We start from the raw sequence: 56,056 nt of genomic DNA, 5'->3' as shown, positions 1-56,056 counted from the left end.
GAGGCGGGCCTGGCCCTGGCGATGAGCAAATGGCAGGTCCTGAAGCATGTCGTGCTGCAGCCCGCCTTCGCCCGCGTCTGGCCGGCGCTGTCGAGCCAGTTCGTGCTGATGATGCTGGCGTCCAGCATCTGCTCCTTCGTCTCGGTGCAGGAATTGTCGGGTACGGCGGCGATCATCGAGCAGGACACGTTCCGCTCGTTCGAGACCTATATCGTCGTCACCGTGATCTATCTCGTGCTGGCGCTCTCGCTGAAGCTCTTCCTCAACTGGCTCGGTCGGAGGCTCTTCCCGCAGGTGTCGGGCCTTGCCCGCCTCGCCGAAGCGCATGGGGAGGCCGCCTGATGCAGACCTTCGGTTGGCCGGAAATCCTCTTCATCCTGCGCTCCGCCGGCTGGACGCTGGCACTCACCGTCATCGCTTTCTTCATCGGGAGCATCATCGGCGGCGCCTTCGCGCTCATGCGCCTGTCGCGCATCCGCTGGCTGCGACGCTTCGCGGGCGGCTACATCCTGGTGATCCAGTCGATCCCGGTGCTCATGGTGCTGTTCATGAGCTATTACGGGCTCTCGGCCCTCGGCATCGAATTGCCGCCCTTCCTTGCGGCCTCGGCCTCGCTGTCGATCTATGTCTCGGCCTATCTCGCCGAGATCTGGCGCGGCTCGATCGAATCCGTGCCGCGCCAGCAATGGGAAGCCTCGATGTCGCTGGCGCATTCGCCGGCGCAGACCTACCGCCACGTGATCCTGCCGCAGGCAGTCCGCATCTCGCTGCCGCCGACGGTCGGCTTCCTCGTGCAGCTCGTGAAAAACACCTCGATCGTGCAGGTCGTCGGCTTCGTCGACCTGATGCGCGCAGGCATGCTGGTCAACAACGCGACCTATCAGGCCTTTCAGATCTTCACCGTGGTCGCAGCGATCTATTTCGCGATCTGCTTCCCGCTCTCCCGGCTCAGCCGCCATCTCGAAAAGGTGATGAATGCCAGCCGTTCTCATTGAAGACATCCATAAGCGCTTCGGCTCGCTGGAGGTGCTGAAAGGCGTCTCGCTCAGCGTCGATACGGGCCAGGTGGTCGCGATCATCGGCCGGTCGGGCTCGGGCAAGTCGACGCTCCTGCGTTGCATCAACGGGCTCGAGACCTTCCACGCCGGCAAGATCGAGGTCGCCGGCCATGTGATGACGCAAGACCCGACGAAGCTGCGCGAATTGCGCAAGGATGTCGGCATCGTCTTCCAGAGCTACAACCTGTTCCCGCATCTGACGGTGGGGCAGAACATCATGCTCTCGCCGCGCATCACCAAGAACGTGCCGCAGGCGCAGGCCCTGGCGCTCGCCAAGGACGTGCTGGCGCAGGTCGGGCTCTCCGAGAAATTCGACAGCTATCCGGATAATCTCTCGGGCGGCCAGCAGCAGCGCGTCGCGATCGCCCGTTCGCTGGCGATGCAGCCCAAGGTGATGCTGTTCGACGAGGTCACCTCGGCGCTCGATCCCGAACTCACCGGCGAGGTGCTGATCGTCATGGAGAAGCTCGCCAAGGGCGGCATGACCATGCTGCTGGTGACGCACGAGATGAATTTTGCGCGCACGGTGGCCGACACCACCGTCTTCATGCACCAGGGGCTGATCTGGGAGAGCGGGCCGTCGAAGGAACTCTTCGCCAATCCGCAGACGCCGGAACTGGCGAATTTCGTCAAGGCGGGCGCTCACTGAGCGTCCGGGGATAGAGGCCCGCCGGCTCAGTAGACGGCCGTCGCCTCGACCTCGACCACGAATTCCGGGCGGCTGAAGCCTGAGACGATCACCAGTGTCGAGGCCGGCTTCACCGGGCAATCCGCCAGGGCCTCGTCGCGCGCCTTCATATAGGCCGGCATGTACCGGCGGTCGGTGACGAAGGCGTTGAGGCGCACGATATTCGCCATCGAGAGCCCGCCCTCGCGCAGGATCGCAGCGATGCTCTCGAAGCAGATGCGGGCCTGCTCGCCGGCATCGTCGGGGACGCTGCCGTCGCTGTTGATGCCGAGCTGGCCGGAGGTCAGGAGGACGCCGCGCGCGTCGGCCTTCATGCCATGTGAATACTGCCCGAAGGGCGGGGCAAGCGAAGCGGGCGTGAGCGGCTGTTTCATGAGCTGATGATCCGGAGGCGCAGGGTCGCATCAGGTCTAGAGCAAGCTGCGCATCGACGGAACCGGGCCCAGTGCCCGGTCGCGGCTCAAAGCGTCTGCGTGACCTTGCGCAGATGCGGCGGGCGGTCAGGATCGAGCCCGCGTGCGGCTGCGAGCGCCGCGATGCCGCCGTAGAAGGCGCGCGCCTGCAGGAGCGGCATGAGCACGGCCGGCGGCTCCGGCGGCACGGGCAGGGCGAGGCCCGGCGCCGCTTCGGAGCCGGCATAGGCGATCTCGGCGCCCAGAGCGGCCAAGCTGCGGGCAACCGAGAGCGTGCTGTCGCTGCCTTCGTCGGCGGGGTCGAGCACCAGCGCCGGAAAGCCCGGTCCCACCAGCGCCAGCGGCCCGTGCAGCACTTCTGCCGCGCTGAACGCCTCGGCATGGATGCGGCAGGTTTCCTTGAATTTCAGCGCCATTTCCTGGGCGATTCCAAGCCCGAGCCCGCGGCCGATGACATAGAGGCTGGTTGCGTGCTCAAGGCGCCGGAAGAAGGGTGACCAGTCGCAGAGCCCGGCCTGCCTGAGCAGCTCCGGCGACCTGACGAGCGCGTCGGCCAGGCTCCGCTCGCAGCTCCAGGCCGCGGCGAGATGCAGGAGGGCAATGCCGGTGGCGAGGAAGCTCTTGGTTGCGGCGACGCTGGTCTCGGGACCGGCGCCGAGGGGCAAGGCGACGTCGACCAGCCCGGCGAGCGGCGAGGCCATGTCGTTGATCAGCCCGATCGTCAGCGCGCCGCCGCGCCTGGCGGTCTCGGTCAACTGGAGCGTGTCCGGGCTGCGGCCGGATTGCGAGGCGGCGATGAACACGGCCCCGGACAAATCGAGCTCTTCGCGATAGACCGAGGCGAGACTGGGGCCCAGCGAGGCGACGGGCAGGCCCAGCGTCCGCTCCAGCAGGTACTTGCCATAGGTCATGGCATGGTCGGAGGAGCCGCGGGCACAGGTCGCGATGAAGGCGGGCTTGCGCCGGCGCAAACGTTCGCCGAGCCGCACCATGGCGCTGGCATTGGCCGAAATCTGGCGGGCGGCGACCTCGGCGGCTTCCGCCGCCTCGCGGGTGAGGAGCGCTTCAGGCATCGATCCGGTCATGGCTGTGCAGCAGGTCCCGGCTCATGGCATCGACATCGGCGGGCTCGAGCCGGGTCCCGGCTCCACCGACCGAGCGCACCGACAGGGTGCCGCAGGAGACCCCTTCCGCCAAAGCCTGTTCGGGCGAGCGTCTAGCGAGCCAGGCTGCGAGGAAGCCGGCATTGAACGCGTCGCCCGCTCCCGTCGTGTCGAGCACCGGTCCGCCCTCGGGCGCTGGCACGGCGAAGGCGCTGCCGCGCCGGAACAGCCGTGCACCATTGGCCCCGTCCTTGATGACGACGATCGGGAAATGCTGAGCGAGGCGTTGACCAGCTTGGTCGAGGTCCTCGCAGGCGGCGATCGCACGCGCCTCGGCCGCGTTGGGCAGGAAGATATCGGCGCCGGCGGCCCGTGCGATCAGGTCGGGCCGGCGGATCCAGTCATCGTCCCAGCTCGGATCGAGCGAGACGGTGAGGCCGGCGCGCTTCGCGGTGCCGATCAGGTCGGGGATTTCGGCGAGCGTCGCGAATTCGGCGATGTGGAGATGCCGGGCGGCAGGGTCGGCAAGAGCTGCATTCAGCGTCGCCGGACGGGCGCTGCCGGCGCGCCGGGACAGGAAGGCGCGCTCGCCATCCTGCACCATGACGACTGTCGGCTGCGGGCCGGCCTCGGGCGTGCGTTCGAGCCAGCGGAGGTCGACACCGCTCGCGGCCAGTGCCGGCGCCAGCGTGCCCGAAAGTGGATCCGTGCCGATGCGGGCGAGCAGGCCCGTGCGCGTTCCGAGCGCGGCGAGATGGGCAGCCGTGATGAAGCCGCCGCCGCCCGGCACGATCGCGACCGTCTCGGCGAAACGTTCCTCGCCGAGGCGCGGCATCGCGTCGAGCCCGCGGAAGACGATGTCGCAGTAGAGCCGGCCGATGCTGAGGACGAGGTTGCGCCCGGCGCTCATAGGGCGCGCTCGGTCGCCGCGTCGAACAGGCGCAAGGCGTCGATGCCGGCGCCGAGGCGAACCTCGTGACCGACGACCGGCGGCGCCTTGGCCGAAGCCGAGGCGAGGATCAGCCCGTCGCCATGCTCGACATGGACGAAGGTTTCCGAGCCGAGCGGCTCGACGACTGCGACCTTGCCGGTGAGGACGAGATCGGCGCTTTCGCCGGACGCGACCACGCGCAGTTCCTGCGGACGGACGCCGACCAGGACCTCGGAGGGGAGTGCTGTCGGGCGCAGGGGCAGGGCGATGGTGTTGCCGGCCAGCTCCAGCTTCGGCTTTCCGTCGGCGTTGCTCGTCCTGCCGGGAAGGATGTTCATCGTCGGAGAGCCGATGAAGCGGGCGGTGAAGACATCGGCCGGCTTCTCGTAGAGCTCCATCGGTGCGCCGACCTGAAGGATGCGGCCGTCGCGCATCACCACGATGCGGTCGGCCAGCGTCATCGCCTCGACCTGATCGTGGGTGACGAAGACGATGGTGCGGCCGAGCCGCTGGTGCAGGCGCTTGATCTCCAGACGCATCTGGGCGCGCAACTGCGCGTCGAGATTGGAGAGCGGCTCGTCGAAGAGGAAGGCGGAGGGGTCGCGCACCATGGCGCGGCCGATGGCGACACGCTGGCGCTGGCCGCCGGAGAGCGCCGAAGGCTTGCGTTCGAGCAGCGGTTCGAGGCCGAGGATGCGGGCGGTCTCCTCGATGCGGCGGCGCTTCTCGGCCTTGTCGAGCTTCGCCGTATAGAGGCCGAAGCCGATATTCTCGGCGACGCTCATATGCGGATAGATCGCATAATTCTGGAACACCATGGCGATGTTCCGCTCTTTCGGCTCCAGCCGGTTCACAGGGCGGTCAGCGATCGTGATGGTGCCGCCGTCGATTTCCTCGAGGCCGGCGATCATGCGGAGAGTCGTCGACTTGCCGCAGCCGGAGGGGCCGACGAAGACGACGAATTCGCCGTCCTCGATGGCGAGGTCGATGCCGTGGACGACTTGCGTCTTGCCGTAGCGTTTGACCAGCCCCTGAAGCTCGATACCCGCCATCAGGCTGCTCCCATCAGATCCGCGAAGGCGGCGTCGAGTTCATGGCGCGCGGAGGCCTCGCGCGCGGCGGTCGCGGTTGCGGCCAGACCGGCGGCCACGAGGACACCGCGATAGCCGGCGAAGGCGGCGGCCAGCGCCTGCGGCCCCGGCCCGCCGAAGCGCTCGCGCACCGCGACGAAATGTTCGGGCGAGACGGCCTCGGCGAAGGCGGCCTCGTCCAGTTGCGGTTCGCGGCCGGCATGCTCGCGGAAGGCCTTCTGGAAGGGCGCGTAGCCGTCGCGCGGCAGGTCGCCGTCGGCCGCGACCACGGCCCGGGCGACATCGGCCGCGATCTCATGAGCGGTGCGGAAGGAGAGGCCCTCCGACCGGACGAGCGTATCGGCAAGCTCGGTGATGGTGATGCATGAGCGGCGGATGTTCTCGGCGACGCGACGCCCGTCGACCTGAAGCGCCGGCAGCAACGCGGCGAGGAGGCTCAGCACGCGCTCGCCCGTCGCGAAGGCCTGATAGCCGGCTTCGTTGGTTTCGCCCTCGGCATCGTTCATGTCGGTGAAGGGCGTGTTGTGGACGATGTCCCTGACCATGCGGGCGCGAGCCACGGTCTGTGAGGCGAGATGGCGCAGATGCTCGATCGGGACGGGATTGCGCTTCTGCGGCATGATCGAGGAGATCTGCACGAAGGCATTGGGCACGTAGAGCTGGCCGACCTCGAAGGCGGTCCAGACCTGCAAATCCTGGATCAGGCGACCGAGATGCAGGAAGACGAGCTCGACCGCGCTATAGGTCGCGGTCAGGTAGTCGATCGCGGCGATGCAGCCATAGGAATTCTGCAGCGGAGCGGCGAAGCCGAGCAGATGCGCGACGCGGGCGCGGTCCAGCGGGAAGCCCGAGGTGGTGATCGCGGCCGCGCCCATCGGCGAGAGATCGAGCAGGGCGCGTGCCTGCACCAGCCGCTCATGGTCGCGCAGCATCACCTCGGTCGCGGCTGAGAGGTAATGGCCGAAGGTGGTCGGCTGGGCCGGCTGGCCATGGGTATAGGCGACGATCAATGTCGCCTTCTCGCGCTCGGCGAGGTCGAGGGTCGCGGTGATGAGCGCACGCAGCAGGCCGGCCATATGGTCGAGCCGCGGCTTGAGCGCGAGCTTGAACAGCGTGTGGTCGATATCGTTGCGCGAGCGGCCGGTATGGAGGCGCCCGGCATCGTCCGCCGGCAGGCGCTTCTTCAGCTCGGCCTCGATCAGGAAGAAGTAATCCTCGACCGTGCCGTCATAGCTTAGCCCGGCCGGGTCGATTTCGGTGTCGATTTCGACGAGCGCGCGGGCGATGCGGCCGGCGGTGGCGCGCGGCAGGATGCCGGTCTCGGCGAGCATGACGAGATGGGCGCGGTCGATGGCGCGGAAGCTCTCGACATGATGCGTCTTCGCCCCGTCGAAGAGCGGGCGCAGCACCGTTTCCTTGTAGACGGGATCGGGGAAAACGGAGGTGTCGCTCGTCCGTGGATCGGTTTTCGTCATGGCAATCAGCCCTTGAGGCCGGCGAGGACCACGCCGCGCACGATATAGCGCTGAAGCAGCAGGAAGACGGTCAGCGTCGGCAGGGTGGCGAGCGCGGCGCCCGTCATGATCAATTCCCACTGGACCTGCGATTCCACGGCGAAGCTCGTGAGGCCGACCGGCAAGGTGTAGAGTTCCTTTGATGTCGTCACGATCAGCGGCCAGATGAAGGCGGTCCAGTTGCTGAGGAAGGTGAAGATCGCCAGCGCCGAGAGGGCGGGCGTCACCAGCGGCATGGCGATGCGCCAGAAGATCGCGAATTCGTTGAGGCCGTCGATGCGGGCGGCTTCGAGGAAGTCGTTCGGCACGGTCTCGAAGAACTGCTTCATCAGGAAGGTGCCGAAGGCCGTCATCATCCCCGGGAACATGATGCCCCAGTAGCTGTCGAGCCAGCCGAAGTTCTTGGCCATGACGTACCAGGGAATGACCAGCATCTCGGTCGGGATCATCAGCGTCGAGAGGATGGCGATGAAGACGAGATAGCGGCCGCGGAACTGGAATTTCGCGAGGGTGTAGCCGACGAGGCTGTCGAAGAAGACGTTCGAGAGCGTGACCGCCGTGGCGATGCCGAAGGAATTGGCGAACCAGCGCAGGAAGCGGCCGTCCGAGAGCACGGTCACGTAGTTGCCGAGCGTCGGATGGGCAGGGAAGAAGGCGAGATCGTAGATCTCGGAGGAATCCTTCAGCGAGGTCGCGAACATGAAGACGAGCGGCGTCACCATCAAGAGGCCGCCACCGAAGAGCAGCAGCCAGGTGATGATGCGGCCGGGCTCGATGCGCAGGGCCATTGGGGGAGCGACGGCGCTCATCAGCGGTCCTTCAGCAGCCTAAGCTGCAGCAGCGAGACCACGAGCAGCACGAGGAAGAGCACGACGGTCTGGGCCGCGGCATAGCCCATGTCGAAGGACGAGAAGGCCGTCTGGTAGATCATCAGCACGAGCGGCTTGGTCGCGTTCAGCGGCCCGCCGGGGTCGCTGCTCGTCTGGCTGGTCATATTGTAGACCTGATCGAAGATCCGCAGGAACCCGATCGAGGAGAAGACGACGAGGAAGACGATCGTCGGCTTGAGCAGCGGCAGGGTGATCCGTCGCAGGATCGTCCCGTTCGAGACGCCGTCGATGCGGGCGGCCTCGTAATAGGTCGTCGGGATGGCGCGCAGGCCCGCCATGAAGATCACGACCTGGAAGCCGAGCCCGGCCCAGATCGCGGGTGCCAGCACCGCCGGCAACGATTGGGTGGTCGAGCGCAGGAAGGGCTGCTGGGCGATGCCGAGCCCGGCGAGCAGGTTGTTGAACAGGCCGATCGGGACCGGCTGGTAGAACCAGCGCCAGACCCAGGCCATCGCCGCTGCGGTCGTCAGGAAGGGCAGGAAATACAGCGCCCGGATGAAGCCGTGAAGGAAGCGCACGCGGTCGAGATGATAGGCGATGGTGAAGGCGAGGAGCAGGCTGATCGGCGTGCCCAGCAGCAGGTAGAGCGCGGTGTTGCGGAAGACCTGCCAGAACACCGGATCGGCCATCAGCCGCTTGAAATTGGCCAGCCCGATGAAGGAGGGCTTGGTCAGCAGGTTCCAGTTGGTGGTGGCGATCCAGAACGCTTCCAGCGTCGGATAGAAGCGCACCACCGCATAGAACAGCACCGGCACGGCCAGGAAGGACCAGGCCCAGAGAACCTGCTTCTGGCGCATGCCGAGGCCCGAGGAGAGACGGGCGCCGGACCGTGCATCGACACGAGACGAAGAAGCGTTCATCGCGACAATCCGATCCGGTGCCCGGTCCGCATCACTTCTTGTAGAAGCGGTCGAGGATGGCCTGCTCGGCCTTGGCGGCATCAGTGAGCGCAGCCTTGGCGTCCTGGTTCTGCAGCAGCACGCGGTTGATCATGTCGAGCGCGACCTGGCGCTGGGCCATCTCGTCGACGAAGACCGTGGCGTGCGAATAGCTGAGCGCCTTGAGGAACGGCCCGTAGACTGGGTGGTTCAGGTTCTTCTCGGTCTCGGCCGCTTCCTTGCGCGCCGGCAGTTCGCCGACGGTCTCGAGCCAGAGCTGCATCGCCTCGGGCGTGGTGACGAAGGCGAGGAACTTCTTGGCCGCTTCCAGCTTCGGGCCGGTCGGCTTGGTGGTGATGGCGTTGACCCAGTAGCTGGCGAAATTCGCCTTCTTGCCGTCGGCCGAGGCAGGGAGTTCGGCAACGCCCCATTCGAAGGCCTTGATGCCGCCGAAGGCGCCGAGGCGGAAGGAGCCGTCGATGGTCATCGCGGCGCGGCCGGCGCGGAAGGCAGCCTGGCCCTCGTCCATGAAGCCGACCAGGCCGACCTTGTGCACGCGCTGGAGATCGGCATACCAGTTCAGCGACTTGGCGCCGGCCTCGCTGTTGTAGGTCACGGTCTTGTTGTCGTCGCTATAGGGGGCGCCGCCGTTCTGGCGCAGCAGCGTCTCGCGCCACCAATGGTAATCCTGGCCGGGGAAGTCGAGCGTGATGCCGGCGGAGAGCATGTTGCCGGCGCCGTCGCGCTTGGTCGTCTTCTTGGCGAAGTCGAGCAGCTCGTCGACGGTCTTGGGCGGTGTGTTCGGGTCGAGCCCGGCCTCCTGGAAGAGCTTCTTGTTATAGAACAGCGCGAGCGAGCGCACCGCCGTCGGCAGGGCGTAATACTCGCCGTCGCGCTTCATCGCCGAGACGATCGGATAGAATTCCTTCTCGATCGCGGCGGGCGGGAAGGCGTCGCGCGGCAGCGGCTGGATGAACTTGGCGCCGACGAAATTGTCGAGCCAGCCATAGAAGAGCTGCACGACATCCGGGCCCTGACCGGCCGGCATCGCCGCCGCGATCTTGGTCTGGTAGTCGGCATAGGGGAAGGTCGTCTGCTTGACCTTGATATTCGGGTTGGCGGCCTCGAAGCGCTTGATCAGCTCGGTCATCGCCTTGACGCGCGCGTCGAAGACATACTGCCAGTACTCGATCTCGACGGTCTGCGCCTTCGCGCCGGCGACCGCGCCGACCGAGACCATCAGACCCAACAGCATCCCGCGTAAGCCGCGCATGACCCTCTCCCCTGATTTCGTTGTCCTCCATCCCTGCCGGTGGACGGCATTCGGGAGGCTTGCACGCATCGTCATCTCGCCGGCCCGCAGCTGTCAATCCATTAATTCACTTGAGTTGGATTAATTGCCGACGCAGGCTGTCCGCCCGTTCCCTTGCGACCGCCTATGCCGAACCGTCCCGTTCCACCCTCCCGCAGCGTCGCCGTCGGCACCAATCCCGAGCGGACGCGCAGTCATAACCGCCGGGTCGTGCTGGAAACCGTGCGCCAGCACGGGCAGCTCGGCCGTTCCGACATCGCGGTCTTGACCAGGCTCACGGCCCAGGCGGTCTCCAACATCGTCGCCGAGCTGGTCGAGGAGGGATTCCTGATCGAGCTCGGCCGGCGCCGGACGGCGCGAGGCCAGCCGCCTGTGGAATTCGCGGTGAACCCCGAAGGCGGAATGACGGCGGGGATGGAGATCGCGGCGGATCACGTCACCACGGTCCTCGTCGACCTCGCCGGGCGGATTAGGGCGCAGCGCATCGCGCCTCTCGCGGATACGACCGTTGCGGGCGTCCAGAAGACGGCCGCGGCGGAGCTGGCGGCCGTGCGGCGCGAGGCCGGCCTGCCCGAGCGCCTGCTCGGCTGCGGAGTGGTGATGCCAGGCCCCTTCGAGATCGAGGGCATGAGTTCGGTCGGCACCTCGCCCTTGCCGGGCTGGGCCGGGCAGGATGCGGCGCAGCTTCTGCAGGATGCACTGAACACGCCCGTGGTCATCGAGAACGATGCCAATGCAGCGGCGGTGGGCGAGCACCTCCACGGGCTCGGCCGGAATCTACGCCATTTCTGCCAGATCTATTTCGGCGCCGGCCTCGGGCTCGGCGTCATCGTCGCCGGTCAGCCCTATCGCGGGGCCTTCGGCAATGCCGGCGAGATCGGCCATATTCCTGTGGTGCGCTACGGGCGCGCCTGTGCCTGCGGCGGGTATGGCTGCCTCGAACGCTATGCCTCCTTCCATGCGCTGGCGGAGACATTGCGGGAGGCCGGCATCTCGGGCGTCGGGCCGGAGGAGATCGCGCGCCTGCACCGTGACGGAAATCCGGCGCTGTCCGGCTGGATCGTGGAGGCGGCCGGGCTGCTCGCGCCGGTCGTGACCATGCTGGAGAATCTTTTCGATCCGGAGACCGTGATCCTCGGCGGCGAGATGCCGGATACGGTGATCGATGCGCTGATCGCGGCGATGTCTCCCTTGGCCGTTTCGGTGGCGAACCGTTCGGGGCGGACGATCCCGCGCGTCCAGCGCGGCGCGACCGGACGATTGACGGCAGCGCTCGGAGCCGCAGCGCTGCCGCTGCTCGACACGATGACGCCGAAGCTCGACCGCGTCAGCCTGGTGCCCGACGTGCCAGCCTCGGCCTGAGGCCCCCAGGCCTTCGGTCAGTACGAGCGCGGCATGCCCAGTACATGCTCGGCCAGATAGGACAGGATCAGGTTCGTCGAGATCGGCGCGACCTGATAGAGCCGCGTCTCCCTGAACTTGCGCTCGACATCGTATTCCTCGGCGAAGCCGAAGCCGCCATGGGTCTGGACGCAGGCATTGGCCGCCTCGAAGGAGGCATCAGCCGCCAGCATCTTGGCCATGTTCGCCTCGGCGCCCGGATTGGCGCCGGCCTCGTAGAGCCGGATCGCCTCGCGCACCATCAGCTCGGCGGCACGCATATTGGCGTAGGCCTTGGCGATCGGGAACTGGATGCCCTGGTTCTGGCCGATCGGCCGGCCGAAGACATGGCGCTCCCTGGCATAGGCCGAGGCCTTGTCGATGAACCATTTGGCATCGCCGACGCATTCGGCGGCGATCAGGATACGCTCGGCATTCATGCCGGAGAGGATGTAGCGGAAGCCCTTGCCCTCCTCGCCGACGAGGTTTTCGGCCGGGACCTTCACATTGTCGAAGAAGACCTCGGTGGTGGCGTGGTTCATCATCGTGCGGATCGGCCGGATGGTCAGGCCGTCCTTCAGCGCCTCGCGCATGTCGAGGATGAAGACCGAGAGCCCGTCGGTGCGCTTCTGAACCTGATCGCGCGGCGTCGTGCGGGCGAGCAACAGCATCAGGTCGGATTGCGCGGCGCGGCTCGTCCAGATCTTCTGGCCGTTGACGATGTAGTGGTCGCCCTCGCGGCGGGCGGTCGTCCTGAGCGCGGTCGTGTCGGTGCCGCTGGTCGGCTCGGTGACGCCGAAGGCCTGGAGGCGCAATTCGCCGGAGGCGATCTTGGAGAGGTAACGCTGCTTCTGGTCCTCGCTGCCATGACGCAGCACGGTACCCATCACATACATCTGGGCGTGGCAGGCGGCACCGTTGCAGCCCTGGCGCTGGATTTCCTCCATGATGACAGCCGCGGCCGAGAGCGTGAGCCCGGCTCCGCCATAGTCCTCGGGGATCAAGGCCGAGAGGAAGCCGCTTTCGGTCAGCGCCGTCACGAACTCCGTCGGATAGGCCATCTCGCGATCGAGCTTGCGCCAGTATTCGCCTGGGAAATCGGCGCAGAGCCTGGCGACGGCATCGCGGATTTCGGAATGGTCGGAAGCGTGCTGCATGCTGGTCTCTAGGCTGTCGTCAGATGCGACCCTATGCCAGCGCCGGAAGGTTGGGCACCCCCGTTCATGCTTTCGGAGGAAGGACTACAGGCGCGGCATCGCGCCTGTAGCCTTGTGTTCGCTGGAACCGCTCAGCGCGAGGCGGTGACCACGATCTCGATCAACGGGCCGCCGAGATCGGCGACGCCGACGGTCGCGCGGGTCGGCATGTCCTCGCCGAAGAAGCTGGTCCAGACAGCGTCCATCTCCCTCTTTAGAGTGAGATCAGTGACGAAGATCTGGGCGGCGACGATCGCCTTGCGATCGAGCCCGACCTCGCCGAGATAGCCCTCGATCTTGCCGAGGATGTTCTGGGTCTGCGGGCCCATCCCCTGCTTGGTGTCGTCGGCGACAACGCCGCCGACGAAGGCGAGGTTTCCGGTCTCGACGACGCGGTTCTGGATGGGCGTGCGGATGGAGCGCTTGATGGCCATGGGTCTTCTCCTTTGAAGCTCAGTGGATGGTGTTGAAACGGGCGATGTCGAGGCCGTCGATCGGCACGTTCGATTGGCCGGTCGCGATGATCTCGGCCATCACGGCGCCGGCGCCGGGGCCGAGCTGGAAGCCATGGGCCGAGAAGCCGAACTGGTGATAGACGCCCTCGTGTTTGGCACTCTTGCCGAAGACTGGCAGGTCGTCCGGCATGCGCGCCTCGATGCCGGCCCAAGCCCGCACGACGGGCGCGCCGCGCATGATCGGGAAGAGGTCCCAGACCGTGCCGGCGCTGATCGCGAGCTTGCGCCAGTCGAGCAGCGTGACGTTCTCGTCGCGCAAGGGCGTCCCGAGATGGCCGCCACCGATCAGCACCGTGCCGTTGTCGAACTGCTTGAACGAGAGTTTTCGCCCGCGCAGGATCACCACGGGCTTGATGAAGGCCGGCAGCGGCGCGGTGATCATCAGCATCGGCGCGATGACCGAGAGCGGCACGGGCTCGCCGAGATCGTTGGCGATGCGGTCAGCCCAGGCACCGGCGGCGTTGACGATGCGGGGGGCGAGAAAATCGCCGGCATCGGTGACGACGCGCCAGTTCTCACCGTCCTGCTCGACCTTGGTGACACGCACGCCTTCGCGGATGGAGACGCCGAGGCTCTCGGCCTTGCGCTTGAAGGCCTGCGTCGCGCGCAAGGGGATCGCGGCACCGTCGCGGCGCGAGATCACGCCGCCCGGGCAGGTCTCGGAAACGGCGGGAACGATGGCGCGCAATTCCTTCGCGTCGATCATCTCCTCATGATGGAAGCCGCGCAGCGTCAGGTCGGCGACGCGGGCGCGACAGCCTTCCAGATCGGCCTCGTCCTCGGCGACCAGAACCTGCCCGTCGCTGGTGAAGCCGCAATCGTCGTCGACCAATTCGGCGATGTTGTGCCAAAGCGCCATCGAGGTGTTGGAGAGTGGGATCTCCGCAACATGACGCGCGAGCTGACGCACGCCGCCGGCATTGACGCCGGAAGCGTGGCGGCCAACATGGTCCTTCTCGATCAGGATGACCGAGAGCCCGCGCATGGCACAATGCATAGCGGTCGAGCAGCCATGGATGCCGCCGCCGATGACGATGACATCGGCATTGCGACGCTCCGCACTCACCGCACGACCGCCTTCACCGAGGCCTCGGTCTGCGGCAGGGCGGCCAGCTCGGCCAGCGTGACCGGCTTGATCGGCGGGCGCAGGCGGTAATAGCCGGTCTCGGCCGGGGTCGTGCCGCGCGTCTCGGCGATCAGCTCGACCACGGTCGGGCCGCAGAGACGGCCCTGGCAGGGGCCCATGCCGCAGCGCAGGAAGGCTTTCATCTGGTTGGGGCCGGTGACGCCGAGGCGCTTCGCGGCGTCGCGGATCTGGCCGGCCGTGACCTCCTCGCAGCGGCAGACGATTGTCTCGTCCTTGGGCGGCGCCAGGAATTGCGGTGCCGGCTTGTAGAGCAGGTCGAGGAAGCGCCGGCCGTGCAGCTTCTTGCCCAGTTCGGCGCGGATCGGGGCGGCCTGCCGATCGCGTTCGGCTTCGTTGAGCTTGCCTAGCCGCGATGCTGCACCGATGGCCGCGATTTCGCCGCGCAGCGCGGCACTTTCCGCCCCGCCGATGCCGGCGCCGTCCCCGGCGATGGCGATACCGGGCACGGTCGAGGCGAACCAGGCATCGACGCGCGGCACCCAGGCGTGCTGCTCGGTGTCGAAATCATGGGCGCAGCCGGCGGCATTGGAGAAGTTGACGCTCGGGATCACGCCCTGATGCAGCAGAAGGGTGTCGCAGGCGATGGTGCCCGTGCGGCCGTTCTGCTCGAACTGGACCGTCGCCAGCTTTCCGCTGCCCGTCGCCGTCAGGCTGGTCACGCCGGAGACGAAGCGCAGCTTGCGCCGTGCGGCGAGCATCAGCTTGAGGCCCTTGGCAAGATAGGGCGAGCGCAGGAAATCCGGGATGGCGCCGAGCGCCTTCGACCAATTGGCCGAGGGCGTCGTGTCGAGCACGGCGGCGATCTGGCAACCGGCGGCCGCGAGCTGCCCCGCCAGCAGGTAGAGCAAGGGGCCGCAGCCGGCGATGACCGTGCGCCCCGACGGAATGGCGCCGGCGGATTTGAGCGCAATCTGGGCGGCGCCCGCCGTCATCACGCCGGGCAAGGTCCAGCCGGGGATCGGGAAGGGACGTTCCTGTGCGCCTGTGGCGAGGATCACTTGCCGCGCACCGATGATGCGGGCCTTGCCGTCGAGCGAGAGGCCGAGCTCGAATGTGCCGGGCGCGGTCTCGTCCGGGCCGATCGACCAGACGGTGCAACGCGGGGCGTAAGCGGCTTTCGAGCGCTCGAAGCGCGCGACGATGTCGGCGCCGCGCCAGTAATCCTCGCCGAGGACGGCGCGGTTCTTCACCGGTGTCGTGGTGACGGCGCGATAGATCTGGCCACCCGGCGCCGGGTTCTCGTCGGCGAGCAGGACGGAGAGGCCGAGCTCGGCGGCACGCGCCGCAGCGGAGAGACCGGCGGGACCGGCGCCGACCACGACGAGGTCATAGCTCTCGGCGAGCTGTTCGATGTTGGCGATCGGGGTCATTCCACGGCCTCCGTGAGATGGCGGCGGCCATGCTGGGTTTCGATGCGCATGCCCTCTGCAAGAGGGACGAGGCAGCCCTGCCGGTTGCCGATGCCGTCGATGACGACGAGGCAGTCGAAGCAGACGCCCATCAGGCAATAGGGCGCGCGCGGTGTGTCGGAGACCGGGGTCTCGCGGCAGGCGGTGATGCCGTTGACGAGCAGGGCTGCGGCGACCGTGTCGCCCGCACGCGCCGTCATCGGCCGGCCGTCGAAAGTGAAGCTGAGCTCTCCGCTCGCAGCAAGGTCAGCTATGGGCCGGAACATGGAACCTCCGTGCAGTGAAGCTCGCGACGCTCTCCGGCAAGGTGCCGGCGAGGATCGCGGGAGCGAGCGTCAGGGCATGATTGGCGGCGAGCGTCACGCCGGAATGGCAGGTGACGACGAAGGCGCCGGGATGGGTTTCGGACTGGTCGTAGATCGGGAAGCCGTCGGGGCTCATCACGCGCAAGGCCGACCAGGTGCGGACGACATTGAGGCCGGCGAGGCGCGGGAACATCTTCACGGCCCGTTCCGCCATGGTCGAGAGGATCGGCTGGCCGACGACGGTGTCGAAGCCGCGATCCTCCTGGCTGTCGCCGATCATCACGCCGCCCTCGTCGGTCTGGCGGACCGTGACCATCGGATTGTGCAGAAAGGGCTCGGTCTTCTCGGTGACGATGATCTGGCCCTTGCTCGGCTTCACCGGCGCATCGAGCCCGACCATCGGGGCGAGGCGGGCATTGCCGAGGCCGGCGCAGAGCACGACCTTCCCAGTGCGCATCTCGCCCCAGGGACCGGTGATGGCGAAGCCGCCATCCCGGGGCACGATGCTCTCGACCGGGCTGTTCGGGCGATAGTCGACGCCGCGCCGGACCGTCGCCTCGCGCAGCGCACGGAAGAGCTTCAGCGAATTCACATGGCCGTCGAGCGGCGAATAGAGCGAGCCGACCACGTCCTTGCCGATCGCGGGCAGGCGCCGCTTCGTCTCGGCATGGTCGAGCACTTCATAGGGAAAGTCGGTCAGCGGCCGGCTGTTGTGGAGGCGGCGCATCGCTTCGACACGCTTGTCGAGCTCGGCCTCCGAGAGGCAGAGCATGAAGCCGCCGGGCTGGCTATGGGCGACGTCGATTCCGGTCTCGCCGGCAAGCGAGGCGGCCAATTCATGCCAGGCATCGGCGGAGCGGCGCGACCAGAGCGCGTAGTCGGGCATGCCAAAACCCTTGGACTGGACCCAGACCAGTGCGAAATTGCCGCGCGAAGCCCGGAAGGCGGTATCGCCTTCGTCGAGGATCGCGACCTTGGCGCCGTTGCGGGCGAGGCCGAGCGCGATGGCGCCGCCGACCACGCCGCCGCCGATTACAGCGACATCGGGTTCTGTGGGGAGAGTGGACACGGGTTCAGCCTTTTCCGGTTCCGACGAACAGCCGGTCGAGCCCGAAGAGCCTGTCCAGTGCCAGCAGCAGGATGGCGGTCAGGGCGATCAGGCAGGCGGAGACGGCTGCGATGAGCGGGTCGATATTGTCCTGGATGTAGAGGAACATCCGGACGGGGAGCGTGGTGGTGGCGGGCGAGGCGATGAAGACGGTCATCGTCACCTCGTCGAAGGAGTTGATCGCGGCGAGCAGCCAGCCCGAGACGACGCCCGGCAGGATCAGCGGCAGCGTCACCCGGCGGAAGACCACGGCCGGGCTTGCGCCGAGCGAGATCGCGGCATGCTCGATGCGCCGGTCGATCCCGTAGGAGGCGGCGAGAACGAGGCGCAGCGCAAAGGGAATGATCACGATGATATGGCTCAGCACCAGCCCGAGGAAGGTCCCGGAGAGGCCGATCTGCGTGAAGAAGCGCAGGAAGGCGATGCCCAGCACGACATGGGGGACCATCAATGGCGACATGAACAGGGCCGTCATCGCCTCGCGGCCGGGAAAGCGGCAACGGGCGATGGCAAGCGCTGCGGGGACGGCCAGCCCGATCGCGACGGTGGAGGAGAGCGCCGCCAGCCAGAGCGAGTCGCGGAAGGCGCGCAGGAATTCGGGATAGTCGAGGATCGCCTTGAACCAGCGCAGGCTCCAGACCCGGCCGGGCAGGGAGAGATAGCCCTCCGGCGTGAAGGCGACGAGGCAGACCACCACCAGCGGCGCCAGCATGAAGACGACGAAAAGGGTGTGGAACAGGACGGCGAAGGGACCGTTGCGGCTCATTCGAACACCTGTGAATAGCGGCGCTCGACCAGCCGGTTGGCGCCGACGGTGAGGATGACCAGGGCTGCGAGCAGGAGCACGGCGACGGCAGCGCCGAGCGGCCAGTTCAGCGTGTTCAGGAACTCGTCATAGGCCAGCGTCGCCGCGACCTTGAGCCGCCGGCCGCCGATGATCGCCGGCGAGGCGAAGGCACTCGCCGCCAGCGCGAAGACGATGATCGAGCCCGAGAGGATGCCCGGCACGATCTGCGGCAGGATCACGCGCCGCCAGATGGTCAAGCGCGAGGCGCCGAGCGAGAGCGCGGCGTTCTCGATCTGCGGGTCGAGCCGCTGCAGCGAGGCCCAGACCGCGAGGATCATGAAGGGGATCAGCACGTGGACGAGCGCGATCACCACGCCGGTCTCGGTGAACATGAATTCGAGCGGCTGGCCGATCAGGCCGAGCGCCATCAGCCCACGGTTGACGAGGCCGGTCGAGCCCAGCAGCAGCGCCCAGCCGAGCGTGCGTGCGACGACCGAGACCAGCAGCGGGCCGATGATCGCGAGCAGGCAGATGCCGCGCCAGGCCGGCGACATGCGATTGAGGATATAGGCCTCGGGCACGCCGATCAGGATGGCGAAGAGCGTGACCAGCACGGCGATGCGCAAGGTGCGCAGGAAGACTTCGAGGAAATAGCTGTCGCTGAAGATCTCGCGAAAATTCTTCAGCGTGAACTCGGCGACGATGCCCTTGTACTGGCCCCAGTCGTAGAAGGCGAGCAGCACGGTCATGCCGAGCGGGATGATGACGAGGGCGAGGAAGACGGCGAGCGCCGGGCCCGTCATCCAATAGGGCGTTGCGCGGGCGGAAACGTCCGGGCTCATGAGCTTGGGCCCTCTGCCAGCAGCGCGGCGTCGCCGGGGCCAAAACGGAGTTTCACCGTCTCGCCTTCGCGAGGAACGGGCGCGCCGTCATTGTGCCGGATCAGGGTGACCGTGCCGGCGACGCTCTCGGCGCTCAGCAGCCAATGCGCGCCCTGAAAGATGCGCGACGTGATGCGGGCCGTAAAGCCCGGGGCGCCCTCGGCCGCGAAGCCGAGACGCTCCGGGCGGACCGCGATGCGCAGGGAACCGGAGCCAGCATCGGGGAGCGGCACCGAAAGACCCTCGATCGTGACATGGCCGCGGCCGTCGCCGGTCGCCTTCAGCACGTTGGTCTTGCCGAGGAAATTCGCGACGAAGGCGCTGTCGGGTGCGCCATAGACGGCATCGGGCGCGCCGATCTGCTCGACGCGGCCGCGATTCATCACGACGATCTGGTCGGAGAGCGCCATCGCCTCGTGCTGGTCATGGGTGACGAGGATCGTGGTCGTGCCGATCGAGCGCTGGATCTGGCGCAGTTCGCCCTGCATTTCCTCGCGCAATTTGGCGTCGAGATTGGAGAGGGGTTCGTCGAGCAGGAGCAGCGAGGGCCTGATCACCAGCGCGCGAGCCAACGCGACGCGCTGCTGCTGGCCGCCCGACATGCGGCGGGGATAGCGCTCCTCGAAGCCCTTCAGTCCGACCAGCGCCATCGCCTCCAGCGTGCGCTTCTCGCGCTCCGCCTTCTCGACGCCGCGCATTTCCAGTCCGAAGGCGATGTTCTGCGCCACGGTCATATGGGGAAAGAGCGCATAGCTCTGGAAGACGATGCCGAGGCCGCGCTTGTTGGGGGCGACGCCGCCGAGATCGCGGCTGTCGAGCAGGATGCGGCCGCGGTCGACCGGCACGAAGCCGGCGATCATCTGCAGCGTCGTGGTCTTGCCGCAGCCGGAGGGGCCGAGCAGCGAGATGAACTCGCCGCGCGCGACCGAGAGGTCGAGCCCCTCGACCGCAACCGCGCTGCCGTAAGACTTGCCGAGGCCTTCGAGAACGAGATGGGACATGGGTTAATTGCTGGCCTCGTTTGAGGGCGCGGAAACTCCTTCGTCATCCCGGGCTTGACCCGGGATCCATCGAAGGGCGTCGCGCTCTACGATGGATCCCGGATCGTCGCTTCGCTACGTCCGGGATGACGGCGAGGTTCGAAGGCGGACTATGTTACCGCTCGACCTCGCGGTTCCAGCGCTTGGTCCATTCCTCGCGCTTGGCGTTGGCGACGTCCCAGTCGACCGCCTTGAGGGTCTTGACCTCGTCGCCATAGGGCAAGCCCTTCCGCTCCTCCGGCGTCAGCGTCACCGTCATGTTGGCGGGGCCGAAGCCGGCGCCGGTCGCCATGATCTTCTGGATCGCGGGCGAGAGCATGAACTGGATGAAGGCGTTGGCCTCGGCCGCGTTCTTGGAGCCCTCGATCGGGCAGGCGGCGGAGCCCAGCGCGTAGCCACCCTCTTTGGGATACACAAATTCGACCGGGAAGCCGGTATCGGCGAAGGCCTTGACGCGACCCGAACCCCAGACCCCGAGCACGGCCTGGCCGTTCTGGAACAGCTCGGTCATCTTCGCCGGCGAGGGCTCGTAGGCGACGATGTTCGGGTTGATGTCCTTCTTGAACGCCTCGAAGCCCGGCTCGATATTGTTCTCGCCGCCGCCAGCCATCTGGGCGAAGGCGATCAGGGCGTGCAGGCCATAGGTGTTGTTGATCGGCGGCACGACGATCTTCTTGCCGTAGGTCTTCGATTTCAGGTCGTTCCACGAGGTCGGGGCCGGCCACTTGTTCTCGTCGAAGACCTTCTTGTTGTAGAACAGGCCGGTGCCGACCAAGCCGAGGCCGACGCCCTTGTTCGACTTGAACTTCATCACCGGCGCCACGTCCTTGTAGACCGCGCCGTCGGTCAGCGTGCCGCAGAAGCCGAGCGCCACGGCCTGATAGGCCGGGCCATCGTCGACGATCGCGACATCGATCTGCTGGTTGCCTTTTTGCGCCTGCAATTTGGCGAGCGTGTCGGTCGAATTGCCGGCGACATATTCCACCTTGACGTTGGCCTGCTTCTCGAAGGCCGGGATGACCTCCTTGCGCATGGTCTGTTCGTAGGAGCCGCCATAGCCGGCGACATAGATGGTCTTCTGCTGGGCGAAGGCGGCGGAGCCAGCGAGTGCGGTGCCGGCAGCGAGCGCGAATGTGATGGCGAGTTTCACGGTATCCCCTCCTCGTTTTCGAGTGATGCCGTCAGGTTCGGGGCTGATCTCAAACTGGTCAAATCGAATGTTTCGTGCAAGCCATGCCGAAATGTTATGTCTGGTTTTGGGGACCTGAGCATGCTGAATCCGCGCCAGATCGAGGCTTTCCGCACGGTGATCGTGACCGGCGGCATAACCGCGGCGGCGCAGGCGCTCAACATCACGCAGCCGGCGGTGACGCGCCTGATCCAAGACCTGCAATATGCGCTCGGGCTGCCGCTCTTCGTGAAGCGGGGCGCACGACTCGTGCCGACCAATGAGGCGCTGTCGCTCTATCGCGAGGTAGAGCGCCAGTTCGTCGGGCTGGAGCGCATCGAGAACGCCGCCCGCAACCTGCGCGACGGGCGGGCCGGCTCGCTGCGTGTTGCGGCGCTGCCGGCCTTCAATGTCGGCTTCCTGCCGCGGGTCGTCGGCGGCTATCTCAAGCAGAAGCCGGACCTGGAGATCGCGCTCTATGGCAGCATCTCCTCGCAGGTCGTGGACTGGGTCACCTCGGGCTTTTGCGAACTGGGCTTTGCGCAGCTCCCGTTGGATTTCCCGGGGATCGATATCGAGATCCTGCCGGCGATGGCGCCGGTCGCCGTGCTGCCGACCGGGCACAGGCTCGCGGCCAAGGCCGAACTGACGCCGGAGGATTTCGTCGACGAGCCCTTCATCTCGCTCGAACAGTCGACGCAGCTGCGTTACCGCATTGATGCCCTGTTCTCGGCCCATCGCGTCGCGCGCCAGACCCGTGTCGAGACGCCGCTGTCGATGATCGCCTGCGGGCTGGTCGCGGCCGGCGCGGGCTTGTCGGTGGTCGATCCGTTCACGGCGGCCGAATATCGCGGCCGGGGCGTCGAAGTACGGCCGCTCAGGCCGGCGGTGACCTACGACATCGCCATTATCTGGGGCGCCGGCCGCTTCCGCTCCGCCATCGCGCTGGATTTCGCGGAAACGGTCCGGGCGGCGGCCCTGGCGTTCGCGGGGTCGGTTGCCGGTTGAAAGGCATTTGATCCAGCATCGACTTTTCCCGAGGACCGCGCGCCGCTTTCCGGGCCGATGCCCTAATCGCCGAACTGATGGACCCAGCCGGTCTGGCGCGCGAGGCAGCGCTCGCGTTCGTAAGCGGCGATCACGGTTTCGCGCGCGGCGCGGCGCAAAGGTCGCATCAGCGCCGGGCTCGACAGTGCTTCCTCGATGCGCTCCGCCAGCGCTTGCGCATCATGGAAGGGGGAGAGCAGGCCGTTAACGCCGTCGCGGATCACTTCCCTCACGGGCTCGGTATCGGAGCCGACGACGAGGCAGCCGCAGGCCATCGCTTCGAGCAGCGACCAGGACAGGACGAAGGGGACGGTGAGATAGACATGGACGGCCGAGACCTGGAACAGCCGGATCAGGTTCTCATAGGGCAGCCAGGGGATATGGACGATCCGGTCTCCGAGCTCGGTCTCGGCGCACATCGCCTCGCGCCAGCTATTGCCGTCGGAGCGCGGGCGGCCATAGCCCGAGCCGTCGCCGCCAACCACGACGAAGAGCGCGTCGGGATGACGGGCCGCCAGGGTCGCTGCCGCGCGCATGAATTCGGGATAGCCGCGATAGGGATCGAGATCGCGGGCGACGAAGGTCACGACCGGCATGGCGGGCGTCAGCACGCGGCCGTCGGGCAGGACGAAGGAGGCCTCCGAATCGGGCCGGCAGGTTTGCGTGTCGATGCCGTCATGGCAGACGGCGATGCCCTGGCGATAGGCAGCCGGATATTGCCGGCGCTGCCATTGCGTCGGGGCATAGGCGGCATCGAGCGTGTCGAGCGCGAGAAGCTGGGCTGCGTTGCGCATGCGTACGCGCTGGCGGTCGGCCGCGGGAACCGGCTCGTCGATACCGAAATCGAGGTCCGAGCCGGTGCTGCGGTAATAATATTCGCAATAGCCGATCAGTCCCGCATCGGGCAGCGCGTCGCGGGCGAAGAGCATGCCGCCCCAGCCGATATGGCCGAGCACGACATCGGGCGGGTCGCTGCGGTTCAGGCGCTCCATCAGCCGCGCCACCGCCTCGCCCGTGCGCAGGTGATATTCGGTGGCGGCGAGCGCCGGATGCTGGGTCGCGGTCTCGTCGACGGAATAGACGAGCTGGCGAACGCCCGGCGCCTCCTGCGCCGGACGTTCGGTGATCAGCGTAACCTCGACGCCTTCGGCGACGAGGCTGCCGATCAAAGCAGCGAATTGACCAGATCCTGTGCGATGAACGAATAGGACATGCATGATGCGAGCAGCACTCCGCTGTAGCGGAGCGCATCGTTCCACCACTGTTCGAGTTGGCGCAGGGTCTCGTGGGTCGTGTTGACGTCGGTCTCGCGATTGCTTTCGAGCCGCTGGCCGACCTGACTGGCCTCGTCGAGCAAGCGCAGCCGCTCGCACAGCATCTGCCCCTTCAGCGAGAGGGAGATGCGAGCCTGGCGGCGGTCGCGCGGCGAGGCGCCGCGGTCGAGATAGCCGTTCTCGACCAATTGCTTGAGATTATAGGAGGCGTTCGAGCCGCCATAATGGCCGCGATCCAAGAGATCGCGGACCGCGATCTCGCCTTGTCCGATCGTCATCAGGACCATCACTTGCGATGGCGAGATGTCGTCGACGCCGAGCTTGGACAGTTCGAGCCTGAGGTAGTCGAGAAAGCGCCGGCTGACACGTTCGATCACCCGGGCCAGGTCAAAAGGAGAAATTCGGCGATCGGGGACCTCTTCGAGGACCCCGGAACCATTCGCTGGATGGTGGCCGTTCAAGGAACCGCCTGTGAATTGCTCGCCGCCGTGCAATTTGAAGTGCATCCCTTACCCCACCTGATCAAAAACTAAATAGACCATCCGTTTTGCCTCCACGCGTCTCAACAAGCCTATTAGCAAAGCACATGCCATCTAGGTGAGCCAATAAATAAGATTGTAATCACCTTCAGATGTGCCGAAACTGTTTCGAAATTCAAAATTTCTCACGTTTCAGCCTTATTTGCTTCGCTCTGAGTCGGTGAGCTACGCTTCTAATCTGTCATAATCTTGACACTCCCTCCATGTCTCGTTGCTCGGACCGATGACGGGTTTTTCCCGCAGCTTTCTCGGATCCACACACCCTCACTCTCGGAGCCATGCATGAAGGCGATGAAGCCTGCGCCGGACGCACTGATCCGGAATCTCCAGCGCTCGTTCGTCGGTGGCCTGAGCTACGCGGCTTTCCTCAGCCTCTGCGTGAATCTGCTGCTGCTGACCGTCCCGCTGTTCATGATGCAGGTCCAGGACCGGGTGACCGTCAGCCGTAGCTACGACACGCTGACCATGCTCCTCGTCATCGCGGTCGGGGCGCTGGCGCTCTACGGCACGATCGAGTTCATCCGCTCGCTGACCTTCCAGGCGATGGCGAGCATCTTCGCGCGCAAACTCAATCTGCCGGCCCTGCAGGCTGCTGTGAGTTCCTCGCTCGAACAGGGCTCGGGGCAGGCGACGCAGGCGATTCGCGATCTCAACGACATCCGCTTCTTCATCGCGAGCTCGGCGATCGCCACGCCTCTGGAGGCCATCTGGTCGCCGATCTTCCTCGCCGTGCTCTTCGCGCTGCATCCGGTCTACGGGCTCGTCGGCCTGGCGTCGCTGATCATCCTGCTATTGCTCGGCGTGCTCTCGGACATGCTGACCCGCCGCATCCTCAAGGAGGCGAACGAGGCCGGCGTCGCCAGCATCAACGAGGTCGGGGCCAGCCTGCGCCATGCCGAGACGATCGAGGCGATGGGCATGCTGCCGGCGCTGGCCCGGCGCTGGCGCGGTCAGCAGCTCGCGATGATCGAGCAGCTCGACATGGGCACAAGGCGCGGCAAGTTCATCGCGGCCGTGACGCGCTCCAGCCGGATGACGATGCAGCTCGCGGTCTATGCGACCGGCGCCATCCTGATCATCCGCAACGAGGTCACGGCGGGCACGCTGATGGCCGCCAGCATCCTGCTCGGCCGCTTGCTGGCGCCGTTCGATTCGATGATCACCGACTGGCGGCAATGGGTTCTCGCTGCCGCGGCCTGGAAGCGCGTGCGCGAGCTCGTGCTGAGTCGCAGCTCGCAGCGCCAGACCGTGCCGACGCCGCCCTGCCAGGGCGATCTCGTGATCGACCGGGTCATCTACGCGCCCCCCGGCCAGGAGCAGACGGTGATCAAGAGCGTCTCCTTCACCCTGGAGCCGGGCGAGGTTCTCGGCGTGGTCGGCCCTTCCGGCGCCGGCAAGTCGACGCTGGCGCGGCTGCTCGTCGGCGTGCTCCGGCCCAATGTCGGCGGCGTCTATCTCGACGGGCACAGCACCTATCTGTGGGAGCGCGGCTCCTTCGGCGCGATGGTCGGTTATCTCCCGCAATCGGTCTCGCTCCTGAACGGCACGATCGCCGAGAACATCGCCCGCATGCGCGATCCCGATCCGCATGCGATCCTGGAGGCGGCGCGCGTCGCCGGCGTGCACGAGCTCATCGGCCGCCTGCCGCTCGGCTACGACACCAATGTCGCTGACAGCGACTTCAATCTCTCCGGCGGCCAGCGCCAGCGCATCGGCCTGGCCCGGGCGCTCTACGGTTCGCCGCGCCTGATCGTGCTCGACGAGCCCAACGCCAATCTCGACGCGGAAGGCGAGCAGAGCCTGATCCGTGCCATCGCGGCGGCCCGCGAGAGCGGCGCCATCGTCGTGCTGATCGCGCACCGCCCCTCGGTGATGCAGGTCGTCGACAAGCTGCTCGTCCTGCGCGAGGGCCGCGTCCAGCAATTCGGTCCGCGTGGCGAGATTGCCGGCATGATCACGCCCGGCGGCCGGGTCGAGGTCGATCCTGCCGTCAAGGCTCCGGCTGCTCCCCCACAGGTTCGCGAGGTGAAGGCATGACCGGACGGTCCCTGATCAAGCGCCCCGAGCATTCGCTCACCCTCCAGATCGAGGCGGAGGTCCATGAGGAGCGCACGCCGAGCCTGCGCAATCTCGTGCTGGCCGGCGTCGCCGCGATCGGCGTCGGCTTCGGCGGTTTCGGCGCCTGGGCGGTGACGGCGCGGCTCGACAATGCCGCCGTCGCCACCGGCATCGTCGCGGTCGACAGCAAGCGCAAGACCGTCAGCCATCTCGAAGGCGGCATCCTCAAGACCTTGCTCAAGGCGGAGGGCGAGCGCGTCACGCGGGGCGAGCCGTTGCTGCGGCTGGAGGACGCGCGCCAGCGCGCCGAGTTGCAGCAATTGCAGGCCAAGCGCATCGGGCTGGAGGCCAAGCTCGCGCGCTTGCGGGCCGAGCAGACCGGCGCGGCGGCCATCGCCTTTCCCGAGGATCTCACGCAGATGGATTCGCCGATCGCGCGCGAGGTTCTGCGGGCCGAGCAGGGCTTGTTCAAATCCCGCGCCCAGGTCCAGGGCGGCAAGATCCATATCCAGCAGCGCGTCATCGAGCAGCATCAGGCCGAGGCCGATGCGCTGAAGGCCCAGATCGACGCCACCACGCAGCAACGCTCGCTGATCGACGAGGAGGTCAGGATCATGGCCGAGCTCTACGAGAAGCGTTACGCCAAGCGCAGCCAGCTCGTCGAATTGCAGACCAAGCAGAGCGAATTGTCCGGCAAGGCCGGCGAATATGCCGCCCGCAAGGCCAAGGCCGAGCAGGCGGTCGCCGGCGCCAATCTCGAAATCCTTTCGATCAGCCTCGAACAGCAGAACGATATCGGCGGCGAGATCCAGGAATCCCAGCTGATGCTCTCCGAGGTGACCGAGCGCATCATCCAGGCCGAGGACGTGCTGCGCCGGCTGGTGGTGACCTCGCCACAGGAGGGCATCGTCGCCAATATCCGGATGCGGACCGCCGGCAGCGCGATCGCGGCAGGCGAGGCGATCCTCGACATCGTGCCGGAGAACGAACCGCTGATCGTCGAGGCGAAGGTCGATCCGCGCGATATCGATTCGGTGCGCATCGGGTCCAGCACCCGCGTGCGCCTGACCGCCTTCAACTCGCGCCTGCTGCCGCCATTGGAGGCCAAGGTCAGCTATGTCGCGCCCGACCAGCTCGTCGACGAGAAGACGGGCATTCCCTATTTCGTCGTCAGGGCGGAGATCGATCCCGAGAGCCTGCGGGACCACAAGATCGCGCTGCATGCCGGCATGACCGCGGAGGTGATGATCGTCAACGGTGCCCGCCGGGCGATCGACTATCTGCTCTCGCCGGTCACCGACAGCTTCAACCGGGCCTTCCGGGAGGATTGAGGGGCGCCATCGACGTGGTGGCCGGCGGCTTCTGCCGGTTTCTCCTATATTTCGATTTTGAAAGTATATCTCTTGGAATATCGATAGAATATCTGTTGTAAAATAAAGACCAAATTATGTTGCGTCGCAAAATGATCATAATAAAACTCTTGCTGCGTCGCAGCTATTGAGCAATCTTCCCCCGGTCGAATGATGGCCTGATCTATCGGAAGGCTGTCGTACCCATTCCTGGTCTTTTCGTTCCGCGGTGCGGCCGTCGAACGTTCCAGGTTCATCAGATCGCTGAGGAGGTGCCGTATGGCAACGATCGAAGGAAGTGCATTCGACGACTTTTTGATTGGAAGTCGTTTCAGCGACGTGATCCTCGCCGGCGCCGGCGATGACATCGTCAAGGGTGGGGATCAGGTCGATTCCCTGTTCGGCGAAGAGGGTGATGACACGCTGTTCGGCGACGGTGGCAACGATGCCCTGTTCGGCGGCGAGGGCAATGACACCCTCTTCGGCGGACTCGGCGACGATGTCCTGTCCGGCGACGAGGGCAATGACGCCCTGTTCGGCGGCGAGGGCGACGATACGCTCATCGGAGGCGCCGGTGACGACATCATGCGCGGCAATGCCGGCGACGATGTCCTGATCGGCGGCGAGGGCAATGACGTCCTGCAAGGCGGCCCGGGCAACGACATCCTCCAAGGTGGCGCCGGCAACGACATCCTCCAGGGTGGCGCGGGAGCCGATATCCTCAATGGCGGCGCCGGCGACGACATCCTGCAGGGCGGCGCGGGCGACGACATGCTGTTCGGCGGTGCCGGCAACGATATCCTGCATGGCGGCGGCGGCAGCGACACCTTCGTGTTCGCCGGCGGCGGCGGGAACGACGTCGTCCTCGACTTCCATGCCGGCACGGACATGCTGCAGATCGCGTCCGACATCAACGGCACGGGTGTCCACTCCGCGGAAGACGTGGCTGCGCGTGCCACGACCGTCGGCGGCAATACCATCATCGATCTTGGCAATGGCGACAGCCTGACCCTGGTCGGTGTCTCCGCCGACGACGTCCAGGCCGATCCGAACTCCTACTTCACGGTCGCCTGACCCTGATGCGACCCCTTGCCCGGCCGATGGCTGGGCAAGGGTTTGCTGCCCCGGAGCGCGCATGCCCCCGGAAAGTGTCCCCCCGCTTTCCGCAAGCGCTCCGGGATTCTCCGTGCCGCAGGAACGCCCCAATGCTTTCACTTGCGCCCGTCGCGATGGCGACGACACCGCCGGCCCAGCTCGAACTCCACCGCCTCGGCGGTTCGGTCTTCCTGCTCTGCTGGACGCTCGAGGCCTCGCCGTTCGGCAAGCCCGCGATCGCGCTCACGGGCGGTGGCCGGCGCCTGCCTGCGGCCTCGATTTCGCTCGGCCTGCGCGATGGACGCGAGCGGCTCGTCGTCGCCTTCCGCTCGTCGGGCCATGACAATGTCGTCGCGACCCTCACCGATCACGGGCCGCAGGGCGATGTGACGGCCGGTTTCGACCCGACGCTGGTTCATGGCCTCGCCGACCCGGCCGAGCTTCTGAAGGAGCTTGCCCCGCAGGCGCGCCTGACGCTCGCCAATGCGCTGGTCCGGTCCTGGCCGCCGCTGTTCGGTCTCGCTGCGATCCCGAACTACCTGTCCTTTCTGCGTCAGCTTCTGCTGACCCTGTTTCCCAAGCCGGCGGCAATGCAGCCGACCGCGGCCCTGGTCGAAGGCCAGTGGCTGTTCGAGACGGCCGTGCCGGCCGATTTCGGTGCCTTGCAGGGCGTCGCGCGCCTTGATGGCGCCGGGCTTTCGCGCCTCGATCTCAAGGCTCGGCTGGGTGCCACCGATCGCAGCGGCAAGCGCGAACTTCATCTCGTGCTGGACGCGCCGCCCAGCCGTGGCGGCGGGCTCCTCATTCTGCAGGGCGAGCGCTCGCTCGTGCTGCGCGCCTTGCCCGGCCGGCAGGCGGCGGCTTCGCTCGGCCGCTGGTGGGCGGGCAAGGCCGCCAGCCGGGACGGATTGCGCAACTGGGTCGTCGAGCAGCTTGCGGGGTTGTCCGAGCAGGGCCGCCTGCTCGCCATCGAGATGCAGCGGCGCGTGCCGCTCGCCGTCCAGCATGTTCGCCGCAGCGACGATCTGCCCGCTGCCGAGCTCGATCTCGCTGTCTGCAACCGGGCGGGGCTCCTGATCGGCGGCTGGCTGCGCGATCCCGACGATCTCCTGGAGGAGGTGCTGCTGCATCGCGGCAATGGCGAGCCGATCGCGATGCTCGCGCATTTGCAACGCTTCCCCGTCCGCCTGCCGGCCGGAGCGGATGGCGAGACGCGCGCCGCCACGGGCTTTGCCGGTTTCGCCTCGGATTATGCCACCGGGGCGCCGGTGCTGCAGCCGCGCTGCGAGATCAAGCTGAAATCCGGCACGACGCTGACGCTGCGACCACCGGTGCAGCCGGCCGATGCCGTGACGATCCGGGCGAGGGCGCTCGCGGCGATCCCGCCGCAATATCTGACTGCCGATATGCTGGAGACGACGCTCGCGCCGGTGCTCGCCGCCTGCCAGGAGGACTTGCGCGACAGCCGGCCCGAACCGACTGTCAGGACGTTCGGCCAGCCGCTGGCGCGGCCGAAGGCCTCGGTCGTGATTCCGCTCTACCGTGTCTATGATTTCCTGCGCGTGCAGGTCGCGGCTTTCGCCGGCGACCGCTGGTTCGCCGAGAATGCCGAACTGATCTATGTGCTCGATTCACCCGAGCACGAGGCGGAGGTCGCTCACCTCCTCGGCGGATTGCATCTTGCCTACGGCCTGCCGATGCAGCTCGTGGCGATGCGGCGCAATGGCGGGTTCTCGGCCGCCTGCAATGCGGGCGCGAACCAGGCACGCGGCGAGGTTCTCGCTCTCGTCAACTCCGACGTGATCCCCACCGCCAATGACTGGCTGCCGGCATTGATCGCCAGGCTCGACCGTGGAGCACGGGTCGGCGCCGTCGGCCCGAAGCTGCTCTACGATGACGGCTCGCTGCAACATGCGGGGCTGTTCTTCAAGCGCGACAGCAAAGGCACCTGGCTCAACCATCATTACTTCAAGGGCATGCCCGGAAGCTATGCGCCGGCCAATGTCGAGCGGCCGGTGCCCGGCGTCACCGGGGCCTGCATCGTCATGGCGCGCGATCTCTACGAGGAGCTCGGCGGCTTCGACGAGAGCTATGTGATCGGCGATTACGAGGACAGCGACCTCTGCCTCAAGATCCGCCGCGCCGGCTTCGGCATCCTCTACGTGCCGGATGTCGCGCTCTACCATCTCGAACGGCAGTCGATCGCGCGCAGCGTCGATTATACGCGCGGCGCCGCCTCCCAGCACAATGCCTGGCTGCAAAGCCAGCGCTGGGGCGCGCAGATCGATGCGCTGATGCAGGCCTTCGAGACATCCGCGCCGGAGCTCGCCTTGCCGGCGCCCGTCGCTCCCAGCGAACCCGACCTTGTTCCCCGCTTCGGCTTCAGGAGAGCGACCGCAGCATGACCGCCCTGAGACAGATCGCACCAGAGCCCGTTCCCGCGGAGGTTTCCGCCGGGCCGGAGCTCGACTGGCTGATGGCGTCGCTGCAGAGCAACCGCTTCATGCCGCATCCGCCCCCGGACTCGATCTTCGTCGGCGACGGCGACTATCGCGCGATCGGCGCGGAATTCCTCGGCCATTTCATCCGGATCGGCCGGCTGAAACCGCATGAGCGCGTCTTCGATATCGGCTGCGGCATCGGCCGCATGGCGGTGCCATTGACGCAGTATCTCGATCTTGAGCGCGGCAGCTATGACGGCGTCGATCCGGTGATGGAGGGCATCCTCTGGTGCGCCCAGACGATCACGCCGGCCTATCCGCGCTTCCGCTTCCAGCGGCTCGACATCGCCCATCCGCTCTACAATCCGCAAGGGTCTCTGCCGGGCCTGGAGGTCCGCTTCGGCTTTGCCAATGGCAGCTTCGATTTCGTGACGATGACCTCCGTCGCGACGCATCTGCCGCCGGAGGAACTGGTGGTCTACCTGCAGGAGGCGGCGCGCCTGCTGGCTCCGGGCGGGCGCCTCTTCCTGACTGCCTTCGCGATCGACGGCACCTCGACGGGGCAGGAGCGCCTCTCGTTCAAACGCTGGCAGGACGGGCCAGGCTGGTACGCCATCGACGAGGCGCCGCTTGCCGCTGCCGGCATCGATAGCCGTTTCCTGCTGGAGCAGGTGACGCAGGCCGGGCTCACTGTGGAGGCGCTGCGGCCCGGGCATTGGCGCGGCATCAGCGCGGCGCATTACCAGGACCTGCTGATCGCGACGAAACCGGGGGGCAAGGCACCGGGAGGCACGGTATGAGCCGGCGCATCCTCGTCGTCGCGCATAACCACCCCTCGCTGCATCCGGGCGGCACCGAGATCTTCGCGCATGACCTGACGCAGGCCTATCGCGAGCAGGGCTGCGAGGTGCTGTTCCTCGGAGCGACCAATGCGATGCATCGCGAGCCTCACCCCGGCACGGCGCTGCAGGCGATCGGCGAGGATGTGGTGCTGTGGAGTGCGCATTACGATCGCTTCCACATGAGCCAGATCGACCATTACGGCACGTTGCAGGACCTTGCCACGCTGCTGGAGGAGTTCCGGCCGGACGTGATCCACGTCCATCATCTCGTGCTGATCGGCGCGGAGTTCCTGACGCTGGCCCGCCGGCTGCTGCCGCAGGCGTCGATCGTGATGACGCTGCACGACTACTATCCGATCTGCCACCATGACGGTCTGATGGTCCGGCCGGGCGACCGCCAGCGCTGCAACGGCTCCTCGCCCTCGGCCTGCCATGGCTGCTTCCCCGAGATCGGCTCCGATCGCTTCCTGCTGCGCGAGCGCTTCATCAAGACGCATCTGGCGGCGGTCGACCGTTTCGTCGCGCCCAGCCGCTTCCTGCGCCAGCGCTATGTCGACTGGGGCCTGCCCGGCGAGCGGATCGAGGTGATCGCCAATGCCCGCCCGGCGCAGGAGGCCGCGCCGCATCGGCAGGCGAAAGGTCGGCGCACCAGCTTCGGCTATTTCGGCAACCTCAACCCCTGGAAGGGCGTGCTGCCGCTGCTGCAGGCGGCGCAATTGCTGCACGCTTCCGGCGCTACCGAGTTCTCGCTGCGCATCCATGGCGGCGCGCCGTTCCAGAGCGAGGCCTTCACGACCGCGCTCGATACCGCGCTCGCTGGCGCGGAGGGTGTCGTCACGCATTGCGGGGCCTATTCCCGTGACGAAGTGCCGGGCCTGATGGCCGAGGTCGACTGGGTGGTGATGCCCTCGATCTGGTGGGAGAACGCGCCGCTCGTCATCCAGGAAGCGTTCCAGCACCGCCGGCCGCCGATCGTCAGCGCCATCGGCGGCATGGCCGAGATGGTGCGTGACGAGATCGACGGGCTGCATGTCCGGCCGGGCGATCCGGCCGCACTGGCTCGCACCCTTCGCCGGGCGATGGATGAGGCTGGCCTCTGGCAGCGCCTCGTCCACGGCATCGCCGAGCAGCCAACGCTAGCCGGCTGCGCCGGCCGCTACCTCGCCCTCTTCGATGACCTCAAGCTCGCGGAGGCCGCATGACAACGGCTCAGTACCAGGACAACGAAGTCCGCCTTCCCGAACAGGACCAGGAGGTCCGCCTTCCCAATATCAACCCCTCGCGCCTGAACGGACGGGTCGATGCCCTCGACGGCAGCCGCCTGCATGGCTGGATCTGGGACGAGGCCCGCCCCGACGAGGCGATCACGGTCAGGGTTTCCCTGGACGGCAAGGTCGTCGCGGAAGCAAAGGCCGACCAGAGCCGCATCGACCTGCGCCGCAACGGCATCGGCGACGGCAAGCACGCCTTCTCGATCGATCTCGACGAGACGCTGGTTGCAGCGCGTGCGCGCCTGACGGTCGTCGGCGTCTCCGCGGCGACGGGCGTGGAGCTGGAACTGCGCCTGCCGGCGGCGGACGAGCTCGCGGCGGAAGCGGCGATCGCCGTGCCGCTGGCACGCTTCTTCGACAAGGTCGAAATGCTGATCGTGCTCAACCGGCGTGCCCAGCTCGCGCAGAAGGAGCTCAACGAGAAGCTCGACCGCATCGCGGCGCGGCTCGAAGAAAACCATGCGCTGGCCGAGGCGACCAAGGCCGAGACCGAGAGCCAGACCGAGATCGTGCGGAGACTCGGCGAGCTCGACGTCTTCCAGTTGCGTTTCGACGGCACGCTGCGCGGCTTCGACGAGCGGCTCGATGCGATCCGCAAGGAGGCGCGGGCGCCGCTCAGGCAGGTCACCGTCATCCTCGGCTTCCTGTCAACACTCGCGGCGGTGATGTCCTTCGTCACGCTCGCCGTCACCTTGTGGGGAGGCTGAGGCGATGAGCGAGGTCATCGTTCCCGACAGGATGGCGGTCGCGCAGGCACCGACCGTGGCCTGGACGCCGCTCGGCGAGAACGCGATCCTCGTCCGCAGCATCTGCGACGCCATTCCGGCCAAGGTGCCGGTCGCGGTCGACGGCAATCCGCGCAACCGCGCGCAGACCATGGTGCTGAGCTGGCGCCGGCCCGGCGCCGAACCTTCGGCGGCCACCGGTTTCCTGTGTCTCGCGCCGGCGCCCAGCGTCGACGGCAGCGGCACCGGCGCGCTGCTGATCGGCAGGCCCGGCCGGCCGCTGCGCCTGATCCTGGCGCCGAAGCCGCAGCCCCTGCAGGCTTTCCTCTCCGAACTCGCGGATGATGCCGGGCAGGCTTTCCCGAGCGTGGTCGACGGATTGCTCGAAGTGCTGCTGACCGGCGCGCCCAATCCGCGGCGTCTCAGGGCCGTGGCGATGCTGCTGCAGACGGTCGCGCGGCCGGGCGGCTTCGTCGAGGTGATGGGCAGGCTCGACGATATCGCGGGGGCGGAACGCAGTATCTTCCTGCAGGGCTGGACCTCTCATTTCGCCGCCGGGCGGGTGAAGCTGCTGATCTCGCATGGAGGCCTGTCGCCGGCCCATCTCGAAACCGGGACCTTCGAGCGCGACGATCTCGGCGAGGGCGCGCGCGGCTTCTTCGGCCTGCTGGAGGATTGTCACGTCCAGCATCCCGGTGAGATCGAACGGCTCTATTTCCGCGGCAATGACGGCTGGCGTGCGCTCGAGGTCTATGAGCGTTACGTCCTGCTCGAACCGATCACCGTGCCCGGCCATCTGCGCGACGGCCTGCAGCGCGGCACCGCGCCCCAGGCGACCGCCGACAAGCTCAAGCGCGCCTCGCAGCGCTTCGACGGCCGCGACACGGTCTGCCTGCTGGAGGAGCCGGTGCGGGCCGGCATCGACTCGGTGACCGTGGTCGAGGGTACTGGCGTGCTCATCATCGGCTGGCTGTTCGATCCCGAGCGCCGGGTCGGCGGCGTCACGCTGCGCAGCGGCAACCAGTCCTGCGCCGTCGACCGCTTGTGGACCCGCGTGCAGCGCGCCGACGTGACGGCAGCCTTCATGGAAGACCCGCGCTTCGGCCCGGCGCTGGCATCCCGGCGCAACAATCACGGCTTCATCGTCTTTGCGCCCAAACTCCTGCCGGAGGTCGGCCAGCCGTTGCATCTCGCCTTCGAGGTGCAGGGAACCGGTCCCGCCTTCCTGCCGCTCGAACCCAATCGCGCCCCCGCGCGGCGGGCGCTCGAGCGTGTGCTCGGCCTGCTCGATGCCCGTTCCTCGACGGCCAATGCCGTGGTCGAACGGCAGATCGCGCCGGCGCTGCAGGCGGCCGAGATCGCGCCGCCGCGCGCTGCTGAGACGCTCGATGTCGGTGCTTTCGACCCGGAAGCTGCGCTTGGCCTCGTCATCGGGCTCGATCATCGCCATCGCGAATTGTCGGCGCTGTTCGCCTTGCTCGCGATGGACCCGGAAGCGCGGCCCTTGCCGATCGTGCTCGCGGCACCCTCGGAGAGCTTCGACCGCGTCGGAGCGGAAGCGCGCCGGCTGGCACGCTTCTATGGATTGTCGGTGCGGCTCGTTGCGGTCGAGGGCGTCGAGGATGCCTGCGACGCGCTGGAGGCTGGCGTTCGCGCCTGCCGCTTCAACACTGTCGCTCTGTTGTCCGGTGCCGCCCAAATCCGCATGCCCGGCTGGCTCGGCCGGCTGGAGCGGGCCTATCGGGCACGTGGCGGCCAATGCGTGGCGAGCCCGACGCTGCTCTTCGAGGACGATTCGATCCGCTGGGCCGGCGCCTGGCTGGAAGGCGAGGGCGCGAGCCGGCGCATCGCCAACCGTTTCGTCGGCTATCCGCTGGAGGCCGTCGGCAATCTCGGCCCGATGGAGGTCGCGGCCGGCGCCAGCGAATGCTGCGTCCTGTCGCGCGCCGCCTTCATCGAGGTCGGCGGCTTCGCGCGCAACTATTTCACCACGGCGGAGAAGGGGCTCGATCTCTGCCTCAAGCTCCGGATGGCGGGCTCGCCCTCGCTCTGGGTGCCCGATGTCGAGGTCTACGCGGTCGATGACGGCGAGACCGCCGCGCCGCATGCGGGTGTGCTCGCGCAGCTTGCCGACCGCACCAGCTTCGACCGGCGCTGGGCGCTCGCCATCTCCAACATGAAAGGCTGAGGATGCGGGTTCTCGTGATATCGCACGGCCATCCTTCGATGTCCCTGGGTGGCGCGGAGGTGGCCTCCTACAACCTGCACAAGGGGTTGCAGGCCGGCGAAGGCGTCGATTCCCATTTCCTCGCCCGCGTCGGCGCGCCGACGCCGCGCCATGCCGGCACGGCGCTGATGAGCCTGCGCCAGCGCGGCGGCGAATTGCTCTACTACGCCGAGGATTACGACCACTTCCTGATCTCGAACCGGGCAACCGAGGAGATCGAGCGCGATTTCGTCCGCGTGCTGAACGACCTGAAGCCGGATGTGGTGCATTTCCACCATTTCATCGGGCTCGGCCTCGAATGCCTGTTCGCGGTGCGCGATGCGCTGCCGGACGCGCTGATCGTGGTGACCTTCCACGAATATCTCTCGATCTGCCACCACCATGGCCAGATGGTGAAGACCGGGGCCTTCAAGCTCTGCTACCAGGCGTCGCCGACCGACTGCAACGCCTGCTTCCCCGACATCTCGCCGGCGCGATTCCTGGCGCGCGAGACCTTCATCAAGGGCATGCTGGGGCTCGCCGACCATTTCGTCTCGCCGAGCCGCTTCCTCGTCGACCGCTATGTCGACTGGGGCCTCGCCGAGGATCGTTTTTCGGTGATCGAGAACGGCATCGACGTCGCCGGCGCCGCGCCACCCCGGCCACTCCCGGAGGGCAAGGGGCGGCGTTCGCGCTTCGCCTATTTCGGCCAGCTCACGCCCTACAAGGGCGCCGACGTGCTGATCGATGCGGTGACGCGCATTCCCGAGGACGTCTGGGGCGAGGATTCGATCCTGCTGGTCTATGGCGGCAACCTGGAACGGCAGCCGCAGGCCTATCAGGACAAGTTCGCCAAACTCGTCGAGGCGGCCGGACGGCGGGTGCGCTTCTGCGGCGCCTTCCAGAACCGCGAAATGCCGAACCTGATGCGTTCGGTCGACTGGATGGTGATGCCCTCGGTCTGGTGGGAGAACTCGCCGATCGTGATCCAGGAGGCGTTCTTCCACGGCCGCCCGATCCTGGCGAGCAATCTCGGCGGCATGGCCGAGAAGATCACCGACGAGGTCGATGGCCTGCATTTCCGGCCCGGCAGCCCGGAGGATCTCGTCGATTGCATGACGCGCGCGCTGACCGAGCCCGGCCTCTGGGACCGACTGCGCGGCGGCATCAAGCAGCCGATGAGTCATGTCGAATGCGCCGGGACGCATCTCGATCTCTACCGCCGCCTGCTGGCGGAACGCAGCAAGCCTGCGCCCGTGCGGCAGGACCCTGCCGCGATGATCGCCTGAAACCATAACGAAAGAACAGGGGAGACCCGACCATGGCCCGCATCCTCGTCATCAGCCCCTCCGGGGAGGTCTATGACCACGACAATGTCCGCTGGTATCGCCATGCCGATCTGCAGAGCCATATCGAGCACTATCACAATATCGGCGACGCCTTCGTCTTCGATTCCTCGCTGAAACTGCTCAATTTCGAGAAGCTCGACGAATTGCCGATCGACCGCGTCGATCCCGCGATGATCGACCGGCTCAATGCCGAATACGATTACGTCTTCCTGCGCGGCTCCAACTATGTCCATGCGCAGATGAACTGGGCGCAGGCGCCCGAGGTGCTGCGCCGGCTGAAGATCCCGGTGATTGCCTTCGGCATCGGCGCGCAGGCGCCGGTCAGCGGCAAGCTGCAACTGAGCGAGGACACCAAAACGGTGCTCAAGCTCATTTCGGATTCGACGGCCTCGCTCGGCGTGCGCGGCACCTATTCGGCGGAGGTGCTGAACGATCTCGGCATCAAGAATGTCCGCATCATCGGCTGCCCGACGGCGTTCCGGAACAACGATCCCAATCTCGCCATCCGGCTGCCGCCGCTGGAGCAGGTCAAGACCGCCGGCGTGACGCTCAGGCGCGAGGTCTCCAAGACCTACGCGCAGGATATCAAGCGCTACCTCACCTTCCACCGCTCGCTGGTGAAGGCGATGGCGGATCGTTTCGAGGTCACGCTGATGTCGCAGGGCGAGGTCGAGGAGAAGAAGCTCGCGCTCGGCACCATCGACCAGCAGGCGCAGGCGATGACGGCACTGCGCGCCAATGAATGGGCCAATAGCTGGTATCTCGACGAGCAGGTCGAGCGTCTCTACCAGACCCGGATGTTCTATTCCGACGTGGTCGCGGAATACGAGCGATTGGTGCGTGGGCTCGACCTCGTGCTCGGCTACCGTCTGCACGGCAACTTGATGGCGCTCGCGAACGGCACGCCCTCGATCTACTTCACCTATGACAGCCGCACTGTCGAGTTCGCGGACACCTTCAAGATCCCGAGCATCGACGTCTTCGCCGGCCAGGATTTCAAGCTGGAGGAACACTGGGACCAGGCGCGCTTCGATCGCTTCAACGCCGCCTATGGGCAGGTCTACCGCGCGATGAGCGCATTCCTCAGCGAGAACAAGGTCGACCACAAGATGGTCAAGCCGGCTGCGGCTGCCCAACAGGCGCCCGCGCCGGAAAGGAAGGTGGCATGAGGGGCGCTCGCGCCCTGCAGGCGGCCCTGTCGGCCGCATGCCTGCTGCTGCTGGCGCTGCCCGCGGTCGCGCAGGGCTACCGGCTCGAGCTCGCGCCCGGCGCGCAGGAGGAGACGGTGGTCTCCTGGGCGCGCGAGCGCTGCGAGGAATGGGACCTGCCGGACGCGCCACTGCGCGCCTTCCGCGACGATAAGGGCGAGGTCGTCGCCTTCGCCAGCCATTACCGCAGTCGCCCGCTGATCGGCCGTGACCTCACGTCGCTCCGCAAGAGCTGCGCGGTCTCCTTCCAGGCGAAGAACAGCGCTGATCCGAGCCAGTTCAGCGACAAGAGCTGGATTGCCGCGACCTGGACCGATGATGGCCGCCATGTCCAGGCGCTGATCCATGCCGAATACCACGCCGACAAGCATCCCGGCGCCTGCCGCTTCAAGGAGGCGATGAGCTGCTGGTACAATGTCGTCACCGCCGCCCGGTCCGATGATGGCGGGCGCAGCTTCAGGACCGACGAGCCGCGCCCATTGGTGGCGGCACCGCCCTACAAGCAGGAAGTCGGGCAGGGCCGGCATCGCGGCTTCTTCAACCCGTCGAATATCGTCCAGAAGGACGGCGCCTGGTATTCGCTGATCGCGACGACCGGCGGAGAGGGCCAGAAGAACGGCGTCTGCCTGTTCCGGTCGACCGACCTCAAGGATCCGACGACCTGGCGCGCCTTCGACGGGCAGGATTTCACGATTCCGGCGGTCGATCCCTATCGCGACGATCTCAGCCAGGCGCGGCCGTGCCAGCCGCTGAAGCACCTGCCGACCACGGTCGGCTCGGTCACCCGGCACGAGGCGAGCGGGCAATGGCTCGCGATCTTCCATCTCGGCCCCGATCCCCGTCAGGGCATTGTCGGCGGGCGCGTCGCCTATAGCTGGTCGAAGGACCTCGTGACCTGGTCGCCGCTGCAGACGCTGGTCACGCACCCGACCATGTGGAGCAAGGATTGCAGCGACCGTGAGCGCTATGGCTACGGGGCCATCGCCGATCCGGCCTCGACCTCGCGCAACTTCGAGACCACGGGCGATCAGCCCTATCTGTTCATGACCAGGATGCATGTCGCCGGCTGCAAGCTCGGCCCCGACCGCGATCTGGTCCGCCTGAAACTTCGCTTCGTCAAGGAGGGCTCATGAACGCGCCCGCGCACCCTGTTCCGGCCAGCCAGGCCGTGCTGCCCATGAAGATCCTGCGCGCGACCACGCAGGAGGTCGTGGTCCTCGTGGCGCGCGAGCCCGGCGGAGCGTGGGCGCCGCTGCGCCTGCTGCTCGATGGGCAGGAATACGCCACGATCCATCCGGGCGCGCTCGTCACCGGCGATGCGACGGTGGCGGAGATCGCCATTCCGCTGCCGGCCCTGCCCGAGACACGGCTGCGCTCCATCGCGGTCGCGGATGCCCGCACCGGCGCGTTGGCGCCCGGCTCGGAACTGCGCCCGGTGTCGAAGACCAAGGCCCTGCGGGCGCTGGTGATCTATCCGGCGGGCGAGGTCTACGACCATGACAAGGTGCGCTGGTATCGCGCGCCGATGGAGAAGCTGCTCAGCGACTATTTCAACATCGGCGACATGATCGTCTACGATTCCACGCTGAAGCTCCTCGATTACGCGCATCTGGAGCCGATGAAGATCATGTCGCCCACGGATGCCGACATCGCGCGCTATGCCAGCGAGTTCGATTTCGTCTTCGTGCGCGGCTCGAATTTCATCCATGAGAGCATGGAATGGTTCCGCGCCGTCGAGGTGCTGGAGAAGGTCAAGCTGCCGGTCTACGCCATCGGCGTCGGCGCGCAGGCGAGCCAGAACCGCAAGATCGAACTGCCCGAGGCTTCGAAGCGCTTCTGGTCGATCGTGGCCGAGCGCTCGGCGGCGATCGGCGTGCGCGGTGCCTTCAGTGCCGAGACGCTCCGGCAGAACGGCATCCGCAATGTCGAGGTGGTCGGCTGTCCCTCGATCTTCCGCACCCGCAATCGCGACCTCAAGATCCGCATCCCAGACCAGCGCGATATCCGCAAGGTCGCGTTCAGCCTGCGCCGCGAGGCCGACAAGAGCTATACCGCCGACCCGGAAGCCTATCTGCGCAACCAGAAGGCTGCCCTGCTCAAGGTCGACAGCCAGAGCGAGATGGTGATGTCCTCGCATGGCGAGCAGGAGGAGAAGGCGTTCTTCCTGCGCGACCCCGTAGCCAAGGAGAAGGCTGTCGCCGAATTCACCCGCACCGGCTGGTGGAGCGGATCGGACGACGCCGCGATGCGCCGGATCTACGAGAAGCAATTGTTCTCGTTCTTCGATGTCGAGCATTACGACGCCTTTGCCCGCTCGCAGGATCTTGCGGTCGGCTATCGCGTCCATGGCGTGCTGCCGGCCGTCGCGCATGGCGTGCCCGGCGTGCTCGTCGCCTATGACACGCGCAGCCAGGAGCTGGCCGAGACGCTGAAGATCCCGGTCGTGCCCGAGGCGGCCTTGGCCGAGGGCGGCTGGCGCGCGGTCTATCAGGAGGCGGCGCTGAACGGCCTCGCGAAGAGCTATGCCGGCTCCTACGACCGGATGCGCGGCTTCCTCGACCGGAACGGCATTCCCCACCGGATGTGAAGGCCGATCCGGGGGCATGAACGGCTTCGCCAAGCCTGGCGGGGCGCGAAGGCTTTCCGGCCTATCGGCTTCCACGAACCAGGAGACGATCATGAAGATCGAATACGATGCAGGCACGGCGCTTTCGATCATGCGCGGCAACCCGGTGCGCGGCTGGACCTCCGGCAAGCCCGAGAAGATGGCCAGGGAGCGCCTGACGACCGGTGACTATCTCGCCGTGGCGCACAAGCCGAAATTCAGGATCGACCCGTCCTGGCCGATCTTCACCATGGGCTCCTGCTTCGCGCGCGAGGTCGAGAACATCCTGATGCTGCGCGGCCTGCCGCTGCTGCTCGCAGGCCATGGCGTGCCGGCCGAGCATTTCGAGAGCTGGAGCGAGGAAACCGGCCGCGGCGGCGGGGCCGATCGCGGCCAGCTCAGCCGGGGCGCGCTCAACAAATATTCGGTGCGCTCGATGACTCATGAGCTGAAGCGTGTGCTGCTCGGCGAGAGCTATCCCGACGAGGGGCTGATCGAGCTCGCGCCGGGGCAATGGTTCGATCCGCAGGCCAGCGGATTGCGATTGCTGGATCGCGAGAGCGCCTTCGCCAATCGCAGGCGCCTGACCGAGGCGACCGCGCAGATCAAGCAGGCGCGCATCTGCTTCTTCACGCTCGGCCTGACCGAGACCTGGCAGGACGCCGAGACCGGCATCGCCATGAACGCCCATCCCGGCCCGACCTGGCTGCAGCGGATGCCGGAGCGCTTCCGCTTCGTCGATTACGGCTACGACGCGACGCTCGCCGACATGGAGGAGATCATCGGGCTGATCCGCGAGCATTGCCATCCGGAGATGCGCTTCGTCGTCACGGTCTCGCCGGTGCCGTTCGGCGCGACCTTCAAGGACGCCGATGTCATCGTCGCCAACAGCGCCTCGAAATCGCTGCTGCGGGCGGTGGCGGAGGAATTGTTCCGGCGCCACGACTTCGTCGACTACTTCCCGAGCTACGAGATCGTGTTGAACTCGCCGCGCGCGCTCGCCTTCCAGGACGATCAGCTCCACATTGCCCGCGACATGGTCGCGCATGTGATGTCGACCTTCCAGAGCGCCTATCTGGCGCCGGCGGAGCAGCCCCAGGCCGCCTGACGGCTCGATGCGGTTTCGCGCTTGTTTCTGAAAAGCGGGGGGCGTCATCCGTATGGACGACGCCCCCCGCGCGGTATGGGAGGACAGGACATCATGAGGATCGTCGCCGCATCGGCCCTGTGCTTCCTACTCTGGCAACCCGTTCAGGCTGAAACCCTGTTCGTCGCTTGCGATAACGGCCGGCGCTGCTTCCGGGCGCCATGCCCGGCCCGCGACGTCCTGCTCCTGCCCTCCAACCGGCGCCTGTCGCGCACGGACGCGTCGCTGACGCAACTGACGGAAGCCGAGCGCAAGCGCATGGCGGAGGTCAGCGGCACCTATTACGGCACGATCGTCTTCGCCGGCGAGATCGATGAGGGCCGCAAGCCGCCTGTCGCCGCCACGCGCATCGTCCGCGAGGCGACGAAGGCCGAAGCCGCGCTCTGCCGGAAGCGGCCCTGAAGCGCGTGCGGGCGAGGCCTCTTCGTCGAGGCGGAGAATGCCTTAGCCGTAGCGCCCTTCCAGCCGCCGGTCGATCCACAGGGCCGCCAGCGTGCAGAGCGCGCCGGAGAGCAGGTAGAGGCCGACCCAGGCGAGGCCGAAGCTGCTCGACAGGGTCAGCGCGACCAGCGGGGCGAAGCCGGCGCCGATCAGCCAGGCGAAGTCGGAGGTCAGGGCCGCGCCGGTATAGCGGTATTGCGCCTTGAAGCTGGAAGCGACCGCGCCGGCGGTCTGGCCATAGGCGAGGCCGAGCAGGCCGAAGCCGATGATCACGTAGATCGTCTGGCCGGCAAGGCTGTCGCCGAAGAGCAGGGGCGCGACGATGCTCGACAGGCTGAACAGCGCGATCATCCCGCCCGAGAGCAGCAGCGTGTTGCGGCGCCCGATCTGGTCAGCGATCAGGCCGGAGGTGACGATCGCGCCTGCGCCGACCACGCCGCCGGCGGCCTGCACCAGCAGGAACTCGGAAACCGAGCGGTCGGTGAAGAGATTGATCCAGCTCACCGGGAAGATCGTGACGAGGTGGAAGAGCGCGAAGCTCGCCAGCGGCACGAAGGCGCCGACGATGAGGGTGCGGCCGTGGACGCGGATGAGCTCGAACACCGGGACCGGCATCAGCTCGCGGGTTTCCATCAGCTGGGCGAATTCCTGGGTCGCGACCATGCGCAACCGGGCGAAGAGCGCGACGACGTTGATCGTCAGCGCGACGAAGAAGGGATAGCGCCAGCCCCAGCCGAGGAAATCCTGCTTCGAGAGCGCACCCTCGAAATAGGCGAAGAGCCCGGCCGCGAGGATGAAGCCGAAAGGCGCCCCGAGCTGCGGCAGCATCGCATACCAGCCACGGCGGTTGGGCGGGGCATTGAGCGCAAGCAGGGAGGACAGCCCGTCCCAGGCGCCGCCGAGCGCGATGCCCTGCAGGAGTCGGAAGCCCGCGAGGATGACGATCGACCAGATGCCGAGCGTCGCATAGCCCGGCAGGAAGGCCACGCCCGCCGTCGAGCCGCCGAGCAGGAAGAGGGCGGCGGTGAGCTTGGTCGCGCGGCCGTAACGGCGGTCGATGGCGAAGAACAGCACCGAGCCGATCGGGCGGGTGACGAAAGCCAGCGCGAAGATGCCGAAGGAATAGATCGTGCCTGTCAGGCGGTCGGCGAAGGGGAAGACCAGCTCGGGGAAAACCAGCACGCAGCCGAGGCCGAAGACGAAGAAATCGAAATATTCCGAGGTCCGGCCGATAATGACGCCGAGCGCGATATCGGCCGGCGACACGTGGTCGCGGCCATGCTCGTCCGCCGGATGCCTCGTTGAATGGTTCGCCGCGTCAGCGCTCATGACCGCGAATTCCTCGTTGGGAGGCGAGCCGGCCGAACCGGACTTGCCCGCACCTCGTACAAATGGATACGGTGGATAGAAGCCACCCGTCAAACCATCGCAATGAGACAGATTGTCTTATGTGCGGTGCGAAAGAATGGGAATAGAGAACGGCAGTCCCGGATGAGGGAGGTCTCGAGTCTCTTGCGGATCTTTCGTTTTTTAGCGGTCCTGCCGCTCTTCGCGCTGCTCGGCGGCTGCCAGATGGTGCTGCTCGGCCCGTCCGGCGATGTTGCGTTGCAGCAACGCAACCTGTTGCTCGCCTCAACCGGGCTGATGCTGCTGATCATCGTGCCGGTGATGGCGCTGACGATCTTCTTCGCCTGGCGCTACCGCGCCTCGGCCAAGGCCAGTTACGATCCGGACTGGAACCATTCGCTGCCGCTGGAGGTGGTGATCTGGTCGGTGCCACTGCTGATCATCATCGTGATCGGCGCCATGACCTGGATGGGCACGCATCTGCTCGACCCCTATCGCCCGCTCGACCGCATCAGCGCCGGCAAGCCGGCAGTCGAGGCGAAGGCCGGCGGAAACGGGGCCCGGAAGGAGCCGCTCGTCATCGAGGTCGTCGCGCTCGACTGGAAATGGCTGTTCCTCTACCCGGCGCAAGGCATCGCCTCGCTCAACGAGGTGGTGGCGCCGGTCGACCAGCCGATCGAGTTCCGCATCACCTCGTCCTCGGTGATGAACTCGCTCTTCATTCCCGCGCTGGCCGGCCAGATCTACGCGATGCCGGGCATGCAGACGAAGCTCAACGCCGTGATCAACCATGCCGGCGAGTTCGAAGGCTTCTCGGCCAATTACAGCGGCGCCGGCTTCTCCGACATGCGCTTCCGCTTCCGCGGCGTCGACGACAAGGGTTTCGGCGACTGGGTGCAAGGCGCGATCCGCACCGGCAGCCCGCTGGGGCGCGAGGAGTATCTCGTGCTGGAGAAGCCGAGCGAGCGCGAGCAGGTCCGCTATTTCCGCGACATCCCGTCCGATCTCTTCAGCGCCATCCTCAACATGTGCGTCGACCGGGCCAAGATGTGCACGCGCGACATGATGGCGCTGGATGCCAAGGGCGGCGGCGGCAAGGAAGGCATCCATATCGTCGCGCAGCTCGAATACGACAAGAGCGTGCGCCGGGGTGGGCAGCCGATGCCGCCGCGACCCTTCGTGACGGCGATCTGCACGCCGACCGATGTCTACGGCACCGCGGGCGTCACCGCGCGCGTCGCCAACTGAGGCTGGGAACGATGACCTCCTATCCCGACTGGTGGAAGCTGATCTTCGGGCGCTTCACCTTTGAGGCGATCCCCTATCACGAGCCGATCCTGATCGGGACCTTCGCCGCGGTCGCGCTCGGCGGCCTCGCGCTCATCGCGCTGGTTACCCGCTATAAGCTCTGGGGCTATCTCTGGCATGAGTGGTTCACCAGCGTGGACCACAAGAAGATCGGGATCATGTACATGATCCTCGGCGTGATCATGCTGCTGCGCGGCTTCGCCGACGCGCTGATGATGCGCGGCCAGCAGGCGATCGCGTTTGCCGGCAACGAGGGTTACCTGCCGCCGCATCATTACGACCAGATCTTCACGGCGCATGGCGTGATCATGATCTTCTTCGTGGCGATGCCCTTCGTCACCGGCCTGATGAACTATGTCGTGCCGCTGCAGATCGGCGCGCGCGACGTCGCCTTCCCCTTCCTCAACAATTTCTCCTTCTGGATGACGGTGAGCGGCGCCGTGCTGGTGATGATGTCGCTGTTCATCGGCGAATTCGCCAAGGTCGGCTGGCTCGCCTATCCGCCGCTTTCGGGGGCCGCCTACTCGCCCGGGGTGGGCATGGACTACTACCTATGGGCCCTGCAGATCGCAGGCGTGGGCACGACGTTGTCCGGCGTCAATCTGATCGCGACCATCGTGAAGATGCGGGCGCCCGGCATGGAGATGATGCGGATGCCGGTCTTCACCTGGACCGCGCTGTGCACCAACGTCCTGATCGTCGCGACCTTCCCGATCCTGGCGGCGACGCTCGCGCTGCTCACCCTCGACCGCTATGTCGGCACCAATTTCTTCACGAACGATCTCGGCGGTAACCCGATGATGTACGTGAACCTGATCTGGATCTGGGGCCACCCGGAGGTCTACATCCTCATCCTGCCGATCTTCGGCGTCTATTCCGAGGTGGCCTCGACCTTCTGCGGCAAGCGCCTCTTCGGCTATGCCTCGATGGTCTATGCGACGGTGGTCATCACCATCCTGTCCTATCTCGTCTGGCTGCACCATTTCTTCACGATGGGCTCGGGCGCCAGCGTGAACTCGTTCTTCGGCATCACGACGATGATCATCTCGATCCCGACGGGGGCGAAGATCTTCAACTGGCTGTTCACGATGTATCGCGGCCGCATCCGCTTCGAGCTGCCGATGATGTGGCTCCTCGCCTTCATGCTGACCTTCGTCATCGGCGGCATGACCGGCGTGATGCTGGCGGTGCCGCCGGCCGATTTCGTGCTGCATAACAGCCTGTTCCTGATCGCCCATTTCCACAACGTCATCATCGGCGGCGTGGTCTTCGGCGTCTTCGCCGGCATCGCCTACTGGTTCCCCAAGGCCTTCGGTTTCAAGCTCGACCGGTTCTGGGGCCTGCTCTCGTTCTGGTTCTGGGTGATCGGCTTCTACGTCGCCTTCATGCCGCTCTATGTGCTCGGCCTGATGGGCGTGACGCGGCGGCTCAGCCGCTTCGAGGACCCGTCGCTGCAGATCTGGTTCGTCGTCGCCGCGATGGGCGCGGTGCTGATCGCACTGGGCATCCTCTGCTTCATCATCCAGATCGCCGTCAGCATCATGCGCCGTGAGCAACTGCGCGACGTGACCGGCGATCCGTGGGACGGGCGCACGCTGGAATGGTCGACCTCCTCGCCGCCGCCGGCCTACAATTTCGCGTTCACGCCGATCGTGCATGATCTCGATGCCTGGGCCGATATGAAGAAGCGCGGCTATAGCCGTCCGCTCGGCGGCTTCAAGCCGATCCACATGCCACGGAACACGGGTGCGGGCGTGATCATCGCCGGGCTCGCGACGGTCTGCGGATTCGCCTTGATCTGGTACATCTGGTGGCTGGCGGCGCTGACCTTTATCGGCGTGGTCGCGACCGCGATCATCCACAGCTTCAACTACGACCGCGACTTCCATATCCCCGCCGACGATGTCGTGCGGGAAGAGGACGCGCGAAGCCGACAGCTCGGACGGGCCTGAGGGGCGATGATGGCCAAGGCGAAAGCACAGGCTCAAGCCGCGAGCGTGCCGGCATTCTACGTCACCGGGGACGATCACGCCCATTCCGGCGGCTCGACCATGCTCGGCTTCTGGCTCTATCTGATGAGCGACTGCCTGATCTTCGCAGTCCTCTTTGCGACCTATGGCGTGCTGGGCCGGAACTACGCGGCCGGGCCTTCCGGCGCCGATCTGTTCGACCTGAGGCTGGTCGCGGTCAACACCGCCATGCTGCTGTTCTCCTCGATCACCTATGGCTTTGCCATGCTGGCGATGGACAAGGGCAAGCAGGCGCTGATGCAGCGCTGGCTCGTCGTCACCGGGCTGTTCGGCCTCGCCTTCCTGGCGATCGAGCTCTACGAGTTCGCGCATCTCATCCGCGAGGGCGCGACGCCGATGCGCAGCGCCTTCCTGTCCTCCTTCTTCACGCTGGTGGGCACGCACGGCCTGCACGTCACCTTCGGCCTGATCTGGTTGACGGTGCTGATGGTGCAGGTCTCGAAGCGCGGGCTGATCGAGGCGAACCGCCGGCGCCTGCTGTGCCTCTCGATGTTCTGGCACTTCCTCGACGTCATCTGGATCGGCGTCTTCACCTTCGTCTACCTGATGGGCGTGCTGAAATGAGCGGTAGCCACGACCAAGCCGAACCGCATGGCGTCCATGGCGACGACCATGCCCCGCATGGCAGCTTGCGCGGCTATGTCACCGGCTTCCTGCTCTCGGTCGTCCTGACCGCGATCCCGTTCTGGCTCGTCATGAACGACATGCTCGGGAATGCGACGCTGACGGCGATCGTGATCATGGCTTTCGCAGCCGCGCAGATCGTCGTCCACATGGTCTATTTCCTGCACATGAACGGCCGCTCGGAGGGAGGCTGGAACATGATGGGGCTGATCTTCACCCTCGTCATCGTGGCGATCGTGCTCGCGGGCTCGCTCTGGGTGATGTTCCACCTCAACAGCAACATGATGCCGGACATGCACAGAATGTAAGGCAGGGCCGATGTCGGTGGATGCGGGCGGGCACACGCGCGGTGGGTTTGCTCGATTCGCCTTTGCCGCCGCGCTCTGTCTCTTCACGCTGGTCTTCGCCGGGCTCGGGATCTGGCAGGTCGAGCGCCGAAGCTGGAAGCTCGACCTGATCGCCCGCGTCGAGACGCGAATCCACGCGGCTCCGGTCGCAGCGCCGGGGCCGGCGGCGTGGAGCGAGATCGATGCGGCCTCCGACGAGTATCGTCGCGTCGTCCTGCAGGGCCGCTATCTCGATGCGCCGGAGACCCTGACCATGGCGGTGACCGAGCGCGGGCCGGGCTTCTGGGTCATGGCGCCGTTCCGCAGCGATACCGGCTTCACCGTGCTGATCAATCGCGGCTTCGTGCCGGAGGATCGGCGCGGGGCGAATGAGCGTCGTGCGGCGGGGAGCGGGGACACGAAGGTCGTCGGCCTGCTGCGCCTGAGCGAGCCTGGGGGTGGCTTCCTGCGCAGCAACGATCCTGCGGCCGGCCGCTGGTATTCGCGCGATGTCGCCGCGATCGCCTCTACGCGAGGGCTAGGAGAGGTCGCGCCCTATTTCGTCGATGCCGATGCGGCCACCGAACCCGGCCCGTTGCCGCAGGGCGGCATGACCCAGGTCAGTTTCCGCAACACGCATCTGATCTACGCGCTGACCTGGTTCTGCCTTGCGCTGATGAGCGGCGGGGCCGCGATCTTCCTGATCCGCCGGGGATCGGACGAGCCGTCCGCAAGCTGAAGCGGCCTCAGGTGACGACGAAGCCGTGGGCGAAGGGGTCGCGGTCGTCGATGAAGATCGTGTTGTAGCCGGTCATCCGGGCCCAGCCTGCGATGGAGGGGATGATCGCCGGGCGGTTCGCCACGGTTACTGCGGCCTCGACGCGGCCCTTGAACAGCGAGCCGATGATCGATTCATGGATGAACTCGTCGCCGACCGCGAGCTTGCCCTTGGCAGCGAGCTGCGCCATGCGGGCCGAGGTACCGGTGCCGCAGGGCGAGCGGTCGATCGCCTTGTCGCCATAGAACACGGCATTGCGGGCATGAGCCTCGGGCTTCGTCGCCTTGCCGGTCCACTGGATATGGCTGAGCCCCTGGATCTCCGGGTGTTCGGGATGGACGAACTCGTATTTCTTGTTAAGCGCGGCGCGCAACTTGGGCGACCAGCCGACCAGTTCGCCGGCGGTATGGTCGGCCATGTCGCGGAAGTTCTTCTGCGGCTCGACGATCGCGTAGAAATTGCCACCATAGGCGACATCGACGACGATCTCGCCGAGGCCCTCGACCTCCGCCGTCAGGCCTTCCGCATAGAGGAAGCCCGGCACATTGGTCAGGCGGACCTCCTCGACGAAGCGGCCCTCCTGGCGGTAGACGATATCGACCTTGCCGGCGGGCGCCTCGATCGAGAGCTTGCCCGGCTCGCGCGGGGTGATCAGCCCGTTCTCGATGCCCATGGTGATCGTGCCGATGGTGCCGTGGCCGCACATCGGCAGGCAGCCCGAGGTCTCGATGAAGAGCACGGCTACGTCGCAATCGGGGCGGGTCGGCGGATAGAGGATCGAGCCCGACATCATGTCGTGGCCGCGCGGCTCGAACATCAGGCCGGTGCGAATCCAGTCGAACTCGCGCAGGAAATGGGCGCGCTTCTCCAGCATGGTGTTGCCTTCGAGCCGCGGGCCGCCGCCGGAGACGAGCCGCACTGGATTGCCGCAGGTGTGGCCGTCGATGCAGGAGAAGGTGTGGCTGGCCATGGTCCGACTCTCAGAAGCGCTGCGGTGAGAAGGGAGCGATGTCGATGGCTGGCGGCCGAGCCGTCAAGAGGTCGGCGACCAGCCGCGCGGTGCCGGCCGATTGCGTCAGGCCGAGATGGCCATGGCCGAAAGCGTAGACGACGCGTGGCGTGACGCGGGCCCGGCCGATCGCCGGCAGGCTGTCCGGCAGGGAGGGGCGGAAGCCCATCCATTGCACGCCGTCATCGGGCTTGAGTCCGGGCAGGAAGGTGCGGGCCTTGGCCAGCATCGCCTCCGAGCGGCGGAAATTCGGGGCTAAGTCGAGCCCGCCGAGCTCGACGGCGCCACCGACGCGGATGCCGATCGACAGGCGGCTGACGACGAAGCCATGGCCGCCGAAGGTCACCTGCGTGCGCAGGTCGAAGGCATCGGGCGGCAGCGTGGTGTTGTAGCCGCGCTCGGTTTCAAGCGGGATGCGCTCGCCCAGGCTCTTGGCGATCCGGTGGGAGAAGGCGCCGGCCGCGAGCACGACCTGCTTCGCCTGCCGCGTCTGGCCGCCGCGGGCCACGATCGTGACGCCGCCGTCGGAAGGCGCGAGGCTCTCGACCTCCAGCCGCTCGATCGTGCCGCCGCGGGCGCGGAAGTGGTCGGCGAGCGCGACCGTATAGCCCTGCGGATCGGCGATCGAATACCAGCCGGGGGTGAAAGTGCCGTGGGTGAAGCGCGGGGCGAGGCCAGGCTGGATCTTGGCCATGCCGGCGGCGTCGAGATGGCGGAATTCGATGCCGTGCTCCTCGCGGGCCTGCCAGCCCGGCAGGGATGCCTTCAGTTCGGCCTCGCTCTCATAGACCTGGAGGTTGCCGTCCTTGCGCAGCATGGCGAAGGTGCCGGTCTCCTGCAGGAAAGGCTCCAGCTCCGCCTTGGACAGATCCATCAGGGCGGTTTGCGCCGTGGTGGAATGGGCGACGCGGGCGGGCGAGCAGGCCCGCCAGAAGCGGAACATCCAGGGCGCGATCTTGAGCGCATAAGCTGGCGGCACCGAGAGAGGTCCGAGCGGATCCAGGAGCCATTTCGGCGCCTTGCGCAGGATGCCCGGCGAAGCGAGCGGCAGGATATCGGTGAAGGCAAAGGCACCGGCATTGCCGGCGGAGGCACCCGCCGCCGGCCCGGTCTTGTCCAGCACGGTGACCGACAGGCCGCGCCCCTGCGCCGCAATCGCGGCGGAGAGGCCGACCACGCCGGCGCCTATGACGATGACATCGGGATTGGCCATCAGCGGGTGCGTTTCGCGAATGCGTCTTGCGGTTTTGACCCGGGCCGATGACCGGCCGGGGATATCAGCATGGAGTTGGCCACCGCGCGGCGGAAGGGCTTCCGCCGCGCGGTGCGCATGATCAGGCCGCCTGCTTGCGGGCGACGTTCGCCTTAGACCAGTCGGCATACCAGGCGTCGAATAGCTTGAGCTGGGCCTCGGCATAGCCGCGTTGGCTCTCGCTGAGCGCATCGGTCTCGTTGAAGTGCAGGGCGTATTCCTTGTCGCCCTTCAGAACCATCATGTGCTTGAAGAACAGGACGAGGTCCGGGCCCGCATCGAAGGATGAGAGCACGGCCAGCGCCTGCTCCAGTTCCTGTGCCTGGCGGCGGGCCGTGGCATCGCCGGCGGCCGCCGCCACCGAGAGCTGGCAGAGATGCAGCACTTCCTGCGGCAGGACGTTGCCGATGCCGGTGATCGCGCCGGTCGCGCCGCAATTGACGTAGCCATGGACGACGGTGGTGTCGATGCCGATCATCAGCGAGACGCCGTCATCGCGGCTGGTGATGTTCTCGGCCGCATAGCGCATGTCGTCGGCGCCGCCGAATTCCTTGAAGCCGACGAGGTTCGGATGCTCGGCGCGCAGCGCAAAGAACAGGTCGGCGCGGGTGGCGAAGCCGTAATAGGGGCTGTTGTAGATCACCGCGGGCAGGTCCGGAGCGGCGGTCAGGATCGCCTTGAAATGCGCCTTCTGGGCGGCGATGACCGAGCCACGCGAGAGGACGCGCGGGATCACCATCAGGCCCTTGGCGCCGACCTTCTGGGCATGGGCGGCATGGGCGACGGCCGAGGCGGTGTTGACCGCGCCGGTGCCGACGATGACCGGGATGCCGGCCTTCACCAGACGCTCGACGCCTTCCATGCGCTGGGCATCGGTCAGCAGGGGCCAGTCGCCCATCGAGCCGCAATAGACCACGGCGGACATGCCGCCGGCGACCAGCTCCTTGGCCTTGCGCACCAGCCCGTCGAAATCGGGCGTGCGGTCCGCCTTGCAGGGGGTCATCAGCGCGGGGATCACGCCGGAGAAAATCTGGGCCTTCATCTCGCTCTCCTTCTGGCTGCCGTTCTTGCGGAGAGCCCGACACCCCGGCGGCGCGCTCTTCTCGGGCTCATTATAGGGTTTTGCATATTCTTTGTCGACAATGATTACGCAAGAAACTCAAAGTGCGATGTCGAGCCTGTCCTCGCCGATCATGAGCTTCTGAATCTGGCGGACGATCTGTTCCGCATGAGCCTTCCCCAGGCGCTCCGCCAGAGCCGTGTCGCGGGCCACGATCGCGGCGACGATGGTCTCGTGCTCGTCGACGAATTGCTGCGGCAGCCGGTCGTCATAGGACTGGTAGTAGAGCCGCAGGAAGCGCCGGCCCTCGTCGAGGAGGCGGCTGAACAGGCTGTTGAAATAGGGGTTGCGCCCGGCTTCCGCGATCGCGGCATGGAAGGCCGCGTTGGTCGCGATCATCGCCAGCGCATCCTGCGCCTTCACTGCGGCGGCGAACTCCGCCTGCCGGGCGCGGATTGCTTCCAGATCCTCCGGCCGGCGGTTCTGGGCGGCGAGTTGGGTCGTCACCCGGTACATCAGAGTCAGCGCGTCGAAGAACGGCGACATGTTCAAGAAGTCGAGATTGGCCACCATGGTCGAGCGGTTCGGCAGCGTGTCGATCAGTCCTTCACCGGCCAGCCGTACCAGCGCCTCGCGGATCGGCGTGCGCGACATCTGGAAACGTTCGGCGAGCTGGACCTCGTCGATCGGGCTGCCGGGCGGCAGGACCAGATCGAGGATTTCATCGCGCAGCAGATCGTAGACGAATTTCACGCCGGAGCCGCGTTTGCGCTCGGGGGTAGGGATTGCCTTGGTCTTGGTGGCGGTCATGGAAAACCCTCTTGTCGACAAGAGGGATACGGATTGTACGGCGATCGATCAATCGGAGCCCGGCACTTTCCCGGGGCTGCCCTCCGCTCAATTCGGGTTGAACGGGGTGGCGTCGCGAACCTCCGTCACCTCGACAAGGCCGGTGAGCAGCCGGTCTAGCTGCCGGGAGGCGGCTCCGCGACAGAGAGGCCGGTGACGCCATGCTTCGCGATCAGCCGCCTGACGACCCCGCTCTCGATGGCGGCCATGACGAAGCTCCTGAGATAGTCGAGGGCGATGCCGGAGGCCTTGGGGGTGCCCAGCGCCTGCTGGACCGCCATGAAGCGGCCGGGGAGCATGCGCGAGCCCGGCAGCGTCTTCTCGTCCTCGATCAGCTTCGGCCTCAGACCGGCGAGAGCATCGAGCTTCTGGTCGACGAAATGCTGGTATGCGCCGTCGAAACCTTCTCCGGTGATGAGCTCGGCCTCTCGGATGTTCCGTTCGAGCCAGAGGCCATAGGCCGTGCGCGCGGCGACTGCGATGCGCCGCCCCTTCCGGTCGACCTCCGCCACGGATTGCAGGGGCGAGCCTGCCGGTACCAGATAGGTCGCTTCGATCTCGGTATAGGCAGGGGTGAAGTCGATGACTGCGGCGCGCTGCGGCTCGGCCCCGACCAGCGCGACATCCCATTCGTCGCGCTCGGCTGCATCCGCGAGCGGGCCCGGCGATGGATAGGTGACGTATTGGAGTGGCAGGCCGAGGCATTCGGCCAGGATCGCCGCCATGTCCGGCGAGACGCCGGCCGGGCCGCCATCGGCTGTGCGGCTGGAAACCAGCAGGAAGTTCGACAGGTTGATGCCCGCCCGCAGCACGCCGTGGCGCGAGAGCGCCTGGCGAACAGCTTCGGGTGGCGCCCCGATGATCGCGCCGATCCGCTTGGCTTCCTCGGTCATCGTCAGGCCGTCCGCAGAGTCTGCGCGCTGAAGCGCGTCGTGCCGGTCTTGTGGCCGAAATCGGAGGGGCGCGATGTAGGGCGGGTCAGCACGGTGTCGATAGCCTTGTCGATCGCAGGAAAGCTTGCGCGAAGGCTTGCAGCTTCCGCTTTTCCGCGCGCCACCGCAACAGCGGCCCGCCGAATCGAAAGGGGCGAGAGGGCAGTGCCGTCGCGCTCCGCGTCAGCAGCCGATCACCTTGAACTCGACCCGCCGGTCGAGCGCATCGCTGGCATCGTCCTTGCCGGTCCCGACGAGGTTTTCCCTGAAACCACGACCGGTGGCGATCATACGGCCGCGATTGTCGGGTGCGCCGGTCAGCAGCAGATCCATGACGAACTGCGCTCTCAGCGCCGAGAGCCGGTCGTTCACCTGTGGCAGGCCGGTGTGCGAGGTATGGCCGACGATCTCCAGGCAGGCGCCCTTCTGGCGCGAGCGCGTCGCGATCTGGCTCAGCCACATCGGATAGGGCTCGGTGATCTGGCGATCGTCGATGAACTGCGTCGTGCCGGGCTTGAACAGCAGCTTCACCATCAATCGGTCCGTGCCGAGGCCATAATCGATCAGGTCGCCGAAGGCATCGACCATGTCCTCGCGCCGGGCGAGCTTGCTGGCGGCGAGATAGGTCCCGATCCTGACGCGGTGCTGCTCGCCGCCCGGCAGCCTGCGCGCCGTCCGGTAGAAGGCGAGCGCCTCGCGGAAATGCTGGGTCTCATAGGCGAGGATGCCGTCATTGATCAGCGCATTGGCGGTGAGCTTCTCGACATAGCCGGGATCGATCGGGTCCCCGAGCTTCGTGCCCTGGCAGGTCTTGATATAGGCGTCCGTCGCCTGATCCTTCGCCCAGAGCGGCGAGTCCCGATAATAGGGCGTCGGCGTCGTATCGACGCCTTCGGTGCGGGCGCGCGTGACGCCCTTGGAGACGATGCTGTTGGATTTGAGATCGGCCAGCGTCAGGCAGATCCGGTAGGCGTCGCGCGGGCCGTCCGCCACGCCCTGGTTGTTCACGGCGGTGAAGGTCCCGACCAGCACCACCGGCTTGCTCGCCAGGGCTTCGCTGTCGAAGGGCAGGACGGTGAAACGCGGGTAGTTCGTCCGCACGAGCTCCATCAGGGTCGCCTGCATCGAGCGCGTCGCGGTCGATTGCGCGCCCGAGGCCGCGTCGATCAGCGGGTCGATCACCAGCTCGATCCTGTCGCCGGAGACGGCCGCCTTGGTGAAGAGATCGTCGGCCGCCTTGCGCAGCGCCTCGGCGAAGGGCGTAGGGGTTGGCGGTGGCGGCGCGGTCTGGGCGCCGGCCGATATGGTGCCCCCCAGTAAAGCCAGGGCGATCATGACGGTCTTGAAGCGGACAAAGCCTGCCATGCCTCACCTCTCCGGCTTCGGCCGGGCTTTCCCGCCGCGGCCACCCTGCATCAGCGGCATTGCCGCAATTGTTCGCGCCCCGCCGGCGTGAGATCGCCAAGCTGCGCGCGCATCAAGAGTTCGGCGCATTCGCCGGAGGCTCGCCCGCGCGGTGCGGCGTCCGGCGGGCGCAGTGTGGCACCCGGCAGGGCGACGGGCTGCGTCGATCGGTTCGGCGACAGCGAGCCGGATACACCGAGCCGCGCCGCCATGGCCTGCTCGACATTCCTGCGTTCCTCGGCGAGGCGCTGCTTTTCCGTCTCGATCGCAGCGAGCTCCGATTCCCGGCGGGCGAGTTCGTCGGCGAGACGCGCGCGCTCCGCCTTGTCCTGCGTGCGCGACGGGGGTGGGGCAGGGGCGATGGCGACAGGCGCTGAGCCCGGAGCCGGCGCGGGCGGCGGGATGCCGACCGCATCGCCGATATCCTTGCGGGCGAGATCGTCGGCGGCCTGCCGGCGCCCCTGTTCCGCCCGCTCCAGGCGCTGGAGCAGCGCACGTTCGCGCTCGGCGAATTCGCGTATGAGTTTCTCACGATCGCTCGAGACCAAGGAGCGGCGTTCGAGCAGATCGAGCCGCGTGCGGGCATCGATGACGAAGAAGCTCTGGGGATAGCGCTTGATGAAGGCCTGCAAGGCGGTGGTGTCGTCGCTGGCGCGGATCCGGCGCCAGACATCGGCGTCGGTCTCCTCGCGGTTGAGATAGAAATCGCCGAGCAGGGAGAGCGAG

General features: G+C 66.7%; 52 protein-coding genes (2 of these 52 cut by a window edge). 24 read left to right on the top strand and 28 right to left on the bottom strand.

The window, feature by feature from the left end:
- The 3 genes in view from FHT98_RS10250 to FHT98_RS10240 are tightly spaced (each overlapping or abutting the next) and all read left to right on the top strand, a layout consistent with a single transcriptional unit that may run on beyond the window.
- Positions 1 to 342: the 3' portion of an amino acid ABC transporter permease gene (locus tag FHT98_RS10250; RefSeq protein ID WP_061966282.1), read on the top strand. The gene continues 318 nt to the left of window position 1, outside the view; 342 of the gene's 660 nt are visible here — the last part of the coding sequence; its start codon lies off the left edge, out of view; it ends in the stop codon at positions 340 to 342.
- Positions 342 to 995, top strand: a complete 654-nt coding sequence (locus FHT98_RS10245; RefSeq protein WP_061966255.1) for an amino acid ABC transporter permease — start codon at positions 342 to 344, stop codon at positions 993 to 995. The genes FHT98_RS10250 and FHT98_RS10245 overlap by 1 nt, the downstream gene beginning before the upstream one ends.
- On the top strand, positions 976 to 1,707 hold the full coding sequence (locus FHT98_RS10240) for an amino acid ABC transporter ATP-binding protein (RefSeq protein WP_061966254.1): 732 nt from the start codon (positions 976 to 978) through the stop codon (positions 1,705 to 1,707). The genes FHT98_RS10245 and FHT98_RS10240 overlap by 20 nt, the downstream gene beginning before the upstream one ends.
- Before the next feature lie 26 nt (positions 1,708 to 1,733).
- On the opposite strand, the gene FHT98_RS10235 is transcribed toward FHT98_RS10240, so the two are convergent.
- The 8 genes from FHT98_RS10235 to FHT98_RS10200 form a co-directional block, all read right to left on the bottom strand.
- Positions 1,734 to 2,120 carry a RidA family protein gene (locus FHT98_RS10235; protein WP_113584420.1) on the bottom strand — a complete coding sequence of 129 codons (387 nt, stop codon included), beginning with the start codon at positions 2,118 to 2,120 and terminating at the stop codon, positions 1,734 to 1,736.
- Between the two features lie 86 nt (positions 2,121 to 2,206).
- On the bottom strand, positions 2,207 to 3,232 hold the full coding sequence (locus FHT98_RS10230) for an SIS domain-containing protein (protein ID WP_210244355.1): 1,026 nt from the start codon (positions 3,230 to 3,232) through the stop codon (positions 2,207 to 2,209).
- Positions 3,225 to 4,172 (bottom strand): carbohydrate kinase family protein, encoded by a 948-nt coding sequence (locus FHT98_RS10225; RefSeq protein ID WP_142113955.1) that lies wholly within the window; start codon positions 4,170 to 4,172, stop codon positions 3,225 to 3,227. Before FHT98_RS10225 ends, FHT98_RS10230 begins: the two co-directional genes overlap by 8 nt.
- Positions 4,169 to 5,245 carry an ABC transporter ATP-binding protein gene (locus FHT98_RS10220; RefSeq protein ID WP_142113954.1) on the bottom strand — a complete coding sequence of 359 codons (1,077 nt, stop codon included), beginning with the start codon at positions 5,243 to 5,245 and terminating at the stop codon, positions 4,169 to 4,171. The genes FHT98_RS10225 and FHT98_RS10220 overlap by 4 nt, the downstream gene beginning before the upstream one ends.
- Positions 5,245 to 6,759, bottom strand: a complete 1,515-nt coding sequence (gene argH, locus FHT98_RS10215; protein WP_142113953.1) for an argininosuccinate lyase — start codon at positions 6,757 to 6,759, stop codon at positions 5,245 to 5,247. Before argH ends, FHT98_RS10220 begins: the two co-directional genes overlap by 1 nt.
- A 5-nt stretch (positions 6,760 to 6,764) precedes the next feature.
- A complete protein-coding gene (locus tag FHT98_RS10210) occupies positions 6,765 to 7,607 on the bottom strand; it encodes a carbohydrate ABC transporter permease (RefSeq protein WP_142113952.1) in 843 nt (280 codons plus the stop codon).
- Positions 7,607 to 8,548 (bottom strand): carbohydrate ABC transporter permease, encoded by a 942-nt coding sequence (locus tag FHT98_RS10205; RefSeq protein WP_142113951.1) that lies wholly within the window; start codon positions 8,546 to 8,548, stop codon positions 7,607 to 7,609. Before FHT98_RS10205 ends, FHT98_RS10210 begins: the two co-directional genes overlap by 1 nt.
- 31 nt (positions 8,549 to 8,579) lie before the next feature.
- The gene (locus FHT98_RS10200; protein WP_142113950.1) at positions 8,580 to 9,839 is read right to left on the bottom strand and encodes an extracellular solute-binding protein; all 1,260 of its coding nucleotides are present in this window, start codon (positions 9,837 to 9,839) and stop codon (positions 8,580 to 8,582) included.
- Between the two features lie 165 nt (positions 9,840 to 10,004).
- Here FHT98_RS10200 and FHT98_RS10195 point away from each other — a divergent pair, with 165 nt between their 5' ends.
- Entirely contained in the window at positions 10,005 to 11,240 is a 1,236-nt protein-coding gene (locus FHT98_RS10195) for an ROK family transcriptional regulator (RefSeq protein WP_142113949.1), read from the top strand.
- 17 nt (positions 11,241 to 11,257) lie between these two features.
- Here the strand turns inward: FHT98_RS10195 and FHT98_RS10190 are convergent, their stop codons facing one another.
- The 10 genes from FHT98_RS10190 to FHT98_RS10145 form a co-directional block, all read right to left on the bottom strand.
- Positions 11,258 to 12,415: an acyl-CoA dehydrogenase family protein gene (locus FHT98_RS10190; protein ID WP_142113948.1), complete on the bottom strand. Its 1,158-nt coding sequence runs from the start codon at positions 12,413 to 12,415 to the stop codon at positions 11,258 to 11,260.
- 131 nt (positions 12,416 to 12,546) lie between these two features.
- Positions 12,547 to 12,888, bottom strand: coding sequence for a Rid family hydrolase (locus tag FHT98_RS10185; protein ID WP_142113947.1), 342 nt, complete (start codon positions 12,886 to 12,888; stop codon positions 12,547 to 12,549).
- A gap of 19 nt (positions 12,889 to 12,907) precedes the next feature.
- Positions 12,908 to 13,966 carry an NAD(P)/FAD-dependent oxidoreductase gene (locus FHT98_RS10180; RefSeq protein ID WP_210244418.1) on the bottom strand — a complete coding sequence of 353 codons (1,059 nt, stop codon included), beginning with the start codon at positions 13,964 to 13,966 and terminating at the stop codon, positions 12,908 to 12,910.
- A 65-nt stretch (positions 13,967 to 14,031) separates the two neighbouring features.
- Positions 14,032 to 15,486, bottom strand: coding sequence for an NAD(P)/FAD-dependent oxidoreductase (locus FHT98_RS10175; RefSeq protein ID WP_142113945.1), 1,455 nt, complete (start codon positions 15,484 to 15,486; stop codon positions 14,032 to 14,034).
- Positions 15,483 to 15,791, bottom strand: coding sequence for a (2Fe-2S)-binding protein (locus FHT98_RS10170; RefSeq protein WP_142113944.1), 309 nt, complete (start codon positions 15,789 to 15,791; stop codon positions 15,483 to 15,485). Before FHT98_RS10170 ends, FHT98_RS10175 begins: the two co-directional genes overlap by 4 nt.
- Entirely contained in the window at positions 15,772 to 16,899 is a 1,128-nt protein-coding gene (locus tag FHT98_RS10165; RefSeq protein WP_142113943.1) for an NAD(P)/FAD-dependent oxidoreductase, read from the bottom strand. The genes FHT98_RS10170 and FHT98_RS10165 overlap by 20 nt, the downstream gene beginning before the upstream one ends.
- Positions 16,900 to 16,903: 4 nt before the next feature.
- Entirely contained in the window at positions 16,904 to 17,704 is an 801-nt protein-coding gene (locus FHT98_RS10160; protein WP_142113942.1) for an ABC transporter permease, read from the bottom strand.
- Positions 17,701 to 18,567, bottom strand: coding sequence for an ABC transporter permease (locus tag FHT98_RS10155; RefSeq protein ID WP_113584404.1), 867 nt, complete (start codon positions 18,565 to 18,567; stop codon positions 17,701 to 17,703). The genes FHT98_RS10160 and FHT98_RS10155 overlap by 4 nt, the downstream gene beginning before the upstream one ends.
- Entirely contained in the window at positions 18,564 to 19,607 is a 1,044-nt protein-coding gene (locus FHT98_RS10150) for an ABC transporter ATP-binding protein (protein WP_142113941.1), read from the bottom strand. Before FHT98_RS10150 ends, FHT98_RS10155 begins: the two co-directional genes overlap by 4 nt.
- 154 nt (positions 19,608 to 19,761) lie before the next feature.
- Entirely contained in the window at positions 19,762 to 20,796 is a 1,035-nt protein-coding gene (locus FHT98_RS10145; RefSeq protein WP_142113940.1) for an ABC transporter substrate-binding protein, read from the bottom strand.
- 120 nt (positions 20,797 to 20,916) lie between these two features.
- Here FHT98_RS10145 and FHT98_RS10140 point away from each other — a divergent pair, with 120 nt between their 5' ends.
- A complete protein-coding gene (locus FHT98_RS10140) occupies positions 20,917 to 21,822 on the top strand; it encodes a LysR substrate-binding domain-containing protein (protein WP_142113939.1) in 906 nt (301 codons plus the stop codon).
- Between the two features lie 62 nt (positions 21,823 to 21,884).
- Here the strand turns inward: FHT98_RS10140 and FHT98_RS10135 are convergent, their stop codons facing one another.
- Positions 21,885 to 23,030 (bottom strand): glycosyltransferase, encoded by a 1,146-nt coding sequence (locus tag FHT98_RS10135; protein ID WP_248309193.1) that lies wholly within the window; start codon positions 23,028 to 23,030, stop codon positions 21,885 to 21,887.
- Positions 23,027 to 23,629, bottom strand: coding sequence for a MarR family transcriptional regulator (locus FHT98_RS10130; protein WP_244512109.1), 603 nt, complete (start codon positions 23,627 to 23,629; stop codon positions 23,027 to 23,029). The genes FHT98_RS10135 and FHT98_RS10130 overlap by 4 nt, the downstream gene beginning before the upstream one ends.
- Before the next feature lie 327 nt (positions 23,630 to 23,956).
- Here FHT98_RS10130 and FHT98_RS10125 point away from each other — a divergent pair, with 327 nt between their 5' ends.
- The 14 genes from FHT98_RS10125 to FHT98_RS10060 all read left to right on the top strand — a co-directional run bounded on the left by FHT98_RS10125 (position 23,957) and on the right by FHT98_RS10060 (position 42,372).
- A complete protein-coding gene (locus tag FHT98_RS10125) occupies positions 23,957 to 25,711 on the top strand; it encodes a type I secretion system permease/ATPase (protein ID WP_082617276.1) in 1,755 nt (584 codons plus the stop codon).
- Entirely contained in the window at positions 25,708 to 27,063 is a 1,356-nt protein-coding gene (locus tag FHT98_RS10120) for an HlyD family type I secretion periplasmic adaptor subunit (RefSeq protein WP_113584399.1), read from the top strand. Before FHT98_RS10125 ends, FHT98_RS10120 begins: the two co-directional genes overlap by 4 nt.
- Positions 27,064 to 27,360: 297 nt before the next feature.
- Entirely contained in the window at positions 27,361 to 28,155 is a 795-nt protein-coding gene (locus tag FHT98_RS10115; protein ID WP_142113938.1) for a calcium-binding protein, read from the top strand.
- Positions 28,156 to 28,286: 131 nt separating this feature from the next.
- Positions 28,287 to 30,581: a glycosyltransferase gene (locus tag FHT98_RS10110; RefSeq protein ID WP_185745123.1), complete on the top strand. Its 2,295-nt coding sequence runs from the start codon at positions 28,287 to 28,289 to the stop codon at positions 30,579 to 30,581.
- Positions 30,578 to 31,417 carry a class I SAM-dependent methyltransferase gene (locus FHT98_RS10105; protein ID WP_142113936.1) on the top strand — a complete coding sequence of 280 codons (840 nt, stop codon included), beginning with the start codon at positions 30,578 to 30,580 and terminating at the stop codon, positions 31,415 to 31,417. Before FHT98_RS10110 ends, FHT98_RS10105 begins: the two co-directional genes overlap by 4 nt.
- Positions 31,414 to 32,661: a glycosyltransferase family 4 protein gene (locus FHT98_RS10100; protein ID WP_142113935.1), complete on the top strand. Its 1,248-nt coding sequence runs from the start codon at positions 31,414 to 31,416 to the stop codon at positions 32,659 to 32,661. Before FHT98_RS10105 ends, FHT98_RS10100 begins: the two co-directional genes overlap by 4 nt.
- A complete protein-coding gene (locus FHT98_RS10095; RefSeq protein WP_091860589.1) occupies positions 32,658 to 33,437 on the top strand; it encodes a hypothetical protein in 780 nt (259 codons plus the stop codon). The genes FHT98_RS10100 and FHT98_RS10095 overlap by 4 nt, the downstream gene beginning before the upstream one ends.
- A gap of 4 nt (positions 33,438 to 33,441) precedes the next feature.
- Positions 33,442 to 35,643, top strand: coding sequence for a glycosyltransferase family 2 protein (locus FHT98_RS10090; RefSeq protein ID WP_142113934.1), 2,202 nt, complete (start codon positions 33,442 to 33,444; stop codon positions 35,641 to 35,643).
- Between the two features lie 38 nt (positions 35,644 to 35,681).
- Positions 35,682 to 36,950, top strand: a complete 1,269-nt coding sequence (locus FHT98_RS10085; protein ID WP_320409856.1) for a glycosyltransferase family 4 protein — start codon at positions 35,682 to 35,684, stop codon at positions 36,948 to 36,950.
- A 32-nt stretch (positions 36,951 to 36,982) separates the two neighbouring features.
- On the top strand, positions 36,983 to 38,179 hold the full coding sequence (locus FHT98_RS10080) for a polysaccharide pyruvyl transferase family protein (RefSeq protein ID WP_142113933.1): 1,197 nt from the start codon (positions 36,983 to 36,985) through the stop codon (positions 38,177 to 38,179).
- The gene (locus FHT98_RS10075; RefSeq protein WP_142113932.1) at positions 38,176 to 39,351 is read left to right on the top strand and encodes a glycoside hydrolase family 32 protein; all 1,176 of its coding nucleotides are present in this window, start codon (positions 38,176 to 38,178) and stop codon (positions 39,349 to 39,351) included. Before FHT98_RS10080 ends, FHT98_RS10075 begins: the two co-directional genes overlap by 4 nt.
- A complete protein-coding gene (locus FHT98_RS10070) occupies positions 39,348 to 40,805 on the top strand; it encodes a polysaccharide pyruvyl transferase family protein (protein ID WP_091860579.1) in 1,458 nt (485 codons plus the stop codon). The genes FHT98_RS10075 and FHT98_RS10070 overlap by 4 nt, the downstream gene beginning before the upstream one ends.
- A gap of 91 nt (positions 40,806 to 40,896) precedes the next feature.
- On the top strand, positions 40,897 to 41,931 hold the full coding sequence (locus tag FHT98_RS10065; RefSeq protein ID WP_170843487.1) for a GSCFA domain-containing protein: 1,035 nt from the start codon (positions 40,897 to 40,899) through the stop codon (positions 41,929 to 41,931).
- A gap of 93 nt (positions 41,932 to 42,024) precedes the next feature.
- Positions 42,025 to 42,372, top strand: a complete 348-nt coding sequence (locus tag FHT98_RS10060) for a hypothetical protein (RefSeq protein WP_142113930.1) — start codon at positions 42,025 to 42,027, stop codon at positions 42,370 to 42,372.
- 42 nt (positions 42,373 to 42,414) lie between these two features.
- On the opposite strand, the gene FHT98_RS10055 is transcribed toward FHT98_RS10060, so the two are convergent.
- Complete coding sequence (locus tag FHT98_RS10055) at positions 42,415 to 43,740, bottom strand: MFS transporter (RefSeq protein WP_113584392.1); 1,326 nt, start codon at positions 43,738 to 43,740, stop codon at positions 42,415 to 42,417.
- A gap of 183 nt (positions 43,741 to 43,923) precedes the next feature.
- Here FHT98_RS10055 and cyoA point away from each other — a divergent pair, with 183 nt between their 5' ends.
- From cyoA to FHT98_RS10030, 5 genes are read left to right on the top strand one after another with little or no spacing between them, the layout of a single operon-like run.
- Positions 43,924 to 45,006: a ubiquinol oxidase subunit II gene (cyoA, locus tag FHT98_RS10050; protein ID WP_142113929.1), complete on the top strand. Its 1,083-nt coding sequence runs from the start codon at positions 43,924 to 43,926 to the stop codon at positions 45,004 to 45,006.
- Between the two features lie 11 nt (positions 45,007 to 45,017).
- Entirely contained in the window at positions 45,018 to 47,018 is a 2,001-nt protein-coding gene (gene cyoB / locus FHT98_RS10045) for a cytochrome o ubiquinol oxidase subunit I (protein ID WP_142113928.1), read from the top strand.
- A gap of 9 nt (positions 47,019 to 47,027) precedes the next feature.
- A complete protein-coding gene (cyoC, locus tag FHT98_RS10040; RefSeq protein ID WP_061966279.1) occupies positions 47,028 to 47,660 on the top strand; it encodes a cytochrome o ubiquinol oxidase subunit III in 633 nt (210 codons plus the stop codon).
- The gene (gene cyoD / locus FHT98_RS10035; protein WP_142113927.1) at positions 47,657 to 48,028 is read left to right on the top strand and encodes a cytochrome o ubiquinol oxidase subunit IV; all 372 of its coding nucleotides are present in this window, start codon (positions 47,657 to 47,659) and stop codon (positions 48,026 to 48,028) included. Before cyoC ends, cyoD begins: the two co-directional genes overlap by 4 nt.
- A 10-nt stretch (positions 48,029 to 48,038) precedes the next feature.
- On the top strand, positions 48,039 to 48,785 hold the full coding sequence (locus FHT98_RS10030; protein ID WP_142113926.1) for an SURF1 family protein: 747 nt from the start codon (positions 48,039 to 48,041) through the stop codon (positions 48,783 to 48,785).
- 7 nt (positions 48,786 to 48,792) lie between these two features.
- Here FHT98_RS10030 and FHT98_RS10025 read toward each other — a convergent pair whose 3' ends face one another.
- From FHT98_RS10025 to FHT98_RS09995, 7 genes are all read right to left on the bottom strand, one after another.
- On the bottom strand, positions 48,793 to 49,794 hold the full coding sequence (locus FHT98_RS10025) for a 4-hydroxyproline epimerase (protein WP_142113925.1): 1,002 nt from the start codon (positions 49,792 to 49,794) through the stop codon (positions 48,793 to 48,795).
- A 10-nt stretch (positions 49,795 to 49,804) separates the two neighbouring features.
- Positions 49,805 to 51,046, bottom strand: a complete 1,242-nt coding sequence (locus FHT98_RS10020) for an NAD(P)/FAD-dependent oxidoreductase (protein WP_142113924.1) — start codon at positions 51,044 to 51,046, stop codon at positions 49,805 to 49,807.
- A gap of 121 nt (positions 51,047 to 51,167) precedes the next feature.
- Positions 51,168 to 52,127 (bottom strand): dihydrodipicolinate synthase family protein, encoded by a 960-nt coding sequence (locus FHT98_RS10015; RefSeq protein ID WP_142113923.1) that lies wholly within the window; start codon positions 52,125 to 52,127, stop codon positions 51,168 to 51,170.
- A gap of 117 nt (positions 52,128 to 52,244) precedes the next feature.
- Positions 52,245 to 52,955 (bottom strand): GntR family transcriptional regulator, encoded by a 711-nt coding sequence (locus FHT98_RS10010; RefSeq protein ID WP_142113922.1) that lies wholly within the window; start codon positions 52,953 to 52,955, stop codon positions 52,245 to 52,247.
- Positions 52,956 to 53,110: 155 nt separating this feature from the next.
- Positions 53,111 to 53,887 carry a transporter substrate-binding domain-containing protein gene (locus tag FHT98_RS10005; protein WP_142113921.1) on the bottom strand — a complete coding sequence of 259 codons (777 nt, stop codon included), beginning with the start codon at positions 53,885 to 53,887 and terminating at the stop codon, positions 53,111 to 53,113.
- Between the two features lie 222 nt (positions 53,888 to 54,109).
- The gene (locus FHT98_RS10000) at positions 54,110 to 55,291 is read right to left on the bottom strand and encodes an OmpA family protein (protein WP_248309192.1); all 1,182 of its coding nucleotides are present in this window, start codon (positions 55,289 to 55,291) and stop codon (positions 54,110 to 54,112) included.
- Positions 55,292 to 55,341: 50 nt separating this feature from the next.
- On the bottom strand, positions 55,342 to 56,056 hold the 3' end of the coding sequence (locus tag FHT98_RS09995; RefSeq protein WP_142113920.1) for a caspase family protein. It continues 731 nt past the right edge of the window; the window shows 715 of its 1,446 coding nt (coding positions 732-1,446); its start codon lies off the right edge, out of view; it ends in the stop codon at positions 55,342 to 55,344.

Origin of the sequence: Allobosea sp. AK1, from assembly GCF_006714945.1 — a bacterium.
Lineage (GTDB): Bacteria > Pseudomonadota > Alphaproteobacteria > Rhizobiales > Beijerinckiaceae > Allobosea > Allobosea robiniae.
The sequence above is the reverse complement of the archived record's forward strand: the minus strand, read 5'-3'. Positions and strand labels throughout refer to the sequence as shown.

Bases quoted from the DNA above. Each gene is read 5' to 3' on its own strand.
- FHT98_RS10245 (WP_061966255.1), top strand. From the start codon at position 342: ATGCAGACCTTCGGTTGGCCGGAAATCCTCTTCATCCTGCGCTCCGCC.
- FHT98_RS10075 (WP_142113932.1), top strand. From the start codon at position 38,176: ATGAGGGGCGCTCGCGCCCTGCAGGCGGCCCTGTCGGCCGCATGCCTG.
- FHT98_RS10230 (WP_210244355.1), bottom strand. From the start codon at position 3,232: ATGCCTGAAGCGCTCCTCACCCGCGAGGCGGCGGAAGCCGCCGAGGTC.
- FHT98_RS10210 (WP_142113952.1), bottom strand. From the start codon at position 7,607: ATGAGCGCCGTCGCTCCCCCAATGGCCCTGCGCATCGAGCCCGGCCGC.
- FHT98_RS10235 (WP_113584420.1), bottom strand. From the start codon at position 2,120: ATGAAACAGCCGCTCACGCCCGCTTCGCTTGCCCCGCCCTTCGGGCAG.
- FHT98_RS10025 (WP_142113925.1), bottom strand. From the start codon at position 49,794: ATGGCCAGCCACACCTTCTCCTGCATCGACGGCCACACCTGCGGCAAT.
- FHT98_RS10155 (WP_113584404.1), bottom strand. From the start codon at position 18,567: ATGAGCCCGGACGTTTCCGCCCGCGCAACGCCCTATTGGATGACGGGC.
- FHT98_RS10065 (WP_170843487.1), top strand. From the start codon at position 40,897: ATGAAGATCGAATACGATGCAGGCACGGCGCTTTCGATCATGCGCGGC.
- FHT98_RS10020 (WP_142113924.1), bottom strand. From the start codon at position 51,046: ATGGCCAATCCCGATGTCATCGTCATAGGCGCCGGCGTGGTCGGCCTC.
- FHT98_RS10205 (WP_142113951.1), bottom strand. From the start codon at position 8,548: ATGAACGCTTCTTCGTCTCGTGTCGATGCACGGTCCGGCGCCCGTCTC.
- FHT98_RS10005 (WP_142113921.1), bottom strand. From the start codon at position 53,887: ATGACCGAGGAAGCCAAGCGGATCGGCGCGATCATCGGGGCGCCACCC.
- cyoC (WP_061966279.1), top strand. From the start codon at position 47,028: ATGGCCAAGGCGAAAGCACAGGCTCAAGCCGCGAGCGTGCCGGCATTC.
- FHT98_RS10190 (WP_142113948.1), bottom strand. From the start codon at position 12,415: ATGCAGCACGCTTCCGACCATTCCGAAATCCGCGATGCCGTCGCCAGG.
- FHT98_RS10010 (WP_142113922.1), bottom strand. From the start codon at position 52,955: ATGACCGCCACCAAGACCAAGGCAATCCCTACCCCCGAGCGCAAACGC.
- cyoB (WP_142113928.1), top strand. From the start codon at position 45,018: ATGACCTCCTATCCCGACTGGTGGAAGCTGATCTTCGGGCGCTTCACC.
- FHT98_RS10090 (WP_142113934.1), top strand. From the start codon at position 33,442: ATGAGCGAGGTCATCGTTCCCGACAGGATGGCGGTCGCGCAGGCACCG.
- FHT98_RS10110 (WP_185745123.1), top strand. From the start codon at position 28,287: ATGCTTTCACTTGCGCCCGTCGCGATGGCGACGACACCGCCGGCCCAG.
- FHT98_RS10175 (WP_142113945.1), bottom strand. From the start codon at position 15,486: ATGACCCCGATCGCCAACATCGAACAGCTCGCCGAGAGCTATGACCTC.
- FHT98_RS10120 (WP_113584399.1), top strand. From the start codon at position 25,708: ATGACCGGACGGTCCCTGATCAAGCGCCCCGAGCATTCGCTCACCCTC.
- FHT98_RS10015 (WP_142113923.1), bottom strand. From the start codon at position 52,127: ATGAAGGCCCAGATTTTCTCCGGCGTGATCCCCGCGCTGATGACCCCC.
- FHT98_RS10055 (WP_113584392.1), bottom strand. From the start codon at position 43,740: ATGAGCGCTGACGCGGCGAACCATTCAACGAGGCATCCGGCGGACGAG.
- FHT98_RS10105 (WP_142113936.1), top strand. From the start codon at position 30,578: ATGACCGCCCTGAGACAGATCGCACCAGAGCCCGTTCCCGCGGAGGTT.
- argH (WP_142113953.1), bottom strand. From the start codon at position 6,759: ATGACGAAAACCGATCCACGGACGAGCGACACCTCCGTTTTCCCCGAT.
- FHT98_RS10125 (WP_082617276.1), top strand. From the start codon at position 23,957: ATGAAGGCGATGAAGCCTGCGCCGGACGCACTGATCCGGAATCTCCAG.
- FHT98_RS10225 (WP_142113955.1), bottom strand. From the start codon at position 4,172: ATGAGCGCCGGGCGCAACCTCGTCCTCAGCATCGGCCGGCTCTACTGC.
- FHT98_RS10240 (WP_061966254.1), top strand. From the start codon at position 976: ATGCCAGCCGTTCTCATTGAAGACATCCATAAGCGCTTCGGCTCGCTG.
- FHT98_RS10140 (WP_142113939.1), top strand. From the start codon at position 20,917: ATGCTGAATCCGCGCCAGATCGAGGCTTTCCGCACGGTGATCGTGACC.
- FHT98_RS10150 (WP_142113941.1), bottom strand. From the start codon at position 19,607: ATGTCCCATCTCGTTCTCGAAGGCCTCGGCAAGTCTTACGGCAGCGCG.
- FHT98_RS10220 (WP_142113954.1), bottom strand. From the start codon at position 5,245: ATGGCGGGTATCGAGCTTCAGGGGCTGGTCAAACGCTACGGCAAGACG.
- FHT98_RS10160 (WP_142113942.1), bottom strand. From the start codon at position 17,704: ATGAGCCGCAACGGTCCCTTCGCCGTCCTGTTCCACACCCTTTTCGTC.
- cyoD (WP_142113927.1), top strand. From the start codon at position 47,657: ATGAGCGGTAGCCACGACCAAGCCGAACCGCATGGCGTCCATGGCGAC.
- FHT98_RS10070 (WP_091860579.1), top strand. From the start codon at position 39,348: ATGAACGCGCCCGCGCACCCTGTTCCGGCCAGCCAGGCCGTGCTGCCC.
- FHT98_RS10170 (WP_142113944.1), bottom strand. From the start codon at position 15,791: ATGTTCCGGCCCATAGCTGACCTTGCTGCGAGCGGAGAGCTCAGCTTC.
- FHT98_RS10095 (WP_091860589.1), top strand. From the start codon at position 32,658: ATGACAACGGCTCAGTACCAGGACAACGAAGTCCGCCTTCCCGAACAG.
- FHT98_RS10030 (WP_142113926.1), top strand. From the start codon at position 48,039: ATGTCGGTGGATGCGGGCGGGCACACGCGCGGTGGGTTTGCTCGATTC.
- FHT98_RS10195 (WP_142113949.1), top strand. From the start codon at position 10,005: ATGCCGAACCGTCCCGTTCCACCCTCCCGCAGCGTCGCCGTCGGCACC.
- FHT98_RS10185 (WP_142113947.1), bottom strand. From the start codon at position 12,888: ATGGCCATCAAGCGCTCCATCCGCACGCCCATCCAGAACCGCGTCGTC.
- FHT98_RS10085 (WP_320409856.1), top strand. From the start codon at position 35,682: ATGTCCCTGGGTGGCGCGGAGGTGGCCTCCTACAACCTGCACAAGGGG.
- FHT98_RS10080 (WP_142113933.1), top strand. From the start codon at position 36,983: ATGGCCCGCATCCTCGTCATCAGCCCCTCCGGGGAGGTCTATGACCAC.
- FHT98_RS10000 (WP_248309192.1), bottom strand. From the start codon at position 55,291: ATGGCAGGCTTTGTCCGCTTCAAGACCGTCATGATCGCCCTGGCTTTA.
- FHT98_RS10060 (WP_142113930.1), top strand. From the start codon at position 42,025: ATGAGGATCGTCGCCGCATCGGCCCTGTGCTTCCTACTCTGGCAACCC.
- FHT98_RS10200 (WP_142113950.1), bottom strand. From the start codon at position 9,839: ATGCGCGGCTTACGCGGGATGCTGTTGGGTCTGATGGTCTCGGTCGGC.
- FHT98_RS10180 (WP_210244418.1), bottom strand. From the start codon at position 13,966: ATGCATTGTGCCATGCGCGGGCTCTCGGTCATCCTGATCGAGAAGGAC.
- FHT98_RS10115 (WP_142113938.1), top strand. From the start codon at position 27,361: ATGGCAACGATCGAAGGAAGTGCATTCGACGACTTTTTGATTGGAAGT.
- FHT98_RS10100 (WP_142113935.1), top strand. From the start codon at position 31,414: ATGAGCCGGCGCATCCTCGTCGTCGCGCATAACCACCCCTCGCTGCAT.